Origin of the sequence: Enterococcus sp. E4-150, from assembly GCF_035726465.1 — a bacterium.
Classification (GTDB): domain Bacteria; phylum Bacillota; class Bacilli; order Lactobacillales; family Enterococcaceae; genus Enterococcus_B; species Enterococcus_B faecium.
Map to the genome: position 1 here is coordinate 57,672 of NZ_JAPRGK010000007.1, position 57,671 is coordinate 115,342.

The following is a 57,671-nucleotide window of genomic DNA, read 5'->3' on the forward strand; positions in this document are numbered from 1 at the left end:
ATTTCTTCTAAAAGGTCTTCTAGTGTTGCTAACCCAACGACGCCGCCATATTCATCTAATAAAATAGCCATCTGATTCTGCGTCTTTTTCATTTCATATAACAGATCATCAATAAAGACCGTTTCAGGAACGAATAAAGGCTCCTGCATGATTTTCTTGATATCTAAATTATCAAAGCCGAATTTATGGGCAGCTTTTAGTAAATTCTTTGTATGAAGGATTCCGACTACTTTATCTTTGTCTTCGTTATAAACAGGGATTCTTGAATAGTTTTCGGATAAAACTTCATTCACATTTTCTTCCACAGTATCGTTGATATCAATCATAAATGCATCCGTTCGTGGGACCATGACTTCTCGGGCAACTTTCGTATCAAGAGAAAAAACCCCTTGGAGCATTTCTAATTCTTCATTATTCAATACGCCTTCGTTTTCAAGCATATAACGCATTTCATCTCTGGTCATTTTTGAATCTTCATCATCAAAAGTCATCGGCGTGATACGCGCCAATAAACTTGTGGAAGCAGAAAGCAACCAGACGAAGGGCTTAGCTACTACACCAATCAAGCGTATCAGCCCTGAAGTGAACTTTGCGACTTCTTCTGATTTATTTAAAGCAATACGTTTAGGGTACAATTCTCCAAAAACAATCGATACATAGGTCAAAATAGCCAGCACAATGATATTTGCAATATTTTTTGCCGCTGTGCCGCCACCTAATACCGGAGCTAACCGTTCCGATAAAGTATTAGCTAGTGAAGCACCAGACAAAATGTTGACCAAAGTGATTCCTACTTGGATTGTCGATAGGAAATTATTTGGATTCTGCAATATTTTTAAAAGCTTTTGAGATTTCACATCTCCTTCATCAGCTTTTTGCTCGATTCGATTCTTATTGATCGAAACAACAGCAATTTCGGAAGCTGCTAAAAAAGCATTGATCAATGTCAAAACGATCAATAATAAAATCTGCGCTAACAGCGACTGACTCTCAGGGTCAGCATTCATAATCGCATTCTCTCCTTATAAAATTAATTTTTAGTTTACGATAGAAAAAAACGTGGCACTATAGCCACGTTAAAATGGTATCACAAAGCAATTTTCTTTGCAATAAAAACAAGTGTACTAAAACTACCTACGAGGTCGTAGCAATTTTCTTCTTGTTTTCATTTTGCTTGTCTTCTTTGACGATTTTGATTATATAGGAAATGATCGTCTTGCAGATTGCGTAAAAAGGAACACCTAAGAAGATACCAAGCAATCCGGCAATATTTCCAGCTACTAGAAGAACGATAATGATCGTTAATGGATGGATTTTCAGTGATTTCCCAATTACATTAGGATAAATGATATTCCCATCCAACTGTTGGACGATTAGCACAACCACACAACAAAGTAATGCTTTTACCGGATCATTGAAGACTGTTACTAAAAATGCAGGTGCTAGTCCTAGATAAGGTCCTAAATATGGAATTAGGTTTGTCAATCCCGCAATGACCCCAAATAAGAAAGCATAATCCACACCAATTACCATATATCCTAAAAATGTGAAGGTACCAACGAATAAACATTCGATTGCTTGTCCGCTAATGTAATTAGCCAATGTTTTATTCAGTTGCCCCAATAACTCCACAATTTGGTTTCTTCTTTTTTCTGGGAAAAACTGTTGGATGTTTGGCACTAGTTTTTCTCCGTCTTTCAACATATAGAACAAGATGAATGGTGCTGTAATGATTACTACAGTTGCCGAAGCGATCGTTCCAACGATCGAACCTAAACTATTGGATACTCCACTAAGGAATTGCTGAATGATTGTCCCGTAAGAAATGTCTAATTGCTCAAAATATTTATTGATATCTACTTCCTTGAACAAAGGCAATTCGGCTACCTCTTTTAACCAGCTTTCTACCTGTTTGATGAAATCAGGCATATTAGATGCCAATGAGGAAATTTGCTGTACTAGACTTGGGATGACACTAAGTAAAATCCAAATAATTGCTGCAACTAAAAGGAGCAGCACAATTGCGACAGCCCATATTCTTTTGATTTTTGCTTTCATCAACAGCTTGACAATAGGATTCAATAAATAGTAAAGAAAGCCTGCAATCAGTACAGGTGCAAATAACGTGGAAAAAAATGTCCCGATCGGTTCGAAAATAAAGTTTATTTCTGATGAAATCATGATCAATGCAGCTATGATCAATAATTCAAGCGACCAAAACATTAGTTTAGACTGTCTAAGTTTTTCAAACAATAGATTTCCTCCTTTCTTTCTTACTAGTATATATTATATTCGTTAAAAATTCTTTTATTCTTTTTTTATTTTTGAAAACTTGCCATACTTTTTATTTGTTTTATTTTCCAGTATACTATACGAAAGGAAGGTGGCTAGACCATGAAAGTTGTACAAACAAAAGATACAATGAGCAATATTTACTTAGATGCTGTACGGATCAGGCATCAAGTTTTTGTAGTCGAACAGGGTGTGCCTTTGTCTCGAGAAATAGACAAAGATGAAGCCCATTGTATCCACTTCGTCCTGTACTCAGATAAAAAAGAACCGCAAGGAACTGTACGTCTTTTGCCTTTAGAAAACGGAAAAATGAAATTACAGCGGATGGCGATTCTTTCTGAATACAGACACCAAGGGTTAGGAAAAATATTGATTGAAGAAGCAGAAAACTTTGCTAAGAATCAAGGCTATAATACGATTTTATTAGGGGCACAGTCCACAGCTGAAACTTTTTACGAAAAACTAGGATATACAGCTTACGGCGATCCTTTTGAAGATGCTGGCATGCCTCATATTTATATGAAAAAGACTTTATAAAAATTTATTTCGAAAAAAGCAAAAAACAGCAAGCTTTTGAGAAAAATCTCTCATTGGCTTACTGTTCTTTTTTGTGTTTACTTACGCGACAATTGCTTGTAACGGTTATACCAAATATCAATATAGCCTTCCGAGAACGGGCCATCTCCATTATTGATCCAGTCAACCAGAATCTTCACATTTTCTTTTAGGATGAAGTCAATATCGTTCGGATAATTCATCATTTTGCTGTGCATCTCATATTCATCGACATCCAATAGTCGTTTCTCGCCGTCAGGAAATACCTTGATATCCAAGTCATAGTCGATATATTTCAAGGCCTCATCGTCCAGCAAAAAAGGTGAAGCTAGATTACAATAATAGGAAACCCCCTTTTCTCTGATCATTGCTATTACATTGAACCAGTATTTTTTATGAAAATAAACAATCGCTGGTTCGCGCGTTACCCATCGGCGTCCATCAGATTCAGTGACTAATGTGTGATCATTCACGCCGATCATAGAGTGTTCGCTTGTTTTTAATACCATGGTATCTCGCCACGTTCGATGCAATTTGCCGTCGTGCTTGTAACTTTGGATCGTCACAAACTCTCCTTCTTTTGGAACTCCCATAGCAACCCTTCCTTAAGCAGCATTTTGTGCTTTGTGTTTGGGTGTTCATTACACCGACATCATAATTATTATATCAATAAAAATGAGCTTTGCCTAGAAAGGATTCCTATTGTTTCGATTTTTCTCTAACTGATCTACCAGTTTCATTTGGACCTTAGGAAAAGCGACCGAATCAAATGCATCAGGCTTCAACCACTTCGAAGTTTTGTTCTCGGTAAATTCTTGTTCTGCTCCCTCGGTTGCCCGTCCGTAAAAAAGGAGAACATGCCATTTCAGATGACTAAAAATATGAGTAACTTCTCCTAAATGTCGTGTCTGCCAAACAAAGAGTTCCTGCTTTTCAAATGGGAGATTTTGCTCTTCTTCTGCTACTAGGTCATCAAACAGATCGATTTCTGGCTTTGTTTCCCATTCTTTTTTCAATCGCTCATACTCCTCTTGTGTCACTTCCATCATTGGAAATGTCCACATATTCGCCAGCAATTTTTGGCTATCTCTTTCTTCAAAATAATACGCTCCAGAATGATTTTGAAGAGCCGCACTGATATAATAAACGTCTTTTGGCTTTGCTTTTTTTGTTTTTACAGGAAAACTCGTTTGGATTCCTCGTTTGTTAGCTAAACAAAAGGCTTGGATCGGACAAGTCTCACACTTTGGAGAAGTTGGTGTACAGATAGCTGAACCTAGATCCATCATTGCTTGGTTGAATTCACCTGGATGCTTTTCATCAATGATTTTCCGCATCGCTTCATCAAAGATTTTCCTGCTAGAAGCTTTTGCGATGTCTGCTTCAATGCAAAACAATCTGCTGACTACTCGCATCACGTTGCCGTCAACCGCGGGTTCTGGAAGTCCAAATGCGATACTTGCAATCGCGCCTGTCGTATATGGTCCTATTCCCTTCAATGAGCTAATTTCTTCAGGCGTTTGCGGCATTTCCCCATCAAATTCTGACATGATCTGTTTAGCAGCAGCTTGGATGTTCCGGGCTCTTGAGTAATAACCAAGGCCCTCCCATGCTTTTAAAAGCTTTTCTTCTGGAGCATTTGCTAGCTCTTCAATTGTAGGAAACCATTCCATGAAACGATAAAAATAATCGATCACTGTGTCTACTCTGGTTTGCTGAAGCATGATCTCAGAGATCCAGATACGATAAGGATCACGATTATAGCGCCAAGGCAGGTTTCTTTTTTCTTGTTCATACCATTGAATAAACTGATCTTGAAATTCTTTTGTTTCTTTATCTGTCCATTTTTCCCATTCTTTATTCACTTTCCTCTTCCTTTTCCGTAATGAATCGCTGGATCATATCCAAATCAAATCCTTTTTGATATAAGCTTTGCTTTACTTTTAGATTTCTTTTTTTAGGTTCAAACCTTAAATTTCTTCGCCATAGTTTATCTCCTTGTTTGACTAAATAATCATATTCTATTTCTTGATCTGCTTCTTGCGGAAGATCAGCCATCGCTTGTTGGATCACTTCTTGAGAAAAGCCTTTCGTCATCAATGTTTGTTGGATTTTTCTCAATAATTCTTTTTGGCTTTTTCCGTGATTTTTTCCAAACGCTTTTTCGGCTGTCTGATGTGCATTTTGAACTTGGTCTTCAAATGTATATTGGCTGAGCGCTTGTTCAATGATTTCAGGTTTCAAACCTTTTTGCTGCATCTGCTGCGCTAATTTCTTTGGTCCTTTGTCACTTAAGCGCATATTCGTGCGCACATAACTTTCCCCATAGACCAAATCATCGACAAGGTCCAATTCTTTTAAGCGGGCTACGATTTTATTTCGATCTTCTTGAAGGATTTCCTTTTCTTTTAAGTATGTTCGGATTTCTTTTTCCGATCGCAACTGATAACTTAAGTAATTCATTGCTAGGTGAAACCCGAAATCAGCTCCGCTACTCTTCTTGATCTCTTGGATAGTTTCTTCGTCTAATTCCCGTCCTTTTAATAATCGATAGCGTACTAATACATCTTCAGATACTTGTAAAGCTTCTCCTTCAGATAAATCTACGCGATAGAAAGGGCCTTTGCCTTTACTGATTCTCGTAACGGTTAACATAAACATCCTCCTCGAACATATATTCTCTATCATACCACAGAAAATCCCCGTAATCAGGTATTATATGTTAGAATAAACCACAGAAAAAAGAAAAAGGGAGATACTTATGGCAGAAACAATTGTCAAAACTGGACAAACGGTTCCTTTGAAAATCAAGCGTTTAGGCATAAATGGTGAAGGAATCGGTTATTTCAAACGGTTGATCATATTTGTTCCATATGCACTACCAAAAGAAGAAGTACTAGTGAAAATCACGAAAGCAACTCCTCGCTATGCAGAAGGAGAATTAATAAAAGTCAAAAAAACAAGCAAAGATCGCGTAGTGGCACCATGTCCTGTTTACTATGAATGCGGTGGCTGTCAATTACAACACTTAGCTTATCAAGCTCAATTGGATTTTAAAAAGGATCTGCTTTTGCAAGCATTGGAAAAATTCAAACCAGCAGGCTTTCGATCTTATCAACTTTTGCCGACGATCGGGATGGATGAGCCTTGGCATTATAGAAACAAAGCACAATTTCAGTTACGAAAAAATAAGCAGACTCAAAAAATTGAAGCTGGTTTATACGAAGCAAACTCTCATCAGTTAGTCCCTATAACAGACTGCTTGGTTCAAGAACCTCGAACACAAAAAATAATGAATACTGTTGTTCAACTATTGAATAAATTTGATGCACCCATCTATGATGAACGGACAAACAGTGGAATCTTCCGCACAATCATGGTTAGAATCGGTGTTAAAACTGGGGAGTTACAAGTTGTTTTTATTACTCGCAGTAAAAAATTCCCGCAAAAAAACGCAATGATCCGTGAGATCAATGAACGACTGCCCGAAGTTGTTTCAATCATGCAAAATGTCCAGGCACAAAAAACGTCTCTCGTGATGGGGGATGAAACGATCCACTTATGGGGAAAAGAAGCCATTGAAGAACAAATCAATGAAGTGACTTTCGATCTTTCTCCTCGTGCCTTCTTTCAACTCAATCCTCAGCAGACCGAATTGCTTTATGGCGAAGGAATTAAAGCATTAGATGTCCAGCCTAATGAAACGATCGTGGATGCTTATTGCGGAGTTGGGACGATCGGCTTAAGTGTAGCAAAACAAGCCAAAGAAGTACGGGGAATGGATACCGTTCCTCAAGCAATCGCTGATGCAAAAAAAAATGCGGAAAGATTAGGATATCACAACACTCGATATGAAGTCGGGACAGCAGAGCAAGTTCTGCCTAAATGGTTGAATGAAGGTTTTCAGCCTGATGGTATCATCGTAGATCCACCACGTACGGGTTTGGATAACGCATTGATTCAATCATTATTGAAATACCCTCCAAAAAAACTTGTTTATATCTCCTGTAATGTTTCTACACTTGCCAGAGATCTGGTTAATTTAAGTAAAAAGTTCAAGATTGAATATTTACAGTCTGTCGACATGTTTCCTCAGACTGCACGTTGTGAAGTTGTCGTGAAGATGACGAGACTCGCTGACTAAATGAAAGAGGTTGTGAAAAAGTCTGCCCTGTATCAAGTAATAAGAACAACCAAACAAAAATAGCTCTTCATGTTTTATGAATACTGTACTTGTGACCGAAGAGTTAACAGGAGGACACTATTTATTTAAAAAAAGGGTTGTGACATAGTTTTTGTCACAGCCCTTTTTGATTATTATTGGATATTTACGTCTATCACTTGATAAAATGCATTTGTCGTATCGCTGATATTCCATACTGCTAAAATAACATTATATCCTTTTCGATCCTGCGGAAGTGTGATCGTTTGGTTGACTGTTTTTGGTGGAACAGTTGCTTTGTCGTCTATTTTTGTGATCAATTCAAAATCACTAAATTTCAAAGGTTGATTAGGATTCCAAGTTGGTTTGGTAATGTAGTAATCCCAAGTACTTGTCCGATGTTGTGCTGTTAAATTCCAAGTAATATTTAATGTTCCTGGATTAACCATGTTTTTATGCCATCTGTTAGATGTCTGTTCATCTAAAGGCTCAAAGCCGCTGACTCCTGCACTAGCAATTTTTCCATCAATGAATGTATTTTTGGTAGCTTCGATACTTTGCGGTTCCCATTGTGCTCTTCCGACATTTTGATTTAAGTTTCCTGCTACTGATGTTCCTAGGTATGCACGGCTTCCTGGAGAAGTAATATAACCATGCGCAAAACCTGGAATGCTAAAACCGAACAACCCTAAACTAACTAACCCAATAAACAATAACGTACTAATCTTTTTCATGTAGAAACCTCCTTCATTTGATAGCCACATTGTAAACGCTTTATTGTATTAACACAAACATTATGCTTTTATAATTTTATGTTGAAGTAAAAAAGGTGAAAAAAGTAAGATGCAGATTATAACAGAAGTAGACGAGAAAAGTACAAATAAAAAACATGAGAATCAAATCATATGATCTTTTTCAAAAACATCATTCATATAAACAAATGTTCAACTTTTTAATAACAACAATCATCAATTTTTTTCTTACTTCACAAACTAAATACAGGTCTTGCTGTGAGCCTTCATGGTAAACTAATATTATAGAAAGGAGTTAGTAAAATGAAGATGATAAAAGATATTCGTTTTTGGGTTTGTGTTATAGGAATTGTCATATTAGGCTTTTTATCAGGGTTGCTTAGCGGAAATCCCGGAGAATATTACTATTCTTTGCAACTTCCACCATTTGCACCACCTAGCTGGATATTTGGGCCGATGTGGACCTTACTGTATATATTGATGGGTATTTCTCTTTATTTGTTACTTAATCACAACAACAAAAAACAGCGAAACAATCTTGTCGGTCTTTTTGTGATTCAGTTCATTTTTAATTTTATATGGTCTGCTCTATTTTTTAATTTAAGAAATATTTTCATTGCAGCAATCGATATTACACTTTTAGTTATTTTCTTGTCAGTGCTTATGTATCAGTTGTGGCTGCATCATCGCCTGGCAATGTGGCTCATGATTCCTTATTATTTATGGGTACTATTCGCAACTCTATTGAATTATTCAATTTATTTTTTAAACTAAGGGCTTAAAAGAGACGTCCTGTAATTTAACACATAGAAAAAGTGCCACCTAAGTTAGATTTTTTGTCTAATTTAGGTGGCACTCTTTATTAACCATACTATTTTTTCTAGTACCCACTTGTTGTTCCATACTCATTATTCTGGTCATAACCATAACCATTTTGTTCCTGTCCAGCGTAAGGATCATAACTTTGAGTATCTTGACTTGGTGTATAGTACTGACTTGTATCTTCTGTTTGCTGATAATAGGTATTCGGATCTTGGTACTGATCATATGTGTTTTCTGAATAGGAAGAATAATCGGTGTACCCTTCACTATTCGATCCATCACCGTTTGTCGAATCGCCATCTTCCGAATCATCAAAGAACATCATTGAAGCATTCTCATTTTTCAAATTAGGTAATGTATCGCTTGTTTTTATATTTAATTGTTTCTTCAGTTCATTTTGGATCGAAAGAAGATCATTTTTTCCTAAAATTTGATAGTAGATATCATTGATCATTTGTCCTTCGCCTTGCAACTGGTCTTGTTTGATTGTTTCAAACGCCGGGGTGTAGTTCGTCGCTACATCAAGCATGTCATCCCAATCTAAGTCCGTCGTCACATTGTTCTCAACTGCTTTTAAAATTTTTCTATAATTGCTTACGCCATCTAAACTTAAAACTTTATTGACGATTTTCGTCACTACTTCCCGCTGACGACGTTGTCGACCGATATCGCCTTCTGGATCTTCGTGTCGCATTCGAGAATAGGCTAAACCTTTTTCTCCATTCAATGTTTGTTCACCTACTGGTACATGGACACCATCCAAAGTAAAGTCAATTTTATTATTCACTTTGATGCCACCGACCGCATTGATCAAATCTTCCATGCCATCCAAATTGATCGTTACATAATGATCAATAGGAATATCGAGCAGTTGCTCAATTGAATCCATGGCCATTTCGACACCACCAAATGCATAGGCATGATTTAATTTATCTACCGTTCCATAACCTACGATATTCGTATAAATATCTCGGTCCAAACTGATGATCGTTGATTTTTTTTGTTTCGGATTAACTGTTACTACCATCATCGTATCAGAACGTCCTTGTTCCGTTCTTCCTAATCCACCGGTATCTAAACCTAATAGCAAAACCGAAAAAGGTTCTTTATCATCAATGCTTACTCTCTCAGAACGTTTGGAGGATATTCGATTAGAGTTTTTAGAAATTTTGTTTACTGTTTGGCTCGCTTCTCCCATAAATCTGATTCCGTATGCTGATAATCCGGCAATCAGCAAAACGAATACCCCTAACAAGGTTAATAGAACTTTTTGCCATCGCTTCATAATACACCTCTGTTTCACATTTTCTAAAATATTGTCTCATATAACTGTTCAATCAGCAAATTCACTTTTTAATCATAAGAAAACTTTAAAAAACATTTTTGTGTAACGATTATTATTTTTTAAAATTTCTCAAAATTCTTAACTATCATACCATACCGTGAAAAAGATCGAAAGACCGAATACACGCAGTTCGCAATCGTTTTATCTTTTTTTTATGTATTTTTTCCAGAAAAAGCGAACAACAAAGTATTTTCCAAATAATCGTGCAGTAAAATGATCGCACATACCTTTCCCATCTTTTTAACAGTCTTTGCCTACCGTTCAGATTATCATTCGATTTCACGAAAATTTCTTCCTATGACTGGTCCTTTTGTTAAACCCATCTTCTATTCGTTTTATTTCCAGCTCACTGCATGGCTCTTAAAATGACTCGAACTAGTGATTGCATTACCATCATCTTTTAATGGATAGATATGCTCCTCTTCAAAGTAAAACGATTTTCTTTTAAAGTAATAGAATTGACATGGTAATGAGTATGTATACTAGTGGTTTCACAAATGGTCTTTTATTCAACATCCAAAAACTGAAATTTCTTTAAAATCCATTACTAACGAAGAAAATGTTCCTTGCTTGATAATTAGTTAGGACATGTCAAGTGAACAAATGCATTTACTTAGCCAAAAAATCTAAAAACTTCATAAATAGACAAAAAGACACGACTCTCTAAGAAGTCGTGTCTTTATTCAACAAATTATTATAATTTAGTCACTTCAGCAGCTTGAGGTCCGCGTGCACCTTCAACAATCGTGAATTCTACTTCTTGACCTTCTTCTAGGCTCTTGAAGCCGTCTCCTTGAATTGCTGAGAAATGAACAAATACGTCATCTCCGCCGTCTACTGTAATAAACCCAAATCCTTTTTCATTGTTGAACCATTTAACCGTTCCGTGTTCCATAAATGTATAGCCTCCAAAAAAGTTCTTGCAAGTAACCTTGCAAGAACATTATACCCAATTTAGAAAACGCTAGCAAGCTTTCGCTCTTTTATTTTCCAAATTATTTTTAAGACTGATATGACGGAGGAAATGGTTATTTTGCTGCTTCGAAACGTTTGTTTACTTCATCCCAATTAATAACATTCCAGAATGCTGCAATATAATCTGGTCGGACATTTTTATATTTCAAATAATAAGCATGTTCCCAAACGTCCAAACCTAGAATTGGTGTCTTTCCTTCCATCAATGGAGAATCTTGATTTGCAGTAGAGGTAATAGCTAATTTTCCATTTTCCATTACAAGCCAAGCCCATCCAGAACCAAATCGTCCAGCGGCTGCTTTTTTGAATTCTTCTTTAAAAGAAGAAAAATCACCAAAAGCTTCATTAATCGCTTCTTTTATTTCTCCTGTAGGTTCGCCACCAGCATTTGGTGCCATGATTTCCCAGAAAAATGAATGGTTAGCATGTCCGCCACCATTGTTACGTACAGCTGTCTTGATATCTGTTGGAATAGCGTCCATATCAGATAATAATTCTTCTATTGTTTTTTCGCCTAATTCTGGGTATTTCTCAATTGCTGCATTTAAATTCGTCACATAAGTATTGTGATGCTTATCATGATGCAGATGCATCGTTTCTTCGTCAATATAAGGTTCCAATGCGTCATATGCATAAGGTAGATCTGGTAATGTGTAAGTCATAAAAAAATTCCTCCTCAATGTTTTCTTAATAATGTCTACATTACAAAGAGTAACAAAGAGAAGGAAATTCTTCAATTGTTATGCCTAGTCGTCTTTTTCACTTTGACCTACTTCTTCTTCAAAAACCTCAGTTTCTTTAAAAATAAACAACTTGCTGAAAATATAGTTCGCAAGGATAACAATAATTTGAGTGATGATTTTCGCCACATACTCATTGCTGTTCATAACATTGATCAACAATACCATTGCCCCCATGTCCAATCCGTAAGAAAGGATACGGTAGAAGAAGAACTTACCGCATTCAATAAGTGCATGTGTAAAATTCGGTGATTTTGAATGGAATACCCAAAGTTTGTTCGTTACAAAAGCAAACAATACAGAACAAAACCACGAAATAGAATTGGATAAGGCCATACTTAAATCAAAATATTGGCGTGCGAGAGCAAAACTAACAAAATTTACAATCGTAGCCAAACCACCAAAAAAGAGATAGACTAGTATCTCCCAATATCCTTTTGCTTCTAAATATCCTTTTAACTGTCGATACTGCTTCATGAGCCAACCTACCTTATTAAAAATTCTTATTTATCATACTCTATATTTCAATAACTTTCATCTTTATTTAAAAAAATTAATTTTTTTTGATCCTTTGCCTTTGTCTCTGCTTGGATCGTCACATGTGTAATACCATATTTTAATTTTAATAAAGAAATTATACGAGGATATATCTTTTCAATCTCGCTTAGTAGCTGATCTTCAAAATCAATATGTCCGTCGAAAATAATTATCTTTTCGCTATACTGCCAAATATGGACATGATGAACATCCTTTACCCCATCGATTGCTTCAATTTCTTGTTCCATTTTTTCATAGTCGATAGCAGGTGCACTTTGTATCAAAATAGCGGCAGCTTTTTTGATCACCATTATCGCTTCTATCAATATATATATCGAAATGATCAGTGTAATAACTGGATCGATCCAGTAGATATCGAAAAAACGGATCAAAATTGCTCCGATAATCACACTTACCGAAGACAGTGTATCACTTAACAAATGCAAATAACTAGATTTTATATTCAAACTTTCATCTGCTTCTTGTCGTAATAATAATACTGAGAACAAATTCGCGAGCAATCCAATAACTGCTACTGTTAGCATCAAATGACTATTTATCTTTTCTGGTGAAGTGAACCGCTTGAATGCTTCAACGGTTAAAAACAAGGATAATATGATCAATATGAATGAGTTGATGAAAGCACTCAATATTTCTAAACGCTGGTAGCCATACGTACGTTTTTTATTTGCTTCTTTTCGGGCCATTTTTTGTGCCCCGTAAGAAAAAATAATTGCCAATGTATCACTAAGGTTATGGAAAGCATCTGAAACAAGAGACAAACTCCCTGACATAATCCCTCCAATAAATTCTGATAAAGTGATCACCGCATTCAAAACCACTACTCCAAATAGTTTTTTTGATGATCTCTGTGGCTGTGTAGGCACTATTCCTTCCTCCATTTTATTTATATTGGATAGTCTTTAGACAAGAATAACATTTTTTTGATATTTCACCAATCATTCAGCTGTTTCCCTAAAGCACTTGTATTTCACTTGATACTTCGCTAGAATTGCAAGTGATGACACTACTAGATGAGGAGTACTTATGACAACAAAACAATTAATTATCAGTTCCTTTATACGATTCAAAGACCTAAAGGAGGCGAGAAATGTCCCATTTTGGAAAGCCATTGTCTATCTTTTAGTTTTGAGTATAATTATGGCTTTGCCAATCTCTTTTCAAGTTTTTCAAGTCTTAAACAACATTCAATTGGATGGGCAAAAGATTGCTACTCGCATTCCTGATTTTACAATCCAAAACGGGCAGCTTCAAACCGAAGAAAAAGAAGGATTCATTTACCAAACAAACTCCATTATCTTCACATTTGATCCAGAGGGAAAACGAACAGAACAGGACATCTCTACTGATTTGATGGGGAATTTTGTTAGTGTCGGGATGTTAAAAAACAAACTTATCATAGCTCTTCCTAATACAGGCACGACTTCTGCTTTGTTGAACAATAACCAATTAGAACTTCCCTACACCAATGAATCTTTAAAAAACTTAACAGGTAAGCAGCTCCGTTCTTTTTTAAGTGAAGCATCTATACCACTTTGGATAAAAGTCCTGACATTTATATTTTCTATTTATCCTAGTTTTCTGAATCTGCTGATCACTTTGCTATTTACCAACATTGCTGCTTTTCTCTATGCACGCTTTCGACTAACAAAAGCTACTTTTCTTGATTGTTTAAAAACATTGATCTATTCAATTTCATTGCCTACTATAATTGCAACAATCTTGATGGTCTTTCTTCCTTCTTTTGACACTAGCGCCTTCATTGCTTTTGCAGGAATCTTTATTTTTGCTCAAGCTGTCAAAGGATGGGCAAAAATATCGATCAATTAAGAAATAAAGACAACTCGTTATTTCTACTTCAATAGACCCTTTTAGAGGTTGTGACATTTTTTTGTCACAGCCCCTTTTTTATTTGAAAAATATTTCTTTCTCAAAAAACAAGCAAGGCGCTTCAAAGTTCTTCTTGTATGCGCTACACTTAGAGTAAAGAAAGGCGGGAAATTAACTATGTCAGAAAGAATCATTTATGCAGATCGTCCATTTCGTGATGAATTTATCGAAGAAATCCATACTATAGCGCCTGGTTATATCTTTAAAACAGAATTACAACCAGAGGATCTACAAAATGTAGAGATCAGTTTGGGCTGGAACTCAGACTACCAAGAAAAACTATTAGCCTCTTCTACCTTGAAATGGGTCCAATCTATCTCAGCTGGTGTTGATCAGCTACCCCTTGAGACTTTTTCAAAGAAACATATTTTACTTTCAAATGGTAGTGGCATCCACAGTGAATCGATTACGGAGCATGTCTTAGGAATCATCCTTGGGTATTCTCGTGGTCTTTTTCAAGCACAAAAGGCACAGAGTGACATGAAATGGTTAGGTTCATCGGTCCATTACCAATCTATCCAAGGAAAAAAAATACTAATCATTGGAACTGGCCATATTGGAAAAATGATTGCAAAAAAATGCAAAGCATTAGACATGAACTGCTATGGAATCAATACATCCGGTCATCCAGCAGAAGGAATGGAAAAGACTTTTTCTTTAAATCAACTAAAGGAAGTTCTTCCTGAAGTAGATTTCGTAGTCAATATCTTACCTCTAACGGAGGAAACAACTGGGCTCTTTGATCAGCATATGTTTGAACACTTTGATCCAAAATCTGTATTCATCAATGTTGGCCGTGGTGCTTCTGTTAAGACACAAGATCTGGTGCAGGCTTTAAATAACCAGCAACTTTCCTTTGCAGCATTAGACGTTTTTGAGGAAGAGCCTCTTCCACAAGATCATCCTCTTTGGAAAATGGACAATGTACTGATTACTTCCCACATTGCAGGTTTGACACCTGATTTTCAAAAGAAATTAATGGCTATTTTTTTAACCAATCTGAAAAGCTACTTTGCCACCCATGAGCTTCAAACCAATCAAGTAAAATTGTCTGCAGGATATTAATAGCTGAAAACAATATTTTCAAAAGAAAAAAGAGAAGGTGACAAAAATTGTGTCACCCTCTCTTTTTTTATTGTTTTTTAAAGTGATAGGTTGGCTCCTCCAGGTTGGGATCATAATCAACAAGTAAATCATATCCTTTAAAGAACCATTCATCTGCTTCCTCGATAAAAAAAAGTGTCCCATCCATTTCCACTTTCTTTACAGGATGTTCTGGCTGTTCAACTGACATTCCAATCGAAAAACCATCATGAACCTCTGTTTTGCCGTAGACTTTTCCAAAAAAACGTATTCCGTAAGTTTCTGGCAGATCAATTTCTGAGTCAAACCACTTTTGTGCTTTTGGCGTTACCGTTAATTCCATCCCAACAACCTACTTTCTCTTTTCTTTCTATTGATTCATCTTATCGTCTAGAATATCCACATCGCCTGTCTCTCCAATCACCAGTAGATTATCATTTTCACGAACATATTCATCTGCTGCAGGAGAAGCGATAACCGTTTGATCTACTCTTCGTATGGCGACTACTGTTAAGTCAAAACGTTGTCTGAAATTTAATTCAGCTAATGTTTTGTTGAAAAATTTAGGATTGGAGACTCGGATTTCTGCTAAAGAATATTTATCTGACAGCTCTAAGTAGTCTAGAATATTCTTTGATACTAAGTTATGTGCAATCCGTATCCCCATGTCTCGCTCAGGGTGTACGACACGATCTGCTCCGATCTTCTCTAGTACACGGGCATGGTACTCATTTTGGGCTTTTGCTAAAATATTCGGTACGCCCATTTCCTTTACCATCAGAGTAACTAAGATACTGGCTTGGATATCTTCTCCAATAGCGACAATTACATGATCGAAATTTCTTATACCTAATGAACGAAGTGTCATCTCATCCTGTGCATTTGCCACAACAGCATGAGTGGCTATATTCATATATTCATTGACTCGATCTTCATTACTGTCAATAGCCAGTACTTCTTGTCCAGCTTCGATCAGTGTACGGCAGATGCTTCCGCCAAATCGTCCAAGGCCTACAATTGCAAAATTTTGTTTCACCATTTTCCTCCTTTAGTATCTTCTTTTCTCAGTATAACAAAGCCTTTCCAAAAACAAAAGCAAGCATCATTATTGTAAAAAAGCCAAGAAAAATAATAGTTATTTTCTCAGCTTTTGATTATCCTCTTTATCATCGTTTTTATTTCACCAAACCATGTTTAAACGCATAGATAGCTGCTTGAGTTCGGTCTTCTACCTCTAACTTAGCTAATATATTCGACACATGCGTTTTAACTGTTTTCAGTGTGATAAACAATTCATCCGCGATTTCCTGATTACTTTTCCCTTCAGAAATCAGCATCAAAATTTCATTTTCTCGATTCGTTAATTCTTCATGCAATACTGGATCATTTCGCCGACTCATTTTTTCCATCATTTTTGTTGTCACTTCAGGTTCCAATACTCGCTCGCCGCGTTGCGTAGCCCTTATAGCATCAGCTATTTCATGTGCGGTAGACGTCTTCAACAAATATCCTGCTGCTCCTGCTTCAATTGCAGGATAAACTTTTTCATCATCAATAAAACTTGTGACGATAATGATTTTGGCTTTTGGCCAATCTTTTAAGATTGCTTTTGTTGATTCGATGCCATCCATTTCTTCCATGACTAGATCCATTAAAATGACATCTGGTCGAAGTGCCATCGCCTTTTCATAGCCTTGACGTCCATTTTCAGCTTCTCCAATCACTTCAATGTCTTCTTGGATAGATAAATAAGAAGAGACGCCTAAGCGTACCATTTCATGGTCATCTACTAATAAAACTTTTATCATCTTTATCTATGCCTCCTTCATCAAAGGGACCTTGATCTCCACGCTCGTACCTTGCCCTTTAAAACTAATGATTTTTACTGTTCCACCAATACCAGCTACTCGTTCTTTGATATTGTTCAATCCATAACTTCCCGTTTTGGTTTCATTCATATTAAATCCTGTCCCGTCGTCAATGATACGTAATAAAAGATTGTTATCTATTTTATGCAAATAGACTTCTAATTCATTAGCCTTAGCATGTCTTAATGTGTTTGATAACAATTCTTGAACGATTCGGAACAAGTGATCCTCAATGGAACTAGTTAATTTTACATCTTCTACATCCCATTTTAGCGAAATCTGGATTTTATTCTGCAATTCCTTCAATAACTGCTCAATGCCTTGTTTTAAACTTTTTTCTTCTAAATTGACTGGACGCAGATGAAGAAGCAGCGCACGCATCTCAGACTGGGAAGCGTTGATGATCTCTGCCACCATTTTCAACTGCTTACGGAACATTTCTGGTGTCTCACTTTTTTCTGCTTGCTCCGTCAATGCCGACATCATCATCATCGCTGCAAATAATTGCTGTGAAACTGAATCATGAAGCTCACGAGCTAATCGATGCCTTTCTAATTCTAAAATCTCTTCTTTGGTTTGTCCATCTACATATTGAGGACGGCTAGTCATAATCTGTAATTCACTGGATACTTCGATCATTTTTTCTTTTATTTTAGTAATTTCCATATCAATATCTTTGATGTACAGATCATCCGACGCGCTTGGGATCGGCTGATGCAAAAGTTTGGATTCATAATTGCCAGAAGAAAGTGCACGAAGCTTTTCTTCGATTTTCCCGTATTTTGCCTTTTGAATAAGTGATAACAATAGAAATACGATCAATCCTACACCTAATGAAATTGCCATCAAATGGAAGATAAGCGGAACGTATAATAAACGCGCACGCAGCAATTCTCCCCACCAATGACTTTGGTTACTGGCATAAAAATAAGTGAAAAGTGAAAATAGAATAATAAGGAAAGCCGCAATCCCCGAATAAACAGCTAGCATTGCTTTGGATATTCTTCCCATCATATTCGTATCACCTCGACATCTCCGACCAAGGTATTAGTAATGATCTTCAATCTGCGAGGATTTTCATCATAATCACTGCTGCAGATTTTGATCTGTTCATTTTTTAAGGAAAACTGCTCTTCTTCAAACAAGACATTTCCTACTAATGTCGCATGCTCTAATCGAATAGCCACTCCCAGGGGTACTAAGATCCGTGTTCTGCCTATCCCTTTTCTTACAATCACAATATTATCATCTTTTGGCAAAAGTGTATTGCCCAAATCGATGATAGTATCACCAGAAATGATGGCAATGTTGATATCATCCCATTCATAGACGTCGTTTCCAATACGTTGGTTACCAAATAATTGCTGTCTTTTACGCTCATTATTATGTGTTTTTAATTGCTCTGTTTGGACCATCATGATCTGTTTTTTTCGCCAAAAAGCATTTTTTGTCAAATCTATTCCTGAAATCTCTACACCTTTCAGGCCGATAAATAAAACGGCCAATACAACCATCATCCATAAAGCAGGACTGTTGACTAAGCTAAAAAAAATGACCAAGCTCCCTAAGATCAATTGAAAATTTTGAAATTTAGTACGAGGATATTTGCGCATAGCTAGATATATATTGAAAATACCGAATATTACTAAAAGCAAAAGTCCAGTATTGTTTACGATTTGCCAAACAGCAAATAACAGCAGCAGTGCTTCGACTACCACAAAAAAACGCCAAGAACTATTCATCGCTTTTTCTCCCTCCTGACACATTCTCATTTCATCATACCTATTTTTTTGACTGTTGGCTATAGGACTTTAGATGTAAGATCGTTCAGTGAAACCTGCAATACTCAAAGAGAAAAGATCTAGAGTGCGTCATCAGTAAGATGAACTCTCTAGATCTTTCAGTCAGACTACGCTTGTTCTACTTTGACGATTTTAACTAACATATCGCCACCTGGTGTAGCAATAGTTACTTCATCATTTTTACGTTTGCCAATCAATGCTTGCGCGATAGGAGAATCATTGGAAATCTTTCCAGAAAACGGGTCTGCTTCAGCACTTCCGACAATCGTGTACTCTTCTTCATCTCCATCAGGCAACTCGATGAACGTAACTGTTTTACCGATCGATACCTCATCTGCATCTACGCCGTCATTATCGATGATTTGTGCAAAACGGATCATATTTTCAATTGTTGTGATTCTTCCTTCAACAAATGCTTGTTCATCTTTAGCTGATTCGTATTCGGAGTTTTCGGAAAGATCTCCGAAACCGCGAGCGATTTTGATTCGTTCAATGATTTCTCCGCGTTTAACTGTTTTTAGTTCTTCTAATTCTTTTTCTAATTTTTCTTTACCTTCTAGAGTCATTGGATAAACTTTCTCTACCATGTGTAACGTCTCCTTTTTTCGATAAAATACCGCAAAAGGTAATCTTTTGAGGAATATAGTCCAAAAAAGATTACCACGCTTTTCTTAAAATGTAAATGTTTTTCTAAAAATGATCAATGACTAGCCCCTGTTTTTCTAAGAATTATTTACATATTTTTGCACTAGTTCCATATGTTCTTCATACGTTTTAGCGAAATAAACATTTCCAGTGCTCGTATCTGCTACGAAATAATAATAGTCATTTTCTGCTGGTTCTAATACTGCCTTGATTGCCTCTTCGCTTGGATTGTCAAAAGGACCAGGCCCATAGCCGGTATTGGTATACAAATTGTATGGTGAATCTACAGCTGTATCTTCATACGTCACCAATTCTTTATGTTCTCCTAATGCATATAAAACAGAGATATCTGACTGAAGTGGCATATTTGCCTTGATTCGGTTAAAGAAGACTTGTGCAATATTTTTACGATCATTTTCTTTTACGCCTTCTTTTTCAACTAGAGAAGCCAAAGTTAAAACTTCTTGTACAGTCAAATTTTTCTGTTTGATAGCTGAATAATAGTTTTGCATGACCGTATTTGTCTTGTTCACCATCTCAATCACAAGATCCTTAAGCGAAGTACTCGTGTAGTAATCATAAGTAGCTGGGAATAAGTAGCCTTCCAAACGGTATTTTGTGTTCTCAGCTTTAGAGGCACTTTCCAACAATTCTGGGAATTTTTGATACAACTCGTTAAAGAAAGTCTCATCATTTACTAAATCTAAAAATTCTTTCTTGTCTTTACCAGTTACCTTCGCTACCCGCTCAGCAATCTGATCGATGTCGTAGCCTTCTGGAATGGCAATTTTCCCATCTGCAACTTTTGTTGGCTCAGATGTGCCGCCTTCTTGCAACTGCTTGCCAATCTCATCAAGAGTCATATTAGGCGCTAACTGATAATAACCAGCTTGAAAGCCAGTTAAGTTTTTAAATTTTGTATAATAATTGAAAACAATCCCACTTTTAATAATATTGTCTTTCTCCAAAATTTCGCCAATCTGCTTATTAGAAGAGCCGCTTGGGATTTCCACTTGGACTAATTGGTCGTCCGATTTATCTAAAGGCTTCAACCCGCTATCTACATAACGATATACGGTAAACCCGAGAAATCCGCCAATAATCAATAATGTAAGAGCGATCACTAAAATGATCTTCCTCACGATCTTATCTTCTTTTTTACGCAGATTTCTCCGCTTGTCGATTATATCTGCTGTAGCTGCCTTACTGGCTTCTTTTTTGTCTTTGCTTGGGTGTTGTTTGTTTCCTGACAAAACAACTCCTCCTTACTATCATCTTCGTAACTCTGTTTATTATACATGAAATTTCTACTGCCGTGAATTATTTTACCAAATATTATGTCAAAATTGTAAGTGGCAAATGCTCTTTTTGAGGATTACAATGAAAAATAGTTAAAAATGGATAGAAAGGAATTAACATGGCAAAAGGAAAACATCAAAAAAAACAGCAGATCTCTCTTTCTTTTCTCGCAGTTTTGTTGCTGGCTGTCAGCTTCTTTTCAACAGGCATCATTACAGGATGGCAATTAACAAAACAACCTCAACCACAAATTTATAAAACGGAACCCGCACAACTTGCTTCCAATTTAACATCTAATGAGCAGATGCTTGCCAGCAAAATTGATCAATTACTGCAAAAATCAGATTATATCGGTTCGATTTATGTACGCAAAAATAATCGAGTGATATTAGAAAAAGGATATGGGTACGCAAATCTACGCATAAAAGAATCGAATTCTCCTTCTCTTTACTATCAAATCGGTTCGATCCAAAAAGCGATGACTGCTTTACTTATCCTAAAACAAATTCAATCTGGCAAGATAACTTTTGACACAAAGCTATCTGAATTTTATCCTCAGATTCCTGGAAGTCAGCAAATCTCAATCAAAAATATGCTTTACATGCGCTCTGGTCTTCATCGAACCGCTTCTCCAAAAAAACCTATGTCAGATAGTGAGATCATTCAGTTTGCCCTTCATCATTTGAAATTTACTGATTATGATACGTATCATTATGAACCATTAAATTATACATTGCTTACAGGGGTATTGATCAAACTAACGAATCAGCCTTATGAAACTCTTTTAAAAAAAGAAATCATTCGGCCACTCCATCTAGAACATACAGATTTTTATGAAAATGTAAAAAATTCCCCTCAGCATGCTGTATCTTACCAAATGTCTGCAACTGACGATTATTCAAAAGCATTGGTCGAGCCTGAAACAGACATCCGAAATGAATTAGGCACAGGAAATATAAGTATGTCTGTTTATGACTTGAACAAATTCTTTACCAGTGTTCTGTCTGGCGATATTATACCAAAAGAACTACTTTTCTCATTGTGGCAAAATAATGGTGATAAACATCCTTACAGCGGCGGTGTTTACAGTGGAAATGATTATATCCTTGCTCAGGGAAATATCAATCGATTCCATGCAGTAGCGGCGATGAAAAAAGACACAAAAGATGCAATCGTCATGGAAAGTAATATCCAATCTGATAAAAACATCAAATTGCCGGCCACTGATTTAAGAAATCAGATTTACGAACTGATGGAAGGTGTTAATTTAAAAAGCTAAGTCGAAACAAAAAAACCAGCAGGATGCTGGTTTTTTGTTTTAATCGATTTCTGTCTTTAAATAACGTTCCATTCCGTTCAATATATCAAATTTGGGTTGATAACCTAAAGAACGGATCTTTGAAATATCCGCTAAAGAATCACGAATATCCCCTGAACGTTCTGCTTCATATTTAAGCGCTAGCTCTGTTCCTAAGATTTGATCAATTGAATGGATCAATTCAAGTAGCGTAGTGCTTTTTCCTGTACCGACATTGAATTGCTGTCCTAAAGCTTTTTCTTCCTTAGCAACAAGTAAAAGTGCTTGTATAACATCTTCTATATAAACGAAGTCTCTAGATTGGCTACCATCACCAAATAAAGTAAATTCTGCTTTTTCTCCTGCCAATTGTTTTTTGTATCGGTCCACTAGAATCGAAATAACTCCGCTATATGGAGAGTTAGGATTTTGATTTGGACCATAAACGTTAAAAAATCGGACAGCACTAGTCGGAACATCATATAAATGACAGTAATCCAAAACATATTGTTCTGCTGCAAACTTATCGATGGCATATGGTGTTAAAGGACGGATGACCGATTCTTCTTTTTTTGGCAACGTTGGTTCATCGCCATAAACTGCAGCTGATGAACTAAATACCAATCGTTTTAAACCAGATTGATATTTTCGTACCAATTCAAGCAATAAAAGCGCACTGTCAAAATTTACACGATGAGTTTCTAGAGGACGTTCTACAGAATCTGCCACACTAGCTACAGCAGCTAAATGAAAAATATAGGCAAACTGATACTGTTTCATGATTCTTTCCATCAATTGAGGATCTGATACATCCCCCTCAATGAAAGTCACTTGTTTCTCCATATCCAAGTTTTCTTTTTTTCCCATTGATAAATCGTCGACTACTACGATTTTGTTTTCTTTTCCCAAATAATTCGCTAGCGTTGAACCGATAAAACCAGCTCCGCCAGTAATCAATATAGTATCCATTAAATTCACTCCAATTATGCATTCTCATACTTAATACAGTTAGTTTACCATTTTTAACCAGGAAAAACTATATAAAGAATATACTGCCAGTATGTGCTGATTGCCGAATTTAACAAATTAATCACTTCAAAAAATAAAAACAGCAGAGTAAATCCTAATCGGACTTACTCTGCATTATTTTATATTTCAATATAGCTTAGCTTAACGATCTTTTAGTAGAGAGCGGAATTCACCAAAGCTAGCAAGGAAGCTGCGATGTACATATAGCAAATAAATTACATAAATCAAGCTATAGATACCTAGACTAATAAAGTTACCGCCAAACCAGATGTTACTAAAGATAAAAGCAATCGTTAGAATCGTTTCTACCAATTGTCTGTATCCAACAGGTAATTTCATTCCACGACAAAGAAAATATTCTGCTAAATTACAGCGAAACGCTAGACTCAACAATATCAAGCCTACTGCTAAATTCAAGTTACCTATCACAAATATAATGACTAATGAAGCCACTAATGAAAAGGATAGCGTCATCACATTGACCATCAATATCGTTTTTTCTTTACGCAAGCTCTTTAAATACGTATTGATAAGTAAAGACATTCTTCCTTCATAAATAACGATTGGAAACAATATTCCCATAAAATTCAGACTTTCCGTATATTCGGGTAGCCACATGGTCAAAACAATTTTTGCTGGGACGTAAAAAATCAATAAACCATAGGTTAAAGGAACAAATAAGTCCCGTAAGATACGGAAGAGTTCAGGGAGTCTTTGCTGATTTGTCCTTCTTAATAATGGAAACATAACAATTCCTACTGCATTGACAAATGTTAGGAACATATTTGAAATACTCAATGTAAAGGATAGTTTACCAAAAGTTTCAATTGACCATCGTTGTTGTACGAAGAATCGAATAGTTCCAAGAATGAGCATGCTAGCAATACTACTCAACATTAACTTACTACCAATATTGATATTATCAAAAATTTCAGGGACAAGTTCTTTTAGACTAATCATATTGACTTGCAACATATCTTTGATTCGAGACATTCCCCAAAGTGTCACGATCAATTTAGAAGCGATATCCATAATGATCAGCCAATAAAAATCTCTGCCGCCTAAAGCAAAGTAAATAGCAATAAACAAGACATAAAGATAGCGATCATTCCTAGAAAGCTGTGCATATTCTTTTATTCGATTCGTCGACTGGAAAATATACAGAATAAAAGTTTTAACGATCGTAATCACTGAAACAACAGCTGTCAATATTAAAATAAGTGATTGGGAACTGTTTGGCATAAAGAAATAAGCCCAAACAACTATAGCTATTGAAACAAAGAACTCAAAAATCGTTAGATACCAAAACTGTGATCCGAGCGAGCGTTTATCAAGTTTATTATATTCTTCCCCTCCTATTTTTAAATAGATTCCATCAATCCATCCAAAATGCAAAAAGCCTACGTATGAAGAATAGAACACATACAACTGCCAATAACTATACTCTGTTACTCCCAACAGTTTTGGTACAAATAAATTAAGCAAGATTGAGATACCTAATGTAGCAAAATTTGCGGCTACTGTATAATAAAGATTTTTTATAACTGATTTTGCTTTAGTATTCATATTGATATCCTCACTTTTTATACTTATGTTTTAGAAGATGATAGATATCAGTTCCAAAATAAAATTTATGTTTGTATTTCCAGAACGAGAAAATAACTGTTCGTATTTTTTCTTTTTCTAACATGTAAATACGCATTTCTAACTCTTTAATCAAATTATCCAGTAATTTTTTCTTTTTGTCATAATCTACTATAGTCACATTATTTATCAAGTAATTTCTGGCAGCTTCAACACGTTGCAATCTTCTTTGCAAAGTCATGAGCCTTTTGTAGTATAATTGCTCTTTATTTGACTGATCTATTTCTTTTTTAAAAGAACTTTGTCCATGTTTTCTCCATTCTATCAACGGTTTTCTCAATAAATATAAACCATTTGTTAGAACCGCGCTCCCCCACATCGACATATCATGAACCGGGTTTTCCATGTTAGACGCATAGAGATTAACTTGTGGGATAAATTCTTTCCTAACTGCATAGACGCACCCTGGTCTTCGGAGAAACAAATTATTCTCATTAAAAATGACTCGCTCTTCTATTTGTTGCTCATTTTTTTCTGTATCAACTTTTTTCAGTTCTTCACATAAACCGCCAAGTTCTACTAATTCATGATAATCCGTAACTAATACTTGAATTTTCTTATTTCTGAAGAGGCTACTCATCTCTTCAATTTTTGTTTCGTGCCAAATATCATCTTGATCACACGTAAATATGATATCCTGGCTAGCTAAATTTAATAAATGAAAGAAATTTTTTCTCCATCCTAGATTTTTTTCGTTAATTTTTAAATGCCAAGTTGATGACAAATTGTTTTTCTCAATAAAACTACTGATAATATCAACTGTATTATCAGTAGAACAATCATCACAAATCAGTACTTCATTGATTTTTTTTGTCTGGCTTAGTAGTGAATCTAATTGTTCCAAGATATTCTTTTCACCATTGTATGTAGCCATTACAACAGACGTACTTAGTTGCTCATACATAAAATTTCACTCTCTCTAATTTTTAAAAATCTGTGGTTTGTATTTAGATAATCAAATCAGTTGGATCACTTTTCATAAAAATCATAAGGATGGTGTGTTACTCGCTCTTTTTCAGGAGGCATTTCCATGTAGTTTCCATAACGCAACTTCAAGAATTTTTTTCTATCTTTGATAGCCATGACTTTATGACCTTCAAATTCTACATCTTCAAATTCATGAAACCATTCTGTTGGAAAAACACCCCAGTTAATATGAATCCATTCCATATAACCACATGTTTTAGTTTCCCCAAAAGGAATACTTTTGGCCATCTCTTGATACTTATCTCTCCAATATCTATCATTTCCTTCTTTTAATAATTTTCGGTGATATGGATACCGCAAAATAAGTTTTATTAAAGCTTTTGAAAAATAAAAACTCCGAGCATAGCACCATTTAAATGTGTCCATCAGATTCAAACGATATTGCTCTGTAATTTCTCTCAACTTTTCTCTTTCTTTTTCTGTATCTGGTATTCCATCAATAGGAAATATATCTACAAAGACACCTAAGTCAGGGTCTTCCCCACCAAAATATTGTTTTGTTTTTGCAATTGTATTGGGATCTATAAGTTTCGCAAAAGGGTAGCGATAGTGTATTCTAGTTTCAAAAGCTAATAACGTATAATTTTCATCTGTTTTCAATAAATCAATCAGCTTGTTGTAGTCTGGCCTTGGCATAACTATATCAATATCATCATCCCAAGGAATAAAACCTTTATGTCTTTCTACCCCAATCAAACTGCCGTAAAAAATTGTATATTTCAACTCATTTTTTCGACAAATCTTATCAATATACATCAAAATATTCACTGCTCTTTGCTGTACCTCTATCATCGTTAATTTTTTCATTTTTGTACTCTCCTAAAGCCGCCTATATCAAACAACTATTTCTTATTACGTAATTTCACTTTCATCAAATCAAAAGTGTGCTGAAGTTTTCCTAAATACAACCAAAAGACAAAAGTTGCTGTACGCCGTGTAAGAACAATTTCTGTAATCAGTAGGCTTGATACCAAAATAACCAGTACAACCTGATTATCAATAATGAATTCAATATAATCTTTATTGTTATTAGAAAAAAGGATTCGAAGAGAATTCACCATTTTAGTGATTAAAAATACTACGAAAATAATCGTTCCTGTAATACCAGTGGCTGCTAGCAAATAGAAAAAGGCACTGTGCGGTGTTTGCCCAGTTCTTGCTATATGAGTCTCAGGAATTTTTTCTTTAGCAACATCTACAAATCCTTTTGGCGTAACTCCGAATAATGGGTTTAACCTCATAAGTTCTGTTGCACTTTTCCATAATTTAAATCGACTATTTGAAATATCCGTATTCTCTTCTACATCGGGTCTTTTAGCAGACAATTTATTATTTTCTGTGTTAGCTGGCGTTCTTTTTTCAAAACTATCTAACATCTTAGGACTGCTTACATGGATTTCATTACCCAAAAAAATGTAACCGGATTGAACAAACGACACTCCACCATAAGCAATAGCTGAACAGACTATTGCTGATAATAAAGCTTGAACGAGTTTGGTAGCAACAAATTTACGATTTGTAGAATTCTTATATAAATAAACAAAAAAAACACCAAAGAAGGTTGCAGCCATTAATTGTATAATACCTGATCTAGATCCTGAAAGAGCTACATAACTGAATTGAATCAAAGCTATAAACGAGTATAGTGTTCTTTGAATAATTTTTTTATTTTTAATTATGTTTCTTATAGCAAATAATATACAGATTAAAGAAATAGTGCAGGCATAATTTGGATCAACAAAGATACCATATAATCGGTTTTCATAAAATCCTATTCTCATTCCGTAATACAATGTTTTTACAGGCATTGAAAAATTGACGTGTGCGAAAAACAAATACAAGGCAATACTCGTAAGAACTGTCCAAACGATAAGCAAAACATATTCAAAAATTTTAAAAATACGCTGGTTATTTGTTCTTCCAACTTCAAATACACAAAAGAAAAAAATACATTGCCAAATAATAAGTTTGATATTTTCTGTAAATGCATAAGAGTGATTGATTAAAGTAGTTATAACCAATATAACTATAAATAAGACTAACCAGTATTCAATTTGTATCTTCTTTTTTTTTAGTATCATAGGAAAAAAATGACAAAAAAATACTATTCCTGAAAATACAATGATTATCAATGTAAAAATTGAATCAATTTTTGTTGGAAGTGTCGAATAGACACTAACCATTCTTGCTATTAAAACCAACTCGAAAAAAATGATGTATGGTAATGATAGTTTATTCCCTATTTTTTCTATTCGTTCTAAAACATTACTAGACATATGAACCTCCGATAATCTATATTTATCCATGAAATTTAAAAATCTTTTAGTTAAAATCCAACATTGCTATTTATTATTGGCCAATTTTTTTCTTCTCAACTCCACAGGAATTTTATATAAATGAATACTAAATAGCAATAAAAGCATGGAAAGTTTGCGACTTTTCGTAAAAATTCGATTTCTCATAATAAATAGGAAATTATTTCTTAGATAATGAACGATTTTTTTGGTCTCTGGCAAGTTGGTTGCCTTGGCTGTTACGATTTTATCTAAAACTAAAAAATTGGCAAAACAGACTCTTTGGTGCGCAGCTTCTTCAATTTTTTTGCCTCTTCCTCTTAGCTTATTCTCGTTTATCACCCATGCTTCAATGAACTCAAATTGTTTGGCAGAGAATGTTTCCGTATTTATACTATCTAAACGATGATAGTAATAATATTTTTGCTTTGAATCTATTGCTATTTTTTTGCAACGGTCTAAAAGATCAACAATAACAAAAGAATCTTCATGATATTTTCCCTCAGGATAGCGGAGTGTAGAAAACAGCTCTCGTTTGTATAGTTTATTCACAGCATGAACAGAAATAATATTTCCATGTAATATTAATAACAATCCTTCCGTTGCAGTTACCGTTTTTTTGATAGTTGGTTTATTTACTGGTTTTTTCCCCTCATATACATCATATATCCCACAAATAGAAAGATCTGCTTGTTCTTTGACAATGTTGTCGTACAAAAGTTCATACATATCTTTTTCGATATAATCATCACTGTCAACAAAACCTAAATACTTTCCTCGTGCCACATCAATCCCGGCATTTCTTGCACTACTTAATCCGCCATTTTTTTTATGGATAACACGGACACGACTGTCTTTCGATGCATATTCATCACATATTTTACCGCTATTGTCAGGAGAACCGTCATCTACTAATATCACTTCGAAATCAGTAAATGTTTGTGCTAAGATTGAATCTACACATTTACTTAAATAAGGTTCTACTTTATAGACAGGAACAATAATACTAATCTCACACATTTTGCTTCTCACCTTTAACTAATTCTACTGTGTGTATCAATGATTCTTTCAATTCAAATATTGGATACCAACCATTTTCTTTGATTTTCTTGTTATCAAGTATCGCTGTGCTAGCTTTTGAGAAACCTTTTTGTTCAATCTCATCCGGCAATTCAAAAATTACTTGTTTGCCGCTGATATCAGCTAGCTGTTGGGCTAATTCTTTTAGTCGTAAATCAAAGTTTTCTGAAGAAACGTTGTACGCCTCTCCTTTTTCTCCTTCAAGCAGTAAATGAAGAATAGCAGAAACAGCATCTCCAACATATACATACGAAAAATATTGGTTTCCTTCACTTTTTAAAACAATATCTTTTTGTTCGACTGCATTTAAAATAAATTGTGAGGATGCTTTCGTATCAGATAAAAGCATCGTCGGACCAAACGTACGGCAAAGCCTTGGAATCACGATGTCGAGGTCGTGTTTTGCGATGTAGGCTTGGCATAATGATTCACTGACTCTTTTTCCTTCAGGGTAGCCTGCTCTCAGTGTATTACAATCGATGTATCCACAGTAATCTTCTGTGAATTTTTCTATATCGCCTCGATTTTCGCCATAGATTTCTACTGTTGATAAAAATAATACTCTAACCGGTTGAGTTGCTACTGCATGTTCCAATACTTGCTCTGTACCTGCAAGATTAGTCATGATCGTACCGATTGGATCAGTTGCGTAAGCCTTAGGATGTGTGTTACTTGCACCGTGTATCAAATAGTCAGCTTGAATTTCTTTTGGTAAGGGTTCTGTGACGTCACCTTCAACAATTTCGAAAGTATCTAATTCAAGATAACTGGCAAACCTTTTTTCAAGCTTCTGACGGTTTCTGCCCATTGCATAAACTTTGATTTTGATGCCTAGTTGTTCATTAGCAGCCATCAACGTATCAATCAAAAAAGAGCCGATCATTCCAGAAGCACCAATCATCAGAACGGATTTTCCATGTAGCTGTTTTATTTTTGGTGTATGATTGATTACTTTTGCCAAATCTTCTTGGTACATTGGTTGTTTAATCAACGTCATCATCTTTCACCTAGTCTTTCATTTTTAAATATGCTTTGAACAATTCTAGATCATCTGTTGTTGTCAATTTGATATTTTTATCAGAACCAGCAGCAAAATATAAAGTTTCTCCCAAATCTACCATCATGGTATTCGTATAAGAAGAATCAGTCATACCGATGTCTTCTTTCACTGCCCGGTCATATGCTGCCCGTAGTTTTCCGTATTGATAAGCTTGTGGAGTTGAGACACGCCTCAATGTGTTACGATCGACATACTGTTCCGTCGTTTCTTCTGTTTTCTTAATAAAAATTTGTTCGTTGTAAGGTAGAGAGGTTACACCGTTACCAAATTCTTTACATTTAACGATTACATCTGACAATACCAGTTCGTCTACTAGTGGACGGATTCCATCATGGATGATGATCGTATCATCATCTTCAGAGTAATCTTTCAAAAACTGGACACCATTATTGATCGACTCTTGTCCTTTTGATCCACCTGTAATGACCCATTTGACTTTGCTAATATTGAATTCTTTGATATACGCCCACATCGTTTCTTCCCAACCAGATTTGCAAACGACTAAAATCCGGTCAACTTGAGGATGGTGTTGAAATGATTCTAAAGTATAGATAATAATAGGTTTTCCTTCAATTGTAATGAACTGTTTTGGGATATCTTGTCCCATTCGTTTACCGACACCGCCGGCAATAATAATAGCTGTAATCATTTTTTTTCTGCTCCTTTAGTTAAATAATATTTTCCTTTGTACATTTTGTATGAATGTTCTGGGTCAATATAAACTGCTTCATGGTGAGAAACCTGATCTTTTTCAGGCGGAAACTGCATATAGTCGCCAAAAACTTGACTTAAATAATGATCATAGCCAATTGGTACTGGCATCTCTGTATCTTCGAATGGTACCCACACAGCAGATTCAAAGTCTTTTGCAGGATAAACATTTCCCATATATCGTGGACCGACACAAAGTTCTGTAACGAAATTCGTCGGGTTATCATTGTATTTGGTCATCTGCTTTTCAGCATATCTCCATATTTTATACTTCGTTTTTGCGGGTACGCTATTTAACAATAACTTTCCAGCTAATTCCATTGCTTTCCCATGGTTTTGTGGTACTTGCTGACTTCGATAAATCGCATAGATCATTGCCCATATCTTTTGCTTTTTCCGTTCTGCTTGCTTTTCAGGTGCAGTATCTAACGGAAAAATATCTAATTGGATACCATGAGGGATATCTAAATCTTCCTGGTACGTTTTGATAAAGGTCGTTTGGACGTTACGGATAGTTGTAAAGGAGTTCCGATCGTGATTCGTCAGAGTTGGTCTTAATAAAACAAATTTATCTTTTTGTGGGCCGGTTTCCCATAATTCAGCTAAGCGATCATAATCCCTTCTAGGCATGAAAAAATCTAAATCATCATCCCAGGGGATAAAACCTTTATGTCGAATTGCTCCGATTGCGCCGCCACCACAAAAATAACACAACAAATCGTGACTTTTACAAAAATCTACAAAGTATTGTGCCATTTCGAGATTTACTTTTTGAATTTTTTTTAATTCAGGATCTGTACTGTACATTATAGTTGCCTCAACCATTCTTTTATTAATCTTCCCTATTTTCTCATAAATAGAGGCGGTTTTCAATCTTATGCAAGTGGTTCTTTCTTTACTGACTGAAAACGGATAGATAAACAGCTATTTTTTGTTTTTAAAAGGGTTGTGACAAAAGACAGTCACAACCCCTTATTCCGACTTTTTTAATAAACTCTCTTCAACAATGCCATGATGCTTGGCATTTTCACTTCCACAAAGCTGCCGGCTTTCACCGCAGATAATAATAGAGGAGCTGGCAAATTATACAGCCATTTTGTTACTTTTTTCGCGCTGGAATCAGTCAATGCAACCTTTTTAGCTTCTTGGATGGCTGGATCATTCAAGATATGCAAGGCTTCTTCTCTTTTTTCTTTGGCAGTTCGCTCAGAATTCTCATAAATAGAAAAAATGACAGAGGTTGTTCCTTTTAAAAGAAGAGAAGCCATACCTGGTTTGTCTTTATCCCTTGTCACGACATTTGCTAATTCATAAAATTCTTTAAAGGTTTCAAATTTATTCGGTTTATATTGGTTGGTTATCCCTTTTCCACCTTCAAAATGATAGATATACTCGATTCTTGGATTCAATATTACTTGCTGACAATGTTCATAATAGTTCAAATTGAAGATACGGTCTTCACAACTGCTGTAATTTTTGAATAGAAGCTGTTTTTCCATCAAGATTTCCCTCTTGTAACATTTGTTCCAAACCACATACATCAACTGCTGATTCATCAGATGATACATATCATCCACGAACTGTTTATGATCTGTATATTGGTATTCTGGAACAAGATAGTCCTTTTCCGAAATAATTTCTTCCCCGCTTAACGTACGGAATGTAAAAGAACTGATAAGCAAATCTGCTTCAGGATGCTGTTCAAACAACTGCTGATAATCTGCCAAAATTTCTTTGACTGGCTCATCGTCTGCATCGAAAAATAATACATATTTCCCTGTAGATTGCTTGATGCCTTCATTTCGAGCAAGTCCAGGGCCTTGGTTTTCGGTTGTAAAAAGTTGAAAATGACTATCTCCTTGGATAGCTGATTGAATCAGCTGTTCTGTTTTGTCCGTTGAACCGTCATTGACCAAAATCACTTCATATTCTTCGAATGCCAGATTTTTTAAAACTTCTATTGTATGAGCAATCGTGTCTTCTGCATTATAAATTGGAATAATTATACTAAATATCGGATGGCTCATTTCATTTCTTTCCTCCAGCCTAGCGATAAATTTTCTCTTGTGAAAAGTCGATTTCTGCTAATGAACTAATATTTTCATCTTCATCTAGTCCTTGAGATGACATCTTATCAAATAAGATTTTGATTGTTTGAAGTAAAATCTTCAAATCTAATAGTAATGAATATTTTTTGATATACAACAAATCAAAACGTAGTTTACTGTTATAATCTGATACATATTTTCCGTATACTTGTGCATATCCGGTAATTCCCGCACGTACATTGTGTCTTAAATAATAATAAGGATTTTCTTCATTGAACTGATCAACGAAAAATGGTCTTTCTGGCCTTGGACCGACAATCGACATATCGCCTTTCAATACATTAAAGATTTGAGGTAATTCGTCAAAACGTACAGCACGGATAAATTTACCTACTGGTGTCACACGTGCATCGTTACTTTTAGCCAAGACTGGTCCTGATTTTGCTTCAGCTGTCGCACTCATGGAACGGAATTTATAGATTGAAAATTCCTTTTGATTTTTCGTAATACGTACTTGTTTATAGATGATTGGTCCAGGTGAAGTTGTTTTTACCAAAATCGCAGTGATTAGCATAAAAGGTGAGGCGAGGATCAGTAAAATAAGCGAAACGATGATATCAAAGAGACGCTTGAATAGTTCGTATTCTGGTTGGATTCTGAACCCAGAAACTTCAATGATGCTTTCATCTTCAAAATTCATAATATTCGGATTTATCATTGTCAGATTCTCAAAAGTCGTATTTAAAAATAATTTCTTCTCTTTTTTAGTCACTAATTGATAAATGCTGATTTTTTCATCTTCTGGGATTTTAGAAGCCAAATAGACGATATCCATATCATCGATCAATTTTTTTGTATTTTCGTAATAATTATCGATTGCCACTGCTTCAACCTTATGTTTATTGTTTTTCTTAGATTGAAAATTTTGGATAGCTGGTGCGACATCTTTCTCCAAACCTACGATAAGGACTTTCTTATCACGACTGACTCTTAAGTACAGTTTGTAAACGACTATCCGGTAAACACTAAGTAATATCGTACCTAGGATAAACGAGATCAAAATGACGCCACGCGGAAATGCAAACCATCGGCCAGCAAAAGTAACTACCATGATCCCCAATGCTATTAGTACTTGTCCAATAACAGTAATGAAGACAATATCACTGATCATTCGGTTATAGAATACATAAGCTCCTAACAAAATATTCAACGCAATAAAGATGATGGAAATAAAAATTGCTGAATGCTGAAAGGTCTCTAAGTTTCTCACTGGTACTTCTCCCTGGAATTTCAGCAAAAAACTAAGATAGATCGACACATTTAATACAAGTACATCCATAAGAATAATGAATATTCTGCGTGCCGCATTCCACTCCCCATTTTTATTCATATATACACTCCTAACCATAAAATAATGCCTCTATCATCTTACCATAGCAAAGTTTAAAAACCTAGTGAATAACCAAATTGTAAAGGAAATTAAAAGAAACGGGGAAAAGTGACTATTGTCTGTTTATATGTGTATTTCTGTATAACAGAAAGTTGTCTCAGAAGTCCCATCACTTCCTTTATGCTGAACTAGTATTCTCCTGCTAATTCCTTATTCACAAGTTACAATATTCATATAATTAAATTAAAAGAACTGTATTTTCATTAATAAAAATGAAAATACAGTTCTTTTAATCAATCAGTTCTCAACGAAAAATCGCCGATTCCTTCTTTAGTTAAATTATCGTTATAAAATGGGTCATGAGCAATATAAGAAGGCCACTTATCTTGCATTTTTTTGATTTCCCCAGCAAAACGTCTTTGTTTTTCTGGTGTATCTTCATAACCTCTTGATTTAGATTCGAAATGGTACAATTCTGCTTGATGTGCATAGACATTGTAACGACCCAGTTCATAAACTTTCAAGCACAAGTCAACATCGTTGAATGCTACTTCTAATGTTTCATCAAATCCATTGACAGCATTGAAGTCAGCTGCCTTGACCATCATACAAGCTGCAGTGACTGCTAAGTAATTGACGTCAATGACCAATCGGCCAAAGTAACCACAATGTGTTCGATCATAGTTATTCAATGCATGTCCTGCAACGCCACCGATCCCTAATAATACACCTGCATGCTGCGTTGTATCATCCGGATAAAATAATTTTGCTCCTACACAGCCGATTCGATCAAACTGTGCATAAGAAACCATCGCTGTCATCCAGTCAGGTTCAATCACTTCTGTATCGTTATTCAAGAATAAAAAGTATTTGCCGTTTGCTTTTTCTGCTGCCAGATTGTTGATACGTGAATAATTGAATGGAATGTCAATTAATTCGACGATAAATCGGTCTTTCAGCTGATGCTTGTATTCTGCAAATAATTCTTGCATTTTAGGATCTGTACTTCCATTATCTGCAATAATGATTTCATAATTTGGATAAGACGTTTTTTCGATGATCGAATCCACACAAGTTTTTAGATCTTCATAGCCATTCTTAGTTGGAATGATTACACTGACCAAGTCTTCTTGCAAAACATCATAAGTGATTTCATAAAAACCAGAAATTCTGCCAGGATGTACGCTTCCCTTGATATTTCTTCTAGATAGAGCATCTGTCAATGCTTTCACTCCAGAATCATAGATGTAGCTTTTAGCTTCTCCATTGCTTGCAGTTGATCCCGGGATCGTCCGCCAGTGATACAAGACACGGTCAATGTGGTAAATGTGTTCTGCAGGAATTTGTTCTGTCACACGAAGAACCAAATCATAATCTTGAGAGCCTTCATATCCTTTACGGAAACCGCCAAGTTCCTTAACAATGCTTGTCCGATATACGCCTAAGTGAGAGATATAATTATTTCCCATCAATGTATCGGGAGACCAGTCTGCTTTGAAGTGCGGGTCAAAGCGATTCCCATCTGCATCGATTTTATCTTCGTCACTGTAGATCAAATCCAGTTCTGGATGTACGTTTAGCACTTTTGCCACTTCATATAAGGCAAATGGAGGTAATTCGTCATCATTATCTAAGAGCGCTATAAACTCTCCTTCTGCCATTTCCAATGCAGAATTAGTTGCCAGACTGATGTGTCCATTTTCTTGTCGGAAAACGACTTTGATTCTATCATCTTTTGCTTGATAGGATTCCAGACACTTTCGGATAGCTGGATCAGTAGAAGCATCATCACTGATACATAGTTCCCAGTGATCATACGTTTGATCAAGTACCGAATCAATGCATTTTTCGAGCCATTTGATTTCAACGTTATAGACAGGCATAAGTATGGAAATCAATGGGCGGTAGGCAAATCCTTGTACTTCCTTCCTTTGCTCTTTCAGATCAGGTTTCTCATGACGACTGATCCACTCTGCATAGTCGATCGATCCTGGTTTCAATTCCAGTTTGACCCGGCGGATTGCTTTTTTTACGCCATGAGTCCTTGCATAATTTATCCCTTTTTTCAGTAATCTTTTTTTTCTTTCCCATGAAGATTCAATGCCGTCATCATAAGGATATTTACCGTTTAATTTCACAGCTATGCCATTTTGATGTCTTGCTGTTTGGAAGTCTAAGATTGCTTTTCCTCTCATTTTCCCTGATAAACGTACCTTAAAACCGCTTTGGGTCTTAACATCAAGATTATATAAATGATTGATATCCAATCTTACGACATGTGTTGCTTCAGCAATCACATTTTCTTTTTCTACCTTTATCGTAGGGATTTCTTTGGTCACTTCATCAATTGCCCAGCCCACAATAAGCAAATCGCCAGTGGCCCGTTCACGAGTGATTTGATCGATAAATACGGCAATTTCTTTTTTTTGCACGATTCGTTTACTCCTTATCTTTATAAGTTAATCATTATTTACATTTCAATGATCCATGATTGACCATTTTGAGCCACTGCTTCCACTAAGAATGAACGTTCCTTCTCGCAAAGGATCCGCAGTTCAAATCCTGCTTTTGCTCCTTCAGGTAGCTGTTTTGCTTGATTGACTTCTTCTCGTAAAACAGGAATTGCTTCAAAAAATGGTGATTGGTCGGCTGATAACTTATAGGACAATGGTTGGCGATCCGAATTAGCGATTCCCCACCCGATGATTTTCAATATCTTTGTTTCTGCATCCCAGATTTTTTCGTCAATACATAGAGAAAGCTCTTTTTCTTGGATTTTTTTCGATGTTTCTTTCTTACGTCGCCCTAATCTATGTTTGATTGTCCATTCATCACTTTCCAACAACGTGCAATAGCGATTTATGGTTGTTTTCAACGTCTGATCTAATCTTGTATTATTCTCAATAAGATAATGATTTTCTCTTTCTAATTCATCATTTTTCTCAGAAAGCTGCTTTGTAACTTCAGCCATTGGACGGATCGTTTCCAGCAATTCTTTCATTGTTGGTGTCAATTCTCCGATAAAACGATAGTGACAATGGATAGTCACTTCTTTCCCTGCAATATCCGTTAAAAAGAACTCTGGTAAATCTTTACCATCAAACAAATAACAATCATTTACTGTTTTGACTACAGCATTTGAATCGATAAATGTGAGTTTTTCTCCAGCAGCTTCTGCGCTGAATTCGATAAAGCTAGGTTGCTGCGCGAAGCGAAACACCATTCGTTCTGCTAATTCTGATACATGGAAACTTAGTGTCTCATTTTCCCCTGTGAAATTATTGAATGGTATTTGTTGAATTATTTCATCTTGTTTCGTTTGCTGGATTACTTCTAATACTTTCACATAATTAGAATTTTGTGGCTGCGCAATGGAACTTTGTGCTACTGGATGTTTCATCAATGAGAAGAAGTATTGGTAGACTTCGCCAAATGGTCGCATTTTGAAATCATAACGTACAGCTTCCGGCAATTCTTCATAAGTTGATTTTAATTCTGTATCACCTACAGCTAAGTACAAATAATCTTCAATATTGATGTATAATCCTGCTTTTTCAAAAACTTTTTGGAAGCCATCATGAGTATAAAAAGAATTATGGGTTTCATCTAGCAAACCATAAGAAGCCCATGGCAATTGATTATTGAACAAATCAATCATGACAGAATTATGCGCCAAGTTAGGGAATGTAATTAGAATTTCTCCTTCTTCATTCAAAAATTCTCTAACTTTCTTCAACGTTTTTCCAGGATCTACCAAATGTTCTAAAACATCGGCAAACAAAACGTAATCAAATGTTTGTCCAGCATAATAGTTTGCCCATTCAAAGCTTTCGATATCTCCATAAAATCCATCTTGGGCAAACTCGCTGACAAAATCGAACAATTCCTTATCTAGTTCGACAATGCTCACTTCACATTGTTTTGCTCCGATCAAATGTTTCGTTAATCGGCCGTTTCCAGGACCAAACTCTAAAACTTTACTTCCTGGTTTGATCTGTGCGGCAATTTTTCCCACACTGCTTTGTTCATCTAGGTCCATTTCAAAATCATATTTCATTGCTATGAGTCCCTTCTTCCCATTTATGGTCTAAGACCACGATGCCTTCTCCGATATAAGAACCGCTGACAAACAAGTTCATGTATTTTGTCTTGTATACCAAAGGAACCGTTGCATTTTCTTCAAAGACCGCAACGTCAAAATAATATTCACCAGCTAACAAACCTAACTTTTCATACTCCAGATAAAAGATATTCTCACCTTTTTTCCAAGGAATCTTGATACCATCTAGTAGAGTATTGAGTCCGCACACATAAAAATTGTCGACTGTACGCAGAGCAATTCCTAAAACTGGATTTTTGATTGTATCGTCTTTTACTTCATAGGTTACTTTAACGTATAGTTTTTCTCCTTGTTCCAGCATATCCACTGGATTTTTGTCTTTATCCAACAATTCGGCTTTCGTCACGTCTACGATATCTGGAGCTGCGAAGCGTTCTACTTGGTTTTTATTTCGATCTACTGTTTTAACTGATTTTTTCTTCAAAAAGTTTTCGTAATTCGTCGTTACTTCCATCGTATCACCATATTCGACAACTTCTCCATTTTTCAACCAATAGGAACGATCACAAAAACGGCGAATCGAACTAATATCATGAGAAACGAATAAAATCGTTTTTCCCGAGTTCTTAATTTCTGTAAATTTTTCCATACATTTCAGTTGGAATTCAAGATCTCCTACTGCCAATGCTTCATCCACAATCAAAATATCAGGATTCACATTGATCGCTACAGCAAAAGCTAGACGAACGAACATCCCACTTGAATAGGTTTTTACAGGTTGATAAATATGGTCGCCAATATCAGCAAATTCAATGATATCATCGACCATTTCATCGACTTCTTCTCTTGAAAATCCTAGAACCATTCCATTTAAATAGATATTTTCATAGCCAGAATACTCAGGATTGAATCCTGATCCTAGTTCTAGCAAAGCTGAGATTTTTCCTTCGATTTCCATCGTGCCGGATGTTGGTGTCAGTACTCCCGTAATGATTTTCAACATTGTAGATTTTCCCGATCCGTTTTCTCCCACGAAACCGATCATCTCACCTTTTTTTATTTCTACATTCACGTTTTTCAACGCATAAAATACATCATGATAGGATTTCTTAAAAGGATTGAGGGCTTCACGAAATCGATCCGAAGGTTTTGCGTACATATTATAAGATTTTGTGATATCTTTTAGTCTAATTGCATATTCTGTCATAGCTATTCTCCTTACAGCACATCTGAAAAATGTGGTTTCAATCTACGGAACACTGCAGAGCCGATTACGAACATTACTAACGTGAAAACCCAGAAATACAAAGTATATGTTCCATGCTCCCAGAACCAAGCTTCACTTAAAAATGACTCACGATAACCTTGAACAACATAGTACAGCGGATTTAATTTCAATATGCTTACAAGACCTGAATCAAACTGATTAGGGCTCCATAATATCGGTAGTGTCCACATGATCAACTGCAGCACGATCGTAATTAATTGCATGATATCAGGTAGAAATGGTTGGATCGATGCCGTCAGCCAAGTCAATCCTGTCAAGAAAGCACACATGCAAAATAAATAATAAATCAGCTGTAAAGACATTGCTGAAGGATATATACCATTTATAAGCGCGACAGCTATGCCAATCAGAATGAAGAATAAATGGGTGTACAGATTGGATAGGATTTTCGTCGTGGGCAAGATACGAATATTGAATACGACTTTCTTTACTAAATAAGTATATTCCCGAAAAACAACCGTAGTTGATGCAAATGCATCTGAGAAGAAGAACCAAGGAATCATCCCGGTAACTAAATATACGATAAATGGGTATTTTGCATCGATCATTTGTGCTTTCAGTCCAACACCAAATACCAGCCAATAAATCAATACAGTAAATAGCGGATTGATAAACGCCCATAAGATCCCTAAAAACGATCCTGCATATCTTGATTTGAAGTCATTGATCGAAAACTGTAGCAGTAATTTTCTGTTCTGATAAATGTCCTTCATAAATAAATACAAATCTTTAAACATTTGTGTTCCTCCAAGCGATTTCAGTGAATTACAGTCAAGTGCCATTTTACCATATTTTTGGTACCGAGCTGCGTTCTTATTTATTTCTTAATTTTCTATGATACAAGATTTTCTCTAACGTTTCTATTTTACAGAAGATGCTAGACAATTGCAATAAACCAAAAAAGGCTGCGACGGTTGTCACAGCCTCTCTCGTATTTTGCGCCTATCAATGATAGCGTTGGATCCTGGAAGAATGAGCGCTATCTGGTTGTTCCTCATAACTTGGATCTCCAGCATTCATGTCGTCATATGGCTCTTCTATGTCATAGTATTCTTCCATAACTTTCGTTTCGTCATAGCGATGAACGGCCATAGCCAACAGGATATAAATAATCGGAACCCACGGGTATGAAGTCAATGTATCCTCCATAAATGACTGCATCATCACCGCAAAAAAGGCCCAGATAAAAGTCATCTGCCCGTTGGATAAATCTGCTTTCAACGTTAAGCGACCAATAAAAAGGATAAGCAGCAAAGCAGCAACTCCAAACCCTATTAACCCATAGATATTCAAAATAGAATTATAACTATTGTGGTTTCCTAAAAATTGGTTTCCTCGTTGGAAGATGAATGTTTTCATCCCAAGTAAAACTTGCTCAGATTTTTCTCCTAGCGTCTGATAGAATTTATGCCAAATATCTTCTCTACCGGTAAACAAATTGACTTTTTCGGAAACAGCGGCTAGATAAGAAATCGGTAAAGCCAAAAGAATCGTAGCCGTATAGGCAATAAACGGCGCACGAATGACACGCATCAATGATTTAGGTAAAAGATCCAATATCGCAAAAACAATCAATGCAACTAATGCGCCTCTTGATTGACAGACCCAAATGCCTAAAAAGGCTGCAACGACTGCTATCGCACCGATGATACGAACATACCACCGTTCAAAAGAACTGGCAAATCCGCTGATCAATAAAGCAAGAGTCATCAAAGAACTTCCGATTGTATTCGTATTGATCCAAATATCAGAAAGCGAATTGCCTGGAGTCCAGATGCTTTGTCCTTCTGGTACTTGGATCTCTGTAAATACACGATATAATGTGATTCCGAGGAAGACCGTAAAGACAAGCAGATAAATACCGCGATCCCATTTTGTCCACTCAATCCATTTAATTACTAAACAAAATAAAATAATCAAAGGAAACAGTAAATCTCCAAATAAAGACTCATTTCTTAATTCCCGAAAGTAAGAAAAGAAAATGAAAAGTGCAAGCGCAACACCTAGATAAAGAAAATCGACGCCTTTTGCTTTATAAACATTTAAAATGAGCAAAATAGCCACACTAAAAGCGATAAGTAATGAACTATTGTTATATATAAACAAAGTTGCTGGAAAACCTAACCCTGCTGTCCAAACAAAAAAGACTAGCGTCAGCAACAAAAGCAAGAAACCAGCACTCATTTTGTTGACAAATTTTTGTACGATTGCTTGAATTATCTCCACTCTCCTTTCTAATAATACTTCAGGGTTATTCTCAGCTAGCCCATTACTGTAAGACTAGCTGATTTTCCTGAGTTTGTGTTTGTGGTACATCTGGATAATCCGGATATTCTACTTTAAAAATCATATAACCGTCTTTGTCCGGTCCATATAGTTGTGTGAATTGAGCTTCATATAACTGATTGTAATCAGTTAACGGTCGCTTACTGATTACATAGTTGATCCCTAATTTTTCTGCGTCTTCAAAATTCAACGTGACCGAGAACATATCTGGACGATCTAAAATGAACTTTGTATCTTCCTTAGCGATAAAAGCTCTTGTGTGAGCATACCGATTATAATACTTCTCATGTTCTTCTTTTGGATCGATTTTCTTCCATGCAGCCATATCTGGATAAAAGCGGACTGTATTGAAAGATTTCACTCCCAATGTTGGGGTGAAGTTATATAATTCATCTTCAGACAACCAAACTTTACCAGGATCTTGTTGATCGATTTTTTGGATTTCTTTTGCCAGTGTTTTTTCAAAAATCGCTCCTGTACCTTCTACGACTGGATTGACGAAAAAGCCAGATACGATAACTAAGGCGGCAAAAGCGAGGTAAAACAAGCGTCTCCAGCCAAATAATGCAAAAGCTAAAATCACTGTTCCCAACACAGCAACTGCGATGGTTTCAAAATCCGAAAAATAATTATCCATTTTCGAATGCGTAATCGCATAGAAATAAGACCATGCATTTACTGCCAACAAAATGAATTTATACCAAATAGGAATAACATCTTCTCTCCAAATATAAGCGATAAACCAGATCGATAATAAACAAGCCGCAAAACTAAAAGTAAGGATGGCTCTTAATGGAGGAACATAAGACAGCAGAGTGATTTCTGCTAGCCATTTTGGCAACCCAACGGTAATCCAAAAGATAGAAAACAGACAAAAAATCATCAAAATACGTCCCAGTAACTTTTGTTCGCTATCTTTTTTGCCAAATAACACAAATGGACTTGCTAGGAATACAGTTGGAAAAAAGTGATAGAACAGGGCCACTTCAGAGTTATTCGAATAGTTGATATCTTCAAAAGGAATTTTCCAATTTGTAAGGAAAGAAAAAAATTCGCCAATCGTCCACTTTCCTCCAGTACTTACCCGTTTTCCTGGATATAAGGTATTCAAAGAAGCTAACAATGCGTCTTTTGACGTTAGCCAGAAATGAACCATGACTCCGCCAATAAATAAAACTGCCCCTCCAATCAACACTACATCCAACAGATCCCATGAAACTTTCTCGCTATAGTAAATAAGCAGGCCAACAAAATAAAAAATCAGCAAGTACGCCAGCATCACTTGATGGGCTGGGTAAATCACTAAAATAAACCCAATACCGAAAATAACCACCAAAAGCATCATCAACGTTCGTAGCCATTTTTTATCATGATTGTAGAAATAATGATAAAAAGCAGTCATCAGTCCCAAAGTAAAGAAAATCAAATCGCCCACATGTTGCATGAACCACCACTGGACTGCTGGAGAAAATGTCAGCGCAAATGCACCGATTAGCGATAGAGCTTTTTTTCTCTTCGTTAATATCATCAGTACTTCGAATCCAAGCAAGACCATGACGACTAATTTCATCGCCCAATAAAAGGAAAGTCCTCGATCTCTTCCGAGGAAAAAGAATCCCCAGTTGAATGGTTTTCCGATAACCGTAATATCCTTTACAGGAGAATTATACGCAATGATCATGTTTTGTCCGTTTAATGAATAATCCTCGTTCACCAACGGAAAGTCCTCTTCAGCTTGTGAGAGGTAAAAAGGTGTCTGCACCAGCCATTCGTCTGACCGCACTTCCCGATTCTGTCCAAAAATCACATCAGTTTTTTTCCCATCGTCTCTTTGCGACACATATTTATCCCAAACACCAAGTGAACTTCCGTTTAAATTAAAAGTAACGATGACCACGATGACTAAAACGCCAATAAGATAGCGGAGTTTTAGAAACAGGTCAAGCACCAAATTCGAATCTGCCTGATTCGCTTTTGGCTTTTCTTTTCGTCGTGCACTTCTTGTTTGTTTTTCCATATCATGCTCCAAATTCTATTTGATAAAAAGGAAATTACTTATTCATTTTTTTGGCAGCTTCCAGCATTTGCGCAAGTGCTTCTTGCCAAGTTGGTATGACAAAACCTAACGCTTCTGTCTTTTTCAGGCTCATGACTGAATACTGCGGACGTGTTGCTTTTTGCGGAAATTCTTCTGACGTAACAGGCGCAACTTCTACATCTGTATCTTTCAATATTTCTTTTGCGAATTCATACCAAGAACAGCTATTTTCGTTCGACAAATGATAAATACCAAATGGTGCTTTTTCTTCGATGACATATACCATAAATTCTGCCAAAGTACGTGTCCAAGTTGGTCGCCCAAACTGGTCATTTACTACAGTCAGTTTGTCGCGGGTTTCCGCTAGGCGTTGCATCGTGAAGACGAAATTGTGTCCATAGATCCCGAAAACCCAAGAAGTTCGTATGATATAATAGTCTTCTAAAATCTCTTCTACTGCTTTTTCGCCTAATAATTTCGTACGACCATATTCATTTAGTGGATTCGTTTGGTCGTCTACTTCGTATTCTACATTTTTGTTTTTTCCATCGAAAACATAGTCTGTACTGATATAGACGAATTGAGCATTCACAGCTTTTGCTGCAAGTGCTACATTTCTTGTACCATCAACATTGATCTTCTCATCTAATTCTTTTGCTTCTTCTTCTGCTTTATCTACTGCTGTGTAAGCTGCACAATGGAAAATAACATCAGGTTTTAATTCTGTGATGTAAGCCATTGTTTTCTCGGCATCTGTGATATCCAAGTCTTTTGCATCTGTTGAAACATATGGCAGATTTTTTTCATCTAATAAATGGCGCAATTCTGTACCTAGTTGCCCATTTCCTCCAGTTAATAAAAACATATGATTATCCGCTCCTTGATTTTTATTTTAAAAAAGAGACAGGCGAGCGCCTGCCTCACATGTGTTTTTCCATTAATACAGTGACATTTTCTCTGTATTATTGTCCATTTTTGGCATATGCTGCTTCAACGGCCTCTTTTTCTTTTTTCCACCAGTCTTCATGTTCTTCGTACCATTTGATCGTGTCAGCCAACCCATCACGGAAGTTCGTAAACTCAGGCTTCCATCCTAACTCTTCCCGTAATTTTGTCGAATCGATTGCATAACGCAAGTCGTGTCCTGCACGGTCGTTTACATGGTCGTACGCATCTTTTGGTTGACCCATCATTTCTAAGATCAATTCCATCACGGTCTTATTATCTTCTTCACCGTCTGCACCGATCAGATAGGTTTCGCCAATTCTGCCTTTCGTCAAAATCAGCCACACTGCTGAAGAATGATCATTCGTATGGATCCAGTCACGAACATTCTTTCCTTCGCCATATAATTTTGGACGAATACCGCTTAAGATATTCGTTACTTGGCGAGGAATAAATTTTTCAATATGCTGATAAGGACCATAGTTGTTTGAACAGTTTGAAATGGTTGCACGTAAGCCAAAAGAACGCACCCATGCTTTTACTAACAGATCTGAACCAGCTTTTGTAGAAGAATATGGACTTGAAGGATTATATGGTGTTTCCGCAGTGAATTTTTCTCCTTCGCCTTCCCCATGTCCTGGCAGGTCTTCACGTAATGGAAGATCGCCGTAAACCTCGTCAGTAGATACGTGATGATAGCGTACATCATACTTGCGGCAAGCTTCTAAAAGTGTATACGTACCAATGATATTCGTTTGTACAAATGGGAAAGGATCTTTTAATGAATTATCGTTATGGGATTCTGCCGCGTAATGAACAACTGCGTCCGCTTCTTTTACTAGACGGTCCACTAATTCTGCATCTGCAACATCTCCTACGACCAATTCTACGCGATCGCTAGGAAGTCCAGCCAAGTTCTCTTTGTTTCCTGCATAAGTCAGTTTATCCAAAACAGTGACATGCACTTCTGGATGATTGTTTACCACGTAATGAACGAAATTAGAGCCGATGAATCCGGCACCTCCGGTAACAATGATGTTTTTCATAAGAAAATTTCTCCTTAATTCTTAGATTTCTCCGTAAACAAATGGATTTTCTGCTTCAAATTCTTTTAATGTCGGATGACGGTGATCTTTTTCCGACATAATCGCTCTTGATGGATCAATTGGCCAATCAATCGCTAAATCTGGATCATCAAATGCGATGCCCCCATCTGCTTCTGCATTATAGTAATTATCACACTTATAAAGGAAGTTCACATTTGGTGTCAAAGTAACGAATCCATGGGCATATCCTTTAGGTACAAGCAACTGTCGATGATTATGTTCAGATAAGATAAATCCGTCCCATTGACCATAAGTCGGGCTACCTTTGCGGATATCCACTACTACATCTAAAACTGCTCCAGTGACTACCCGAATCAATTTTGTCTGTGCAGCTTCTCCTTTTTGGAAATGAAGCCCCCGAAGGACACCAGCTTCAGCTGATAGTGAATGGTTGTCTTGAACAAAGTCATATTTCAATCCATGTTCTGCAAATTTTGCTTTTGAATAACTTTCTGTGAAGAAACCGCGATGATCGCCAAAGACGTCCATTTCTACGATTTTGACATCTGTTAATTTTGTATCTGTTACTTTCATCTGTAAGGACTCCTTATTCAGCGGCCAAATTCAATAAATATTGACCGTATTGATTTTTTTTCAATGGCTGTGCAAGGGCCAGCAATTGTTCCTTATCGATGTAGCCCATACGGTAAGCAATTTCTTCCAAACAAGCCACTTTTAAGTTCTGACGTTTTTCAATTGTTTCGATAAAGGTAGATGCTTCAAGCAATGATTCATGTGTTCCTGTATCAAGCCAAGCAAATCCGCGTCCCATAAGTTCTACGGATAGTTTTCCTTTATCCAAATATGCTTTATTGACATCCGTAATCTCTAGTTCTCCACGTTCTGAAGGTTTGATACCTTTAGCGATAGAAATTACCTCATTGTCATAAAAATAAAGGCCAGTTACAGCGTAATTTGATTTTGGCTGAGCAGGCTTTTCTTCAATCGACAAAGCTTGCATATTCTCATCAAATTCTACTACACCAAAGCGTTCTGGATCATTGACATGATAGCCAAATACTGTCGCGCCTGTATCTTTTGAAGCTGCTCGTTGCAACATTTTAGACAGACCGCCACCATAGTAAATATTGTCCCCTAATACCAAGCAGACACTATCATCTCCAATAAATTCTTCTCCAATGATAAACGCTTGTGCCAATCCATCTGGACTTTCTTGTACTGCATATTCGATCTGCAGTCCTAAATCATTTCCGTTTCCAAATAATTCCTTGAAACGTGGTGTATCTTGTGGCGTTGAAATAATCAGAATTTCTTTGATTCCCGCCAACATCAGAGTAGACATTGGATAATAAATCATTGGTTTGTCATAAATCGGCATCAATTGTTTCGATGTTGCCTTTGTTAAAGGGTACAGACGTGTTCCGCTGCCCCCAGCAAGAATGATTCCCTTCATGGATATATGCTCTCCTTTTTGATTTCAAATTTCACTTTGTTATTATCTCATCAATTGTTATATTTGTCATGGAAATATTAAGGATTTAAACATCTTTTATCAACGTTTAAACCATTTTCGTTTGATCAACGCCGTAATCAGATGAACACGCCAAGAAATTTTTTGCCGTAATTTAGAATGTGTTTCAATCTCACTCGCGTTTAAATCATGTCTTCGGTACAGAGTTAACGGTTCTCTTAGGAACCCAGTCTTCTTTCCTCCCAGCAAACCAATCCACATATCATGCATCGGCACTTCTGACGGGATCGGCAAAATATCGGGTTTTAAAGAAGACCGGAAAGCCATACCAGCACCAATATAGTGACTTCTTATCACATTATTAAGCCATCCTTCTTTGGAATTTCGAAACGAAAAATACGAATCATGGATCTCTTGCAGCTCGCTGTCCACAATGATCAAATCAGAAACTACTACTAGCTGATCCGGATTCTGCTCAAAATAGTCAGTGATCTTTTTCACTTTTGTCTCCAACCAAACATCATCTTGGTCTGCCAAAAAGATTAGATCTCCTTTCGTCTGCTGGATCGCATAACCAAAATTAGCGATCAATCCTTGACGAGGCCCCGAAAAAAGCTGGATTCGCTTATCTTTTTCTGCGTATTCAGTTAATATATCCCATGTATCATCTACTGACCCATCATCAGAAATGACTACTTCATCTTCTGCTGAAAGCTGAGATAAAATACTATCTAACTGCTCTCTTAAATATCTGCCTCCATTAAAGGTAGCTATACAAACCGAACGCACGAATTCACACCTTCCAATTCTTAACATATGAGCGCAAAGTCATCCGCCAGATATGCCGGTTTTTGACGGTCAAGAACTGTTTAGCTGTTCTTAACAATAATTGTCGTCGGTGACTGGATAAATGCCTTTGATCATATTCATGATAAAATCGATTTTCTGCTTGTAAAATAGAACGGTATCGATTACTTGAAACTTTTTCATAGTCTAAAACCGAAAGATCATGTTCCATTCGTACAGGAAGGATCTCCACAGTTTTTTCCAACTGATCCACTTTCCAAAACAGCCAATGATCCAAAAAATCTAAAGAAAAAGCAGGATTAAACCCGCCAATCTTTTTTAGAAATTTGACAGACCAGGCAACACCTGAATTGATTGCCATGATTCGTTCAGCTGTTGGGCCTTCAACTTCTACTGCTTGAGCTGTACGATTGATATAACGATCTGAATATAGGGGAGAAACTTGTCGGCTCCCAGAAAAAATCATCGGAACTGCAGCAACACATTCATCTGTAAAGGTTACTTTACGCAATAGTTCAAAATAATCGTCGACTAGCCTCGTATCCTGATCCAGAGTGACGAGACAACGTGTTCCTTCATCTGCTTGAGACAACGCAAAATTATAAGCCACCGCTAAACCAGGATTTTGCGGATCATGATGATAAACGATATTTTCTTTTTCAAACAGCTCATTTTGCTGCCTTTGAGGACTATTATCGTAAATAATAAGCTGAATTTGCTTTTCGCTAAGTGCTTTGCTTAATGGTCCATAAGCTGGAGATTGACTGAATAGTTGCTGATAAAGCACAACGACTACTAATATTTCTGGTTTCATCAGAAAAAACGCCACCCCCACTTATTGAAAAATTTCATCATAGAAGTCAAAAACACGCGAAACAGTTTTGCATTTCGATGCGCACCCTTCCCGTAAAAATGGATAACTGCATAAAAGGGTGTGTACAATAACTTGTAACCTGCTTTTTCAAAACTCAAACACAAGTCGTTGTCTTCAAAGTACATGAAGAAACGCTCATCAAACCCCTTTATCTCTTTAAATTTATCAATATCAGCTACCATAAAACTACCTGAGATCATCCGTACATAACTATTAGCATCAGTAGGCAATCCTCGGCATTCAAACACAGCCAGTCGTTTGTCAAACTTTTTTTTGACCCATTTGAAAGGCACAAAGCGCAAAACGTAATCAAAAACAGCCAGCTGCTCACGGATGAGGTGCTGAGTTGTTCCATCTTCATTAAGAATCTTAGGTGCTAACATCGCACATTCCGGATGTTCTTTCAATAACAAGACCAATGCTGTAACTGTCTCTTCATCCACTAAAATATCTGGGTTACAAATAATGCCATAGCGAGAATCGCTAGCTATCAGATTGTGATTATGTCCATAACCAAATCCGGAATTTTCATCATGAAAATAGATATCGATGTAGGGATATTTCCTATACTTTGTTAGTCTTTTTTTGTACTCGGGAAGTGAATTGTTGTCAAAAATTCGGATTTTTACTGCTGTTTCATCTTTTACAGTTGAAATAAAATTATCTAGTGTCCGAAAAATTTTATCACTGTTTGCCGTCACAATACTAATAAGGATCGGCTGGTTTAATTTGTTATTCATCTATATGACGGTTCCATTTCTTCAAATATTTCTGTTTTACTTGCGTACGGTACTCTTTATTCCCTAAAAATCGCAATGTTTTTAAAATAAACTGATGTTTCTCATTGATCAGACCAATCAATTCAAATAATAAAATTGCAGCAAACAACATGGCAATAATCAATATGATCGTTCCGATTCTTCCAGTATAATTCATGACCATAGCTGTGAAAGAAAACATCAAAGCCATCGCATAAATCGTCAGGACAGCACCTTTATGAGTAAAGCCTAAACTGATTAGTCGGTGATGAAGATGTTTTTTATCTGCTGTAGAAAAAGAAACACGGTTTGCTTTTCTCCTAATGATAGCAAAAAACGTGTCTGTTACCGGCACTCCCATGACGATCAGCAAAGAAATCGATGAAACAAAAGTCACGTTCTTCAGCCCTTGTAGTGAAAGGACGGCCATCATAAACCCTAGGAATAGAGCTCCTGTATCGCCTAAATAAATCTTTGCCGGATAAAAATTGTAAGGAAAAAAACCGATAATACTTGCTACAAGACAGAAAATAACAACTGGAATATACACTGTAGAAGCATGGAGGAAAAAATATCCAATGATTCCTATCGTAATTAAACCGATCAATGAAATCCCTGCCGCCAGCCCATCCAAACCGTCAATCAGATTGACCGCATTCGTGATACCGAAGATCCAAAAAACCGTTACGGGAAAACTAAGCCAGCCTAGTTGGATATATCCAATAAAAGGAAGCGTGAAGGAATCAATACGTATATCTGCTACAAAATAAATAATAAGAGAAGCAATCAAGATCCCTATACTTTTTTGTTTAGGTGTCAGCTCATATTTATCATCGAGCACTCCTGTGACTATGATTACTAAAGAAGCAATCAGGATCGGTACAATATACGATTGAGGGATAATTTTACGGAATAAGAATAAAGTCGATATAACAAATGAAATAAAGATAGGCAGTCCGCCCGCTGAAGGCATTGGAACTTTATTTATTCTTCTTTCATTTGGTTTGTCGACCATACCTGTTTGTACTGAAATGATTTTGAATACAGGTGTTAATATCAGTGATAATAAAATTGTCAGAAAAAATCTTATAACCATACTAAAAGAAACAAGCATATGGGCACCTACTTTAATTAAGAGTCATAATTATTATAAATTACTGATATAAATTTACAATAAGAACTCTTGTTTCTACTTTTTTTTATGAGAAAATTTAGTTTTCAATTTATTGAACCATTTTCGGCTTGGATCTCGACGTTTTTTGATTTGATGACCCGTCACGTATTCTTGAACAACTGCATTGATGATTCCGCCCAAAATGATGATCGTAGCAGCAAAATTAAGCCAAAGCATGAGTACAATAAAACTTCCTATGATCTGATAACCGCTGATCCTCGTTGCAAAATACCTAGCATAGATACTAAACACTTGTGATAACAGCATCCAGCCGACAGTAGCGAAGATCGTGCCCGGAATGATCGTCTTCAACTTCAACTGAGCATTAGGGACAATTAAATAAATCAAGAACATGATGACAAATAAAGCTACCAATGTGATTGGCCACTTCAAAGTTTGGAACTGATCGATAAAGTTCACGGGTATTTGTACGATTGGCTGAATAGCATCCAAAATCAGCTGTCCCAACCCAAGAACGATAGTTACCCCACTAATAGCAATCATGAACAAGACAATGACAATTAGTGAGAAGAAACGGACGATCAAAAAATTTTTTCTATTTTCTACGCCATACGCTTTATTCATCGCAATTTGCAAAGCATTGATACTTTGACTTGCAGACCATAAAGCCGCTAATGCAGAAACGGATAACAAGCCTCCTGAACTTTGTGTCAAAAGGTCTTTGATTGCAGGACCGATAAACTGGTAAACGGTCTCAGGAATCACTTCTCGTAAATAGGTCAGTACAGTCTCTTGATCGATGTGGAGAAACGGTAAAATATTACCAAAAGCAATAATCAATGGAAATAAAGACAAGAGTAAATAATAAGCAACGACGACAGAGGTCGTACTCATTTCTGAATCAGTGATGCGCTTTTGAGTCGTCTCAATAAAGCGCATCAGATTTTCATTTTGTTTTATTTTGTTCCAAACTTTCATGTACCTCTCCCGTACCTATTGACTGGCTAGATCAATAAGTGCCTTCTTCTCCTTGTGATGTCAAAATTCTTGGACCATCTTTAGTAATAGCCAATGTATGTTCATATTGGCAAGAAAGTCCGCCGTCTCTTGTATACGCAGTCCAGCCGTTAGGATCCATTTTCATTTTCCAAGTTCCGGTATTAACCATAGGTTCGATCGTGATAACCATGCCTTCTTTCAACCGCAACCCTTTTCCAGCTTCTCCGTAATGAGGAACTGCTGGTTCTTCATGAATCGTAGGACCAACGCCATGACCAATAAAATCACGAACGATCGCTAGATTTTCGCCTTCTACATAAGTTTGGATAGCATGACCGATGTCACCAATCCGATTCCCTACTTGTGCTTGCTCAATACCGATGTACAAAGCTTTCTTCGTTACTTCCATCAATCGGTCGATCTCAGGTGTAGATTCTCCAACTACATAGGCCCAACAAGAATCAGAAATGCCGCCTTTCAAATCGATACACATATCGACTTTTACCAAATCACCGTTTTTCAAAGGCTTTTTACGAGGGAATCCATGACAAATTTCATCATTTATACTGATACAAGTCGCATATTCATACCCTTCAAAGCCAATTTGCGCAGCAATTCCGCCATGACTCTCGATATAGTTTCTGACAAATACCTCAATATCCCAACTTGTGATTCCTGGTTTTATAAAATCACGCAGATTTTTATGTACATCTGCTAATAAAGCTCCAGATTCTGCCATCATTTCAATTTCACGTGCTGATTTTAAAGTAATCATATTTTCGTCTCCTTTTTACAAATCCCTCTCATTTTAACATAGCGGCATACATTTAGCCAAATGACATTCCCCAGGTGTCTCTAGGTTTTATTTTCTTTTCAATGATGTTTTGGTATAATTCATAATTGTTAAATAATTATAAACGAGGAGGCACATCATGGCTTTAGCAAAAATCGTATATGCTAGCATGACAGGAAACACTGAAGAAATCGCCGATATTGTTGCAGAAGCATTTGAAAATCTGGATATCGAAGTCGAAATCAACGAATGTACCCAAGTAGATGCAGATGAATTCGAGGAGGCAGATATTTGCGTAGTAGCTACTTATACATACGATGATGGCGATTTGCCTGATGAGATCGTAGACTTTTATGAAGACTTGCAAGAATTGGATCTATCGGGAAAAATTTACGGTGTCTGCGGATCTGGTGATACTTTTTACGATGAATTCTGCAAATCGGTGGATGATTTCGATGCTGCTTTTGCAAAAACAGGCGCATCAAAAGGAGCCGAAAATGTTAAAGTGGATCTGAATGCTGAAGAAGAAGATATCGAAAATTTAGAAGCTTTCGCTAAAGAACTAGTCGCAAAAATTTAATATACTTGCAAATAAAAGAGCCATCCAGATTTATTCAATCTGTACGGCTCTTTTATTCATTGCATTCATGGAAGAGTTCTTCGGGAGTTAAAAATGCATACGCTGTAAGAAAAACGAACTTTTCCTTATTTTGACACATCTCTTGTTATCTACTGATTTGTGGAACTTTTGAGTATATTCAATCGATTTCGATTGGTTCTTTGAATTTCAAGATAGCATCTATACTGTCTTGGATCATCTTTTCAATCTGTTCATCAGTTGGATGGATGATGCTTGAAGACATCAAAGCTGCGATCCCAGTAGCTATGATCCATGTCCCATTATACAAAGATTCGATCTGCTCTTCTGAAAGATTCACATAAGCTGGATCGCGTTTCACTGTATTCACAAAGTAAGTATAAGAGAAATTCTGCATCTCTTTTCCTCCACCATATTCTTCTAAGTACAGTGAACGATACAACTTCTTCTCTCTTCTTGCAAAATGGATATAATTAAAAGCAAGATCGATAATCGTATTCCCTGTATGCTCAACAGTGAACACTTCATATTGTAAATGATCATAGATCTGCTCAAAAAGAGCTTGTCTCAAGTCATCCATATTTTTAAACTCAAGATAAATCGGTTGCGTGGAACAATTCATTTTGTTCGCGATGTTTCTCGCAGTAAATCGTGTAAATCCATCGGTGGCAGCTACTTCATAAGCAGCTGCCAAAATCTGTTCTCTAGTAATCGTCTTTTTTCTTGCCATATTTTTTTAATCTCCTTAATTTTTTTATAACGCTTCCACCATTGATTAATTTCATTGTAACATGTTTTTTTTGATATGCAAAATTAGTTTTTGATTTTCTTCACAAGCTGAAATAGCAAGTAGTAACATATATCATGAAACTTAACCTTAAAAAAATAACCTCCTTTTTTTATTTAAAGCCTCATTGTTTGAATCATAATTAAATGGTATCATGCTAATAGTTACCAGAAAAAATGGTGAGGAGGAATTTTTATTATGTTATCTGATTTTAATGAACTTCTAAAAAAATATGCACGCTTAATTGCAGAAACTGGCGTAGCCACAGAAAAAGGACACACAGTTGTTTTACAGATCAGCGTGGAACAGGCACCCCTTGCTCGATTGATCACACAAGAAGCTTATAAACTAGGAGCCGCTGAGGTTATCGTTCAATGGACTGACGACCAGATCCAAAGAGAATTTCTTTTACATGCTGCAACGGATCGTATTGAGAATGTACCACAATCTAAAATCGATCAAGCGGATGAATGGCTTGAAAAAGGAGCAAGCAGGATCAGCGTTGTTTCTGCCGATCCCGATGCATTTGCTGGTGTAGATAGCCATCGAGTAGCGTCTTATCAATCAGCGAATGGCAAAGCACTAATGAATTTACGCAAGGCAACTCAAGCAAATAAAGTCAGTTGGACTGTCGTGGCTGCGGCTGGTAAACAATGGGCAGCAAAAGTCTTCCCAGAACTGCCAGAAGAAAAACAAGTTGAGGCATTATGGGATCAGATTTTCAAAACGACTCGTGTCTATGAAGAAGACCCTGTCTTAGCATGGAAGAAGCATGATGAAAAATTAGCAAAAAAAGCAGAAGAATTGAATCGAGAACAATTTTCTGCCCTTCACTATACTGCTCCCGGTACAGATATCATTATCGGATTGCCTAAAAACCATCTTTGGGAAGGCGCTGGAAGCTATAATGCTCGTGGAGAAAAATTCATGGCAAATATGCCGACGGAAGAAGTGTTCACAGCACCTGACAGTCATCGAGTAGATGGTTACATTTCAAGTACAAAGCCACTGAGTTATGCTGGCACCATCATCTCGGGTATGAAATTTACTTTTAAAGATGGAAAAGTTGTTGATTTTTCTGCCGAACAAGGAGAAGATGTCTTAGCAAAACTGCTTGATACAGATGAAGGTGCGCGTCGTTTAGGAGAAGTCGCACTTGTACCTGACCCTTCACCTATTTCTCAATCTGGCATCATCTTTTTCAATACATTATTTGATGAAAACGCATCGAATCACTTAGCACTAGGTTCTGCTTATGCCTTCAGTGTGAAAGGCGGTACAGAAATGTCCGATGAAGAATTAGCAGAAGCTGGATTGAATAGAAGTCAAACCCACGTAGATTTCATGGTAGGATCTGACAAGATGGATATCGACGGAATCCGTGAAGATGGCTCTACAGTACCGATTTTCCGAAATGGCGATTGGGCTTGAGTATACTTTCGCACACATGCAAAAAATAATATAAAGCATAGAATAAAGGATCTAAGCTATTGGCTTAGATCCTTTATTTCGCTAAACAACCCCACCGTTTTTTTATATGGTACTTTGAAAAGGAAAGTTGTAAGTATTAACCCATCAGCTATTACTAAAAATAATAAAAAGTCATCTCCAGTTCATTCCCATTGGCTTTACGTAAAGCTTCAAGTTATACCGCTAGAGTTAAGAACGATATATCTTTCGTTGGATAGGACTGGTATAAGCCAATCGAAATCGTTTAATTCGAATCTGTTGAAGTATGAAAATCAACTACACCGTCGACCTATTAAGTTTTTCTTTAGTAATCAATTTTTGCCTATTCTCTCTTCGACTGTTTATTGATGGACTAAGACATACGCATGCATCTATTTTACTTTATCAAGGAGTAAATATACTTAGCGTATCGAAACGTTTAGGCCATAGCAGTTTAGAAACTACAATGTCTACTTATCTTCATATTGTTCGAGAACTTGAAGATCAGGATAAAGAAAAAATCAATGCTGTGTTCGATAGTTTATATAAAAATGATAACTAGTTCGGCACATTTTTGGCACAAATACAAAATAACCCCCTGTACCGCAAAGGATACAGGGGTTATTTGTACGTTCCTGACTGGAATTGAACCAGCGACCTATCGCTTAGGAGGCGATTGCTCTATCCTACTGAGCTACAGGAACAATTTCAATAAATCAATTGTAGCTTGTTTGTTTTTTACTTGCAAGCTTATCTGCTAAAAAAATCAGCTTATAAGTTAGGCAAAACGTTTCCACTAGTCCTTAACAGATGATAAACTAGAGGTAGAATGAGATAATGTAGGGAGGTGTTCTTTCCAATGAATGATAAGCCAAAAGAAAAAGTATACGCAGAACGCTTAGATTCATCTAAAAAAAATCGGGAAAAGATTACGAAAGAAGCAATCCAAGACCACAAAAAAGAAAACCCTAAAACAAAAGAAAACAAAAAATTCAAATTTACGAAAAAAGAGGATTTACTTTAACATTTTCCTTCAAATGCCAAATGAAAAACAAAAGGGTGGTGACAAAAATATTGTCATCACCCGTTTTTTATCAAAAATAGTCATTAAGAATTGGCTGTTGCTGTGGCAAGATTGAGCTTAACGTTTCTTCATATTCTTTTGTCACCTGTATTCTTTCTTGGAATACCAACTCTTCCACTTTACGATACCCTAATAATAGCTGCGTGATATGTTGGATACTTCCTCGAACGATTGGGAGTTTTGTTTGTTCTACTTTTGAGAGATGATTTTTTCCATTTTCGATTGTTACTTCCACGATTCCTTCATTCCATTTCGCATAATGATCTTCTTCTATTTGTAGGGCAAATGCAGCTTGTCTCTTTTTAAATGGATAATTTTCCAAAAACAAAGAAATATCTACGATCCTCGCCATCATATAAGGTGTGATCATTACAGAAGCAAATGGATTTTCTAATAGATAATTTTGATCATTACCGCCGTAGCCGCATGAATATTCAAATGTTTCAAAAGCACCATTGTGAGAACTTACGAAGCGAACAAGGCTGCAAAAAGCATCATGATCCAAAAATCCCCACTCCGCAATAATAAAGGAAGACGTTGCAAGCTGATAAACGATATATCCCGTTGCTTCCTCATTATCATCAAAATGCAAAGCAAACTGGTAATTGCCTTTTTGCTTGAATTTATACGTATACCACCAGTCTTCGCGCTTCAGACCAGCTCGTTGGTTTTCCGGCATCTGTTCATAAATTCTTCTGATTGCAGCTTTTGCATCTTCAAAATCCATACGCTTTATTTTTCCAGATTTTTTTTTGATAAACGGCACATCACGACTGTTTAGTTGATAACTGATTTTATCAAATGATTGTTCATAGCCATAGCGCCGATAGAAGGGATAGGAGAATGGCGCCAGATAAGATAAGCTTACTTTACGATCACGGCAATCTTCAAGGATCTTTTCCAT

Annotated in this window: 56 protein-coding genes, 1 tRNA gene and 1 pseudogene (2 of these 58 cut by a window edge); 10 read left to right on the plus strand and 48 right to left on the minus strand. The window is 36.3% G+C overall.

The annotated features are described in order from the left end of the window. Nucleotides 1–1,007: the 5' portion of a hemolysin family protein gene (locus OZ002_RS07595; protein ID WP_002295395.1), read on the minus strand. The gene continues 370 nt to the left of window position 1, outside the view; 1,007 of the gene's 1,377 nt are visible here — the first part of the coding sequence; the start codon lies at nt 1,005–1,007; its stop codon lies off the left edge, out of view. A 127-nt stretch (nt 1,008–1,134) separates the two neighbouring features. Further along, a complete protein-coding gene (locus tag OZ002_RS07600; protein ID WP_002290821.1) occupies nt 1,135–2,253 on the minus strand; it encodes an AI-2E family transporter in 1,119 nt (372 codons plus the stop codon). Nucleotides 2,254–2,394: 141 nt separating this feature from the next. Between OZ002_RS07600 and OZ002_RS07605 the strand changes: the two genes are divergently transcribed. Beyond that, on the plus strand, nt 2,395–2,829 hold the full coding sequence (locus tag OZ002_RS07605) for a GNAT family N-acetyltransferase (RefSeq protein WP_002290819.1): 435 nt from the start codon (nt 2,395–2,397) through the stop codon (nt 2,827–2,829). A gap of 77 nt (nt 2,830–2,906) precedes the next feature. On the opposite strand, the gene ntdP is transcribed toward OZ002_RS07605, so the two are convergent. The 3 genes from ntdP to recX form a co-directional block, all read right to left on the minus strand. Beyond that, nucleotides 2,907–3,440 (minus strand): nucleoside tri-diphosphate phosphatase, encoded by a 534-nt coding sequence (ntdP, locus tag OZ002_RS07610; protein ID WP_002290817.1) that lies wholly within the window; start codon nt 3,438–3,440, stop codon nt 2,907–2,909. 93 nt (nt 3,441–3,533) lie between these two features. Continuing rightward, complete coding sequence (mutY, locus tag OZ002_RS07615) at nt 3,534–4,712, minus strand: A/G-specific adenine glycosylase (RefSeq protein ID WP_002332049.1); 1,179 nt, start codon at nt 4,710–4,712, stop codon at nt 3,534–3,536. Then, nucleotides 4,705–5,502 (minus strand): recombination regulator RecX, encoded by a 798-nt coding sequence (recX, locus tag OZ002_RS07620; protein ID WP_002326064.1) that lies wholly within the window; start codon nt 5,500–5,502, stop codon nt 4,705–4,707. Before recX ends, mutY begins: the two co-directional genes overlap by 8 nt. Before the next feature lie 106 nt (nt 5,503–5,608). On the opposite strand from recX, the gene rlmD reads away from it, so the two are divergent. Beyond that, entirely contained in the window at nt 5,609–6,991 is a 1,383-nt protein-coding gene (gene rlmD, locus OZ002_RS07625) for a 23S rRNA (uracil(1939)-C(5))-methyltransferase RlmD (protein WP_049142257.1), read from the plus strand. Between the two features lie 173 nt (nt 6,992–7,164). Here rlmD and OZ002_RS07630 read toward each other — a convergent pair whose 3' ends face one another. Beyond that, on the minus strand, nt 7,165–7,743 hold the full coding sequence (locus tag OZ002_RS07630) for a lytic polysaccharide monooxygenase auxiliary activity family 9 protein (RefSeq protein ID WP_156249167.1): 579 nt from the start codon (nt 7,741–7,743) through the stop codon (nt 7,165–7,167). Between the two features lie 321 nt (nt 7,744–8,064). On the opposite strand from OZ002_RS07630, the gene OZ002_RS07635 reads away from it, so the two are divergent. Continuing rightward, nucleotides 8,065–8,535: a TspO/MBR family protein gene (locus tag OZ002_RS07635; RefSeq protein ID WP_002292857.1), complete on the plus strand. Its 471-nt coding sequence runs from the start codon at nt 8,065–8,067 to the stop codon at nt 8,533–8,535. A gap of 106 nt (nt 8,536–8,641) precedes the next feature. On the opposite strand, the gene OZ002_RS07640 is transcribed toward OZ002_RS07635, so the two are convergent. The 5 genes from OZ002_RS07640 to OZ002_RS07660 form a co-directional block, all read right to left on the minus strand. Next, nucleotides 8,642–9,868: an LCP family glycopolymer transferase gene (locus OZ002_RS07640; RefSeq protein ID WP_002295400.1), complete on the minus strand. Its 1,227-nt coding sequence runs from the start codon at nt 9,866–9,868 to the stop codon at nt 8,642–8,644. A gap of 754 nt (nt 9,869–10,622) precedes the next feature. Next, a complete protein-coding gene (locus OZ002_RS07645) occupies nt 10,623–10,823 on the minus strand; it encodes a cold-shock protein (protein ID WP_002292860.1) in 201 nt (66 codons plus the stop codon). Between the two features lie 133 nt (nt 10,824–10,956). Beyond that, nucleotides 10,957–11,565, minus strand: coding sequence for a superoxide dismutase (locus OZ002_RS07650; protein ID WP_002298541.1), 609 nt, complete (start codon nt 11,563–11,565; stop codon nt 10,957–10,959). Between the two features lie 84 nt (nt 11,566–11,649). Beyond that, complete coding sequence (locus OZ002_RS07655; RefSeq protein WP_002292862.1) at nt 11,650–12,120, minus strand: GtrA family protein; 471 nt, start codon at nt 12,118–12,120, stop codon at nt 11,650–11,652. Between the two features lie 47 nt (nt 12,121–12,167). Continuing rightward, on the minus strand, nt 12,168–13,082 hold the full coding sequence (locus tag OZ002_RS07660) for a cation diffusion facilitator family transporter (protein WP_002317368.1): 915 nt from the start codon (nt 13,080–13,082) through the stop codon (nt 12,168–12,170). A gap of 145 nt (nt 13,083–13,227) precedes the next feature. Here OZ002_RS07660 and OZ002_RS07665 point away from each other — a divergent pair, with 145 nt between their 5' ends. Both OZ002_RS07665 and OZ002_RS07670 read left to right on the plus strand, forming a co-directional pair. Next, nucleotides 13,228–14,031, plus strand: a complete 804-nt coding sequence (locus OZ002_RS07665) for a DUF1189 domain-containing protein (protein ID WP_002289147.1) — start codon at nt 13,228–13,230, stop codon at nt 14,029–14,031. 177 nt (nt 14,032–14,208) lie between these two features. Next, the gene (locus OZ002_RS07670) at nt 14,209–15,156 is read left to right on the plus strand and encodes a phosphoglycerate dehydrogenase (protein WP_002289148.1); all 948 of its coding nucleotides are present in this window, start codon (nt 14,209–14,211) and stop codon (nt 15,154–15,156) included. 67 nt (nt 15,157–15,223) lie between these two features. Here the strand turns inward: OZ002_RS07670 and OZ002_RS07675 are convergent, their stop codons facing one another. The 7 genes from OZ002_RS07675 to mltG form a co-directional block, all read right to left on the minus strand. Then, on the minus strand, nt 15,224–15,517 hold the full coding sequence (locus OZ002_RS07675; protein ID WP_002318627.1) for a HesB/YadR/YfhF family protein: 294 nt from the start codon (nt 15,515–15,517) through the stop codon (nt 15,224–15,226). A gap of 27 nt (nt 15,518–15,544) precedes the next feature. Continuing rightward, nucleotides 15,545–16,210, minus strand: a complete 666-nt coding sequence (locus OZ002_RS07680; protein WP_002289151.1) for a potassium channel family protein — start codon at nt 16,208–16,210, stop codon at nt 15,545–15,547. Between the two features lie 139 nt (nt 16,211–16,349). Then, nucleotides 16,350–16,982 (minus strand): response regulator transcription factor, encoded by a 633-nt coding sequence (locus OZ002_RS07685; RefSeq protein WP_002295404.1) that lies wholly within the window; start codon nt 16,980–16,982, stop codon nt 16,350–16,352. A gap of 6 nt (nt 16,983–16,988) precedes the next feature. After that, on the minus strand, nt 16,989–18,056 hold the full coding sequence (liaS, locus tag OZ002_RS07690; protein WP_002318624.1) for a two-component system sensor histidine kinase LiaS: 1,068 nt from the start codon (nt 18,054–18,056) through the stop codon (nt 16,989–16,991). Next, entirely contained in the window at nt 18,053–18,784 is a 732-nt protein-coding gene (liaF, locus tag OZ002_RS07695) for a cell wall-active antibiotics response protein LiaF (protein WP_002295408.1), read from the minus strand. Before liaF ends, liaS begins: the two co-directional genes overlap by 4 nt. Before the next feature lie 167 nt (nt 18,785–18,951). Further along, entirely contained in the window at nt 18,952–19,431 is a 480-nt protein-coding gene (gene greA, locus OZ002_RS07700; protein WP_002295409.1) for a transcription elongation factor GreA, read from the minus strand. Nucleotides 19,432–19,566: 135 nt separating this feature from the next. Next, nucleotides 19,567–20,742 (minus strand): endolytic transglycosylase MltG, encoded by a 1,176-nt coding sequence (gene mltG / locus OZ002_RS07705; protein ID WP_002295410.1) that lies wholly within the window; start codon nt 20,740–20,742, stop codon nt 19,567–19,569. Between the two features lie 164 nt (nt 20,743–20,906). Between mltG and OZ002_RS07710 the strand changes: the two genes are divergently transcribed. Then, nucleotides 20,907–22,067, plus strand: a complete 1,161-nt coding sequence (locus tag OZ002_RS07710) for a serine hydrolase domain-containing protein (protein WP_002295411.1) — start codon at nt 20,907–20,909, stop codon at nt 22,065–22,067. Nucleotides 22,068–22,106: 39 nt separating this feature from the next. On the opposite strand, the gene OZ002_RS07715 is transcribed toward OZ002_RS07710, so the two are convergent. From OZ002_RS07715 to map, 27 genes are all read right to left on the minus strand, one after another. Continuing rightward, complete coding sequence (locus OZ002_RS07715; RefSeq protein WP_156249168.1) at nt 22,107–23,054, minus strand: NAD-dependent epimerase/dehydratase family protein; 948 nt, start codon at nt 23,052–23,054, stop codon at nt 22,107–22,109. Between the two features lie 201 nt (nt 23,055–23,255). After that, the gene (locus tag OZ002_RS07720) at nt 23,256–24,680 is read right to left on the minus strand and encodes a lipopolysaccharide biosynthesis protein (RefSeq protein WP_002328616.1); all 1,425 of its coding nucleotides are present in this window, start codon (nt 24,678–24,680) and stop codon (nt 23,256–23,258) included. 10 nt (nt 24,681–24,690) lie between these two features. Continuing rightward, nucleotides 24,691–25,662 (minus strand): glycosyltransferase, encoded by a 972-nt coding sequence (locus OZ002_RS07725; RefSeq protein WP_002295415.1) that lies wholly within the window; start codon nt 25,660–25,662, stop codon nt 24,691–24,693. A 65-nt stretch (nt 25,663–25,727) separates the two neighbouring features. Next, nucleotides 25,728–26,552, minus strand: a complete 825-nt coding sequence (locus OZ002_RS07730; RefSeq protein ID WP_156249169.1) for a LicD family protein — start codon at nt 26,550–26,552, stop codon at nt 25,728–25,730. Between the two features lie 35 nt (nt 26,553–26,587). Continuing rightward, nucleotides 26,588–28,021: an O-antigen ligase family protein gene (locus tag OZ002_RS07735; protein WP_010727878.1), complete on the minus strand. Its 1,434-nt coding sequence runs from the start codon at nt 28,019–28,021 to the stop codon at nt 26,588–26,590. A 66-nt stretch (nt 28,022–28,087) separates the two neighbouring features. Further along, nucleotides 28,088–29,059, minus strand: coding sequence for a glycosyltransferase family 2 protein (locus tag OZ002_RS07740; RefSeq protein WP_123840268.1), 972 nt, complete (start codon nt 29,057–29,059; stop codon nt 28,088–28,090). Beyond that, a complete protein-coding gene (locus OZ002_RS07745; RefSeq protein WP_002332059.1) occupies nt 29,052–30,119 on the minus strand; it encodes an NAD-dependent epimerase/dehydratase family protein in 1,068 nt (355 codons plus the stop codon). Before OZ002_RS07745 ends, OZ002_RS07740 begins: the two co-directional genes overlap by 8 nt. 7 nt (nt 30,120–30,126) lie before the next feature. Continuing rightward, on the minus strand, nt 30,127–30,828 hold the full coding sequence (locus OZ002_RS07750) for an IspD/TarI family cytidylyltransferase (RefSeq protein ID WP_002297058.1): 702 nt from the start codon (nt 30,826–30,828) through the stop codon (nt 30,127–30,129). Next, entirely contained in the window at nt 30,825–31,697 is an 873-nt protein-coding gene (locus OZ002_RS07755; protein WP_156249170.1) for a LicD family protein, read from the minus strand. Before OZ002_RS07755 ends, OZ002_RS07750 begins: the two co-directional genes overlap by 4 nt. Nucleotides 31,698–31,876: 179 nt before the next feature. Further along, entirely contained in the window at nt 31,877–32,917 is a 1,041-nt protein-coding gene (locus tag OZ002_RS07760) for a glycosyltransferase family 2 protein (protein ID WP_156249171.1), read from the minus strand. A 19-nt stretch (nt 32,918–32,936) separates the two neighbouring features. Continuing rightward, complete coding sequence (locus OZ002_RS07765) at nt 32,937–34,328, minus strand: sugar transferase (protein WP_325083061.1); 1,392 nt, start codon at nt 34,326–34,328, stop codon at nt 32,937–32,939. 293 nt (nt 34,329–34,621) lie between these two features. Beyond that, nucleotides 34,622–36,760: a glycosyltransferase family 2 protein gene (locus OZ002_RS07770; RefSeq protein ID WP_252704076.1), complete on the minus strand. Its 2,139-nt coding sequence runs from the start codon at nt 36,758–36,760 to the stop codon at nt 34,622–34,624. 38 nt (nt 36,761–36,798) lie between these two features. Next, complete coding sequence (locus tag OZ002_RS07775) at nt 36,799–38,385, minus strand: class I SAM-dependent methyltransferase (protein WP_156249172.1); 1,587 nt, start codon at nt 38,383–38,385, stop codon at nt 36,799–36,801. After that, on the minus strand, nt 38,375–39,595 hold the full coding sequence (locus tag OZ002_RS07780; RefSeq protein WP_002289079.1) for an ABC transporter ATP-binding protein: 1,221 nt from the start codon (nt 39,593–39,595) through the stop codon (nt 38,375–38,377). The genes OZ002_RS07775 and OZ002_RS07780 overlap by 11 nt, the downstream gene beginning before the upstream one ends. Before the next feature lie 11 nt (nt 39,596–39,606). Further along, nucleotides 39,607–40,413, minus strand: a complete 807-nt coding sequence (locus tag OZ002_RS07785) for an ABC transporter permease (protein ID WP_002289081.1) — start codon at nt 40,411–40,413, stop codon at nt 39,607–39,609. Nucleotides 40,414–40,621: 208 nt separating this feature from the next. Further along, nucleotides 40,622–41,902 (minus strand): EpaQ family protein, encoded by a 1,281-nt coding sequence (locus tag OZ002_RS07790; RefSeq protein ID WP_053086426.1) that lies wholly within the window; start codon nt 41,900–41,902, stop codon nt 40,622–40,624. Between the two features lie 43 nt (nt 41,903–41,945). Further along, nucleotides 41,946–43,979 carry a DUF7657 domain-containing protein gene (locus tag OZ002_RS07795; RefSeq protein ID WP_049142248.1) on the minus strand — a complete coding sequence of 678 codons (2,034 nt, stop codon included), beginning with the start codon at nt 43,977–43,979 and terminating at the stop codon, nt 41,946–41,948. Between the two features lie 34 nt (nt 43,980–44,013). Beyond that, complete coding sequence (rfbD, locus tag OZ002_RS07800; protein ID WP_002294531.1) at nt 44,014–44,865, minus strand: dTDP-4-dehydrorhamnose reductase; 852 nt, start codon at nt 44,863–44,865, stop codon at nt 44,014–44,016. 97 nt (nt 44,866–44,962) lie between these two features. Further along, the gene (rfbB, locus tag OZ002_RS07805; RefSeq protein WP_002294532.1) at nt 44,963–45,991 is read right to left on the minus strand and encodes a dTDP-glucose 4,6-dehydratase; all 1,029 of its coding nucleotides are present in this window, start codon (nt 45,989–45,991) and stop codon (nt 44,963–44,965) included. 21 nt (nt 45,992–46,012) lie between these two features. Then, the gene (gene rfbC, locus OZ002_RS07810; RefSeq protein WP_002286442.1) at nt 46,013–46,585 is read right to left on the minus strand and encodes a dTDP-4-dehydrorhamnose 3,5-epimerase; all 573 of its coding nucleotides are present in this window, start codon (nt 46,583–46,585) and stop codon (nt 46,013–46,015) included. Between the two features lie 13 nt (nt 46,586–46,598). Further along, nucleotides 46,599–47,465 carry a glucose-1-phosphate thymidylyltransferase RfbA gene (gene rfbA / locus OZ002_RS07815; RefSeq protein ID WP_002286449.1) on the minus strand — a complete coding sequence of 289 codons (867 nt, stop codon included), beginning with the start codon at nt 47,463–47,465 and terminating at the stop codon, nt 46,599–46,601. Nucleotides 47,466–47,564: 99 nt separating this feature from the next. After that, entirely contained in the window at nt 47,565–48,272 is a 708-nt protein-coding gene (locus tag OZ002_RS07820) for a glycosyltransferase family 2 protein (protein WP_002286451.1), read from the minus strand. A 4-nt stretch (nt 48,273–48,276) separates the two neighbouring features. After that, nucleotides 48,277–49,104: a glycosyltransferase gene (locus OZ002_RS07825; RefSeq protein WP_002286453.1), complete on the minus strand. Its 828-nt coding sequence runs from the start codon at nt 49,102–49,104 to the stop codon at nt 48,277–48,279. After that, the gene (locus OZ002_RS07830) at nt 49,104–49,904 is read right to left on the minus strand and encodes a glycosyltransferase (RefSeq protein WP_002377108.1); all 801 of its coding nucleotides are present in this window, start codon (nt 49,902–49,904) and stop codon (nt 49,104–49,106) included. Before OZ002_RS07830 ends, OZ002_RS07825 begins: the two co-directional genes overlap by 1 nt. Beyond that, a complete protein-coding gene (locus OZ002_RS07835) occupies nt 49,897–51,036 on the minus strand; it encodes an MraY family glycosyltransferase (protein ID WP_002332067.1) in 1,140 nt (379 codons plus the stop codon). Before OZ002_RS07835 ends, OZ002_RS07830 begins: the two co-directional genes overlap by 8 nt. 75 nt (nt 51,037–51,111) lie before the next feature. Further along, nucleotides 51,112–52,035 (minus strand): YihY/virulence factor BrkB family protein, encoded by a 924-nt coding sequence (locus OZ002_RS07840; RefSeq protein WP_002286461.1) that lies wholly within the window; start codon nt 52,033–52,035, stop codon nt 51,112–51,114. 31 nt (nt 52,036–52,066) lie between these two features. Next, the gene (map, locus tag OZ002_RS07845) at nt 52,067–52,831 is read right to left on the minus strand and encodes a type I methionyl aminopeptidase (RefSeq protein WP_002294533.1); all 765 of its coding nucleotides are present in this window, start codon (nt 52,829–52,831) and stop codon (nt 52,067–52,069) included. 157 nt (nt 52,832–52,988) lie between these two features. On the opposite strand from map, the gene OZ002_RS07850 reads away from it, so the two are divergent. After that, complete coding sequence (locus OZ002_RS07850; RefSeq protein ID WP_002297963.1) at nt 52,989–53,429, plus strand: flavodoxin; 441 nt, start codon at nt 52,989–52,991, stop codon at nt 53,427–53,429. 178 nt (nt 53,430–53,607) lie between these two features. Here OZ002_RS07850 and OZ002_RS07855 read toward each other — a convergent pair whose 3' ends face one another. Further along, a complete protein-coding gene (locus OZ002_RS07855; protein WP_002286467.1) occupies nt 53,608–54,177 on the minus strand; it encodes a TetR/AcrR family transcriptional regulator in 570 nt (189 codons plus the stop codon). Between the two features lie 255 nt (nt 54,178–54,432). On the opposite strand from OZ002_RS07855, the gene OZ002_RS07860 reads away from it, so the two are divergent. Continuing rightward, complete coding sequence (locus tag OZ002_RS07860; protein ID WP_002286469.1) at nt 54,433–55,665, plus strand: aminopeptidase; 1,233 nt, start codon at nt 54,433–54,435, stop codon at nt 55,663–55,665. Nucleotides 55,666–56,047: 382 nt separating this feature from the next. Continuing rightward, nucleotides 56,048–56,245, plus strand: a pseudogene (locus OZ002_RS07865) (tyrosine-type recombinase/integrase); the annotation flags it as partial. Nucleotides 56,246–56,313: 68 nt separating this feature from the next. On the opposite strand, the gene OZ002_RS07870 reads toward OZ002_RS07865, so the two are convergent. After that, nucleotides 56,314–56,387, minus strand: a tRNA-Arg gene (locus tag OZ002_RS07870). A 155-nt stretch (nt 56,388–56,542) separates the two neighbouring features. Between OZ002_RS07870 and OZ002_RS07875 the strand changes: the two genes are divergently transcribed. Beyond that, nucleotides 56,543–56,707, plus strand: coding sequence for a hypothetical protein (locus OZ002_RS07875; RefSeq protein WP_002286676.1), 165 nt, complete (start codon nt 56,543–56,545; stop codon nt 56,705–56,707). Nucleotides 56,708–56,777: 70 nt separating this feature from the next. Here OZ002_RS07875 and OZ002_RS07880 read toward each other — a convergent pair whose 3' ends face one another. Then, nucleotides 56,778–57,671: the 3' portion of a GNAT family N-acetyltransferase gene (locus OZ002_RS07880; RefSeq protein ID WP_002286589.1), read on the minus strand. It continues 288 nt past the right edge of the window; only the last 894 of its 1,182 coding nucleotides appear in the window; the start codon falls outside the window, past its right edge; it ends in the stop codon at nt 56,778–56,780.

What these genes read in the sequence shown, in the direction of transcription:
- OZ002_RS07605 (WP_002290819.1), top strand. Translation starts at nt 2,395, where the DNA reads ATGAAAGTTGTACAAACAAAAGATACAATGAGCAATATTTACTTAGAT.
- ntdP (WP_002290817.1), bottom strand. Translation starts at nt 3,440, where the DNA reads ATGGGAGTTCCAAAAGAAGGAGAGTTTGTGACGATCCAAAGTTACAAG.
- recX (WP_002326064.1), bottom strand. Translation starts at nt 5,502, where the DNA reads ATGTTAACCGTTACGAGAATCAGTAAAGGCAAAGGCCCTTTCTATCGC.
- rlmD (WP_049142257.1), top strand. Translation starts at nt 5,609, where the DNA reads ATGGCAGAAACAATTGTCAAAACTGGACAAACGGTTCCTTTGAAAATC.
- OZ002_RS07630 (WP_156249167.1), bottom strand. Translation starts at nt 7,743, where the DNA reads ATGAAAAAGATTAGTACGTTATTGTTTATTGGGTTAGTTAGTTTAGGG.
- OZ002_RS07635 (WP_002292857.1), top strand. Translation starts at nt 8,065, where the DNA reads ATGAAGATGATAAAAGATATTCGTTTTTGGGTTTGTGTTATAGGAATT.
- OZ002_RS07640 (WP_002295400.1), bottom strand. Translation starts at nt 9,868, where the DNA reads ATGAAGCGATGGCAAAAAGTTCTATTAACCTTGTTAGGGGTATTCGTT.
- OZ002_RS07645 (WP_002292860.1), bottom strand. Translation starts at nt 10,823, where the DNA reads ATGGAACACGGAACGGTTAAATGGTTCAACAATGAAAAAGGATTTGGG.
- OZ002_RS07650 (WP_002298541.1), bottom strand. Translation starts at nt 11,565, where the DNA reads ATGACTTACACATTACCAGATCTACCTTATGCATATGACGCATTGGAA.
- OZ002_RS07655 (WP_002292862.1), bottom strand. Translation starts at nt 12,120, where the DNA reads ATGAAGCAGTATCGACAGTTAAAAGGATATTTAGAAGCAAAAGGATAT.
- OZ002_RS07660 (WP_002317368.1), bottom strand. Translation starts at nt 13,082, where the DNA reads ATGGAGGAAGGAATAGTGCCTACACAGCCACAGAGATCATCAAAAAAA.
- OZ002_RS07665 (WP_002289147.1), top strand. Translation starts at nt 13,228, where the DNA reads ATGACAACAAAACAATTAATTATCAGTTCCTTTATACGATTCAAAGAC.
- OZ002_RS07670 (WP_002289148.1), top strand. Translation starts at nt 14,209, where the DNA reads ATGTCAGAAAGAATCATTTATGCAGATCGTCCATTTCGTGATGAATTT.
- OZ002_RS07675 (WP_002318627.1), bottom strand. Translation starts at nt 15,517, where the DNA reads ATGGAATTAACGGTAACGCCAAAAGCACAAAAGTGGTTTGACTCAGAA.
- OZ002_RS07685 (WP_002295404.1), bottom strand. Translation starts at nt 16,982, where the DNA reads ATGATAAAAGTTTTATTAGTAGATGACCATGAAATGGTACGCTTAGGC.
- liaS (WP_002318624.1), bottom strand. Translation starts at nt 18,056, where the DNA reads ATGATGGGAAGAATATCCAAAGCAATGCTAGCTGTTTATTCGGGGATT.
- liaF (WP_002295408.1), bottom strand. Translation starts at nt 18,784, where the DNA reads ATGAATAGTTCTTGGCGTTTTTTTGTGGTAGTCGAAGCACTGCTGCTG.
- greA (WP_002295409.1), bottom strand. Translation starts at nt 19,431, where the DNA reads ATGGTAGAGAAAGTTTATCCAATGACTCTAGAAGGTAAAGAAAAATTA.
- OZ002_RS07710 (WP_002295411.1), top strand. Translation starts at nt 20,907, where the DNA reads ATGGCAAAAGGAAAACATCAAAAAAAACAGCAGATCTCTCTTTCTTTT.
- OZ002_RS07715 (WP_156249168.1), bottom strand. Translation starts at nt 23,054, where the DNA reads ATGGATACTATATTGATTACTGGCGGAGCTGGTTTTATCGGTTCAACG.
- OZ002_RS07720 (WP_002328616.1), bottom strand. Translation starts at nt 24,680, where the DNA reads ATGAATACTAAAGCAAAATCAGTTATAAAAAATCTTTATTATACAGTA.
- OZ002_RS07725 (WP_002295415.1), bottom strand. Translation starts at nt 25,662, where the DNA reads ATGTATGAGCAACTAAGTACGTCTGTTGTAATGGCTACATACAATGGT.
- OZ002_RS07730 (WP_156249169.1), bottom strand. Translation starts at nt 26,552, where the DNA reads ATGAAAAAATTAACGATGATAGAGGTACAGCAAAGAGCAGTGAATATT.
- OZ002_RS07735 (WP_010727878.1), bottom strand. Translation starts at nt 28,021, where the DNA reads ATGTCTAGTAATGTTTTAGAACGAATAGAAAAAATAGGGAATAAACTA.
- OZ002_RS07740 (WP_123840268.1), bottom strand. Translation starts at nt 29,059, where the DNA reads ATGTGTGAGATTAGTATTATTGTTCCTGTCTATAAAGTAGAACCTTAT.
- OZ002_RS07745 (WP_002332059.1), bottom strand. Translation starts at nt 30,119, where the DNA reads ATGATGACGTTGATTAAACAACCAATGTACCAAGAAGATTTGGCAAAA.
- OZ002_RS07750 (WP_002297058.1), bottom strand. Translation starts at nt 30,828, where the DNA reads ATGATTACAGCTATTATTATTGCCGGCGGTGTCGGTAAACGAATGGGA.
- OZ002_RS07755 (WP_156249170.1), bottom strand. Translation starts at nt 31,697, where the DNA reads ATGTACAGTACAGATCCTGAATTAAAAAAAATTCAAAAAGTAAATCTC.
- OZ002_RS07760 (WP_156249171.1), bottom strand. Translation starts at nt 32,917, where the DNA reads ATGAGCCATCCGATATTTAGTATAATTATTCCAATTTATAATGCAGAA.
- OZ002_RS07765 (WP_325083061.1), bottom strand. Translation starts at nt 34,328, where the DNA reads ATGAATAAAAATGGGGAGTGGAATGCGGCACGCAGAATATTCATTATT.
- OZ002_RS07775 (WP_156249172.1), bottom strand. Translation starts at nt 38,385, where the DNA reads ATGAAATATGATTTTGAAATGGACCTAGATGAACAAAGCAGTGTGGGA.
- OZ002_RS07780 (WP_002289079.1), bottom strand. Translation starts at nt 39,595, where the DNA reads ATGACAGAATATGCAATTAGACTAAAAGATATCACAAAATCTTATAAT.
- OZ002_RS07785 (WP_002289081.1), bottom strand. Translation starts at nt 40,413, where the DNA reads ATGTTTAAAGATTTGTATTTATTTATGAAGGACATTTATCAGAACAGA.
- OZ002_RS07795 (WP_049142248.1), bottom strand. Translation starts at nt 43,979, where the DNA reads ATGGAAAAACAAACAAGAAGTGCACGACGAAAAGAAAAGCCAAAAGCG.
- rfbD (WP_002294531.1), bottom strand. Translation starts at nt 44,865, where the DNA reads ATGTTTTTATTAACTGGAGGAAATGGGCAACTAGGTACAGAATTGCGC.
- rfbB (WP_002294532.1), bottom strand. Translation starts at nt 45,991, where the DNA reads ATGAAAAACATCATTGTTACCGGAGGTGCCGGATTCATCGGCTCTAAT.
- rfbC (WP_002286442.1), bottom strand. Translation starts at nt 46,585, where the DNA reads ATGAAAGTAACAGATACAAAATTAACAGATGTCAAAATCGTAGAAATG.
- rfbA (WP_002286449.1), bottom strand. Translation starts at nt 47,465, where the DNA reads ATGAAGGGAATCATTCTTGCTGGGGGCAGCGGAACACGTCTGTACCCT.
- OZ002_RS07825 (WP_002286453.1), bottom strand. Translation starts at nt 49,104, where the DNA reads ATGAAACCAGAAATATTAGTAGTCGTTGTGCTTTATCAGCAACTATTC.
- OZ002_RS07830 (WP_002377108.1), bottom strand. Translation starts at nt 49,904, where the DNA reads ATGAATAACAAATTAAACCAGCCGATCCTTATTAGTATTGTGACGGCA.
- OZ002_RS07835 (WP_002332067.1), bottom strand. Translation starts at nt 51,036, where the DNA reads ATGCTTGTTTCTTTTAGTATGGTTATAAGATTTTTTCTGACAATTTTA.
- OZ002_RS07840 (WP_002286461.1), bottom strand. Translation starts at nt 52,035, where the DNA reads ATGAAAGTTTGGAACAAAATAAAACAAAATGAAAATCTGATGCGCTTT.
- map (WP_002294533.1), bottom strand. Translation starts at nt 52,831, where the DNA reads ATGATTACTTTAAAATCAGCACGTGAAATTGAAATGATGGCAGAATCT.
- OZ002_RS07850 (WP_002297963.1), top strand. Translation starts at nt 52,989, where the DNA reads ATGGCTTTAGCAAAAATCGTATATGCTAGCATGACAGGAAACACTGAA.
- OZ002_RS07855 (WP_002286467.1), bottom strand. Translation starts at nt 54,177, where the DNA reads ATGGCAAGAAAAAAGACGATTACTAGAGAACAGATTTTGGCAGCTGCT.
- OZ002_RS07860 (WP_002286469.1), top strand. Translation starts at nt 54,433, where the DNA reads ATGTTATCTGATTTTAATGAACTTCTAAAAAAATATGCACGCTTAATT.
- OZ002_RS07875 (WP_002286676.1), top strand. Translation starts at nt 56,543, where the DNA reads ATGAATGATAAGCCAAAAGAAAAAGTATACGCAGAACGCTTAGATTCA.